At 66.4% G+C, this 57,671-nt stretch carries 46 protein-coding genes, 1 tRNA gene and 7 pseudogenes (1 of these 54 running past the window's edge); 14 read left to right on the top strand and 40 right to left on the bottom strand.

The features are described from left to right. The 6 genes and pseudogenes from ABB55_RS00230 to trbG all read right to left on the bottom strand — a co-directional run. On the bottom strand, window positions 1-808 hold the 5' end (the start) of the coding sequence (locus ABB55_RS00230; protein ID WP_054357012.1) for a hypothetical protein. It extends 1,433 nt beyond the left edge of the window; only the first 808 of its 2,241 coding nucleotides appear in the window; it begins with the start codon at window positions 806-808; its stop codon lies beyond the left edge, outside the window. Window positions 809-810: 2 nt separating this feature from the next. Then, window positions 811-5,028 (bottom strand): DEAD/DEAH box helicase family protein, encoded by a 4,218-nt coding sequence (locus ABB55_RS00225; RefSeq protein WP_054357011.1) that lies wholly within the window; start codon window positions 5,026-5,028, stop codon window positions 811-813. After that, window positions 5,021-7,393 (bottom strand): hypothetical protein, encoded by a 2,373-nt coding sequence (locus ABB55_RS00220; protein ID WP_244471931.1) that lies wholly within the window; start codon window positions 7,391-7,393, stop codon window positions 5,021-5,023. Before ABB55_RS00220 ends, ABB55_RS00225 begins: the two co-directional genes overlap by 8 nt. 615 nt (window positions 7,394-8,008) lie before the next feature. Further along, the gene (locus ABB55_RS00215; RefSeq protein ID WP_054361744.1) at window positions 8,009-8,245 is read right to left on the bottom strand and encodes a DUF2274 domain-containing protein; all 237 of its coding nucleotides are present in this window, start codon (window positions 8,243-8,245) and stop codon (window positions 8,009-8,011) included. 4 nt (window positions 8,246-8,249) lie between these two features. Next, a pseudogene (locus tag ABB55_RS28580) lies at window positions 8,250-9,470 on the bottom strand (TraB/TrbI/VirB10 family type IV secretion system protein); the annotation flags it as partial. Then, the gene (gene trbG, locus ABB55_RS00210; protein ID WP_420848243.1) at window positions 9,467-10,477 is read right to left on the bottom strand and encodes a P-type conjugative transfer protein TrbG; all 1,011 of its coding nucleotides are present in this window, start codon (window positions 10,475-10,477) and stop codon (window positions 9,467-9,469) included. The gene trbG and the pseudogene ABB55_RS28580, both read right to left, overlap by 4 nt. Between trbG and ABB55_RS31205 the strand changes: the two genes are divergently transcribed. Further along, the gene (locus ABB55_RS31205) at window positions 10,478-10,861 is read left to right on the top strand and encodes a cupin domain-containing protein (protein ID WP_338053639.1); all 384 of its coding nucleotides are present in this window, start codon (window positions 10,478-10,480) and stop codon (window positions 10,859-10,861) included. 26 nt (window positions 10,862-10,887) lie between these two features. Here ABB55_RS31205 and trbF read toward each other — a convergent pair. After that, a pseudogene (trbF, locus tag ABB55_RS00205) lies at window positions 10,888-11,433 on the bottom strand (conjugal transfer protein TrbF); the annotation flags it as partial. On the opposite strand from trbF, the pseudogene ABB55_RS28570 reads away from it, so the two are divergent. After that, a pseudogene (locus ABB55_RS28570) lies at window positions 11,433-12,021 on the top strand (aldo/keto reductase); the annotation flags it as partial. The pseudogenes trbF and ABB55_RS28570 overlap by 1 nt on opposite strands. A 104-nt stretch (window positions 12,022-12,125) precedes the next feature. On the opposite strand, the gene ABB55_RS00195 reads toward ABB55_RS28570, so the two are convergent. Continuing rightward, complete coding sequence (locus ABB55_RS00195; RefSeq protein WP_054357008.1) at window positions 12,126-12,440, bottom strand: DUF736 domain-containing protein; 315 nt, start codon at window positions 12,438-12,440, stop codon at window positions 12,126-12,128. A gap of 459 nt (window positions 12,441-12,899) precedes the next feature. Between ABB55_RS00195 and ABB55_RS31200 the strand changes: the two are divergent. The 3 genes and pseudogenes from ABB55_RS31200 to ABB55_RS30740 form a co-directional block, all read left to right on the top strand. After that, a pseudogene (locus ABB55_RS31200) lies at window positions 12,900-13,067 on the top strand (capsid cement protein); the annotation flags it as partial. A 137-nt stretch (window positions 13,068-13,204) separates the two neighbouring features. Further along, complete coding sequence (locus tag ABB55_RS31250; protein ID WP_420848242.1) at window positions 13,205-13,405, top strand: head-tail joining protein; 201 nt, start codon at window positions 13,205-13,207, stop codon at window positions 13,403-13,405. Continuing rightward, complete coding sequence (locus ABB55_RS30740) at window positions 13,339-13,497, top strand: head-tail joining protein (protein ID WP_244471930.1); 159 nt, start codon at window positions 13,339-13,341, stop codon at window positions 13,495-13,497. The genes ABB55_RS31250 and ABB55_RS30740 overlap by 67 nt, the downstream gene beginning before the upstream one ends. A 288-nt stretch (window positions 13,498-13,785) precedes the next feature. Here the strand turns inward: ABB55_RS30740 and ABB55_RS29425 are convergent, their stop codons facing one another. Then, window positions 13,786-14,157 (bottom strand): hypothetical protein, encoded by a 372-nt coding sequence (locus ABB55_RS29425; RefSeq protein WP_152981852.1) that lies wholly within the window; start codon window positions 14,155-14,157, stop codon window positions 13,786-13,788. Between the two features lie 132 nt (window positions 14,158-14,289). Between ABB55_RS29425 and ABB55_RS30735 the strand changes: the two are divergent. After that, window positions 14,290-14,481 (top strand): annotated as a pseudogene (locus ABB55_RS30735) (DUF6441 family protein); the annotation flags it as partial. Between the two features lie 186 nt (window positions 14,482-14,667). On the opposite strand, the gene ABB55_RS00185 reads toward ABB55_RS30735, so the two are convergent. After that, entirely contained in the window at window positions 14,668-16,680 is a 2,013-nt protein-coding gene (locus ABB55_RS00185) for a ParB/RepB/Spo0J family partition protein (protein WP_054357006.1), read from the bottom strand. 408 nt (window positions 16,681-17,088) lie between these two features. Further along, window positions 17,089-17,442 (bottom strand): DUF2958 domain-containing protein, encoded by a 354-nt coding sequence (locus ABB55_RS00180; protein ID WP_054357005.1) that lies wholly within the window; start codon window positions 17,440-17,442, stop codon window positions 17,089-17,091. 258 nt (window positions 17,443-17,700) lie between these two features. Here ABB55_RS00180 and ABB55_RS31365 point away from each other — a divergent pair, with 258 nt between their 5' ends. Both ABB55_RS31365 and ABB55_RS00175 read left to right on the top strand, forming a co-directional pair. Further along, window positions 17,701-18,186 carry a helix-turn-helix transcriptional regulator gene (locus tag ABB55_RS31365; RefSeq protein ID WP_476742255.1) on the top strand — a complete coding sequence of 162 codons (486 nt, stop codon included), beginning with the start codon at window positions 17,701-17,703 and terminating at the stop codon, window positions 18,184-18,186. A gap of 342 nt (window positions 18,187-18,528) precedes the next feature. Beyond that, window positions 18,529-19,938, top strand: coding sequence for a hypothetical protein (locus ABB55_RS00175; protein ID WP_054357004.1), 1,410 nt, complete (start codon window positions 18,529-18,531; stop codon window positions 19,936-19,938). A gap of 104 nt (window positions 19,939-20,042) precedes the next feature. Here ABB55_RS00175 and ABB55_RS00170 read toward each other — a convergent pair. The 5 genes and pseudogenes from ABB55_RS00170 to ABB55_RS00150 form a co-directional block, all read right to left on the bottom strand. Further along, a pseudogene (locus ABB55_RS00170) lies at window positions 20,043-21,290 on the bottom strand (tyrosine-type recombinase/integrase). Window positions 21,291-21,606: 316 nt separating this feature from the next. Continuing rightward, complete coding sequence (gene guaA / locus ABB55_RS00165) at window positions 21,607-23,157, bottom strand: glutamine-hydrolyzing GMP synthase (RefSeq protein ID WP_054357003.1); 1,551 nt, start codon at window positions 23,155-23,157, stop codon at window positions 21,607-21,609. A gap of 157 nt (window positions 23,158-23,314) precedes the next feature. Beyond that, window positions 23,315-23,593, bottom strand: coding sequence for a YiaA/YiaB family inner membrane protein (locus ABB55_RS00160; protein WP_054357002.1), 279 nt, complete (start codon window positions 23,591-23,593; stop codon window positions 23,315-23,317). Window positions 23,594-23,640: 47 nt separating this feature from the next. Next, window positions 23,641-24,348, bottom strand: a complete 708-nt coding sequence (locus tag ABB55_RS00155; RefSeq protein WP_054357001.1) for a PspA/IM30 family protein — start codon at window positions 24,346-24,348, stop codon at window positions 23,641-23,643. 323 nt (window positions 24,349-24,671) lie between these two features. Continuing rightward, a complete protein-coding gene (locus ABB55_RS00150) occupies window positions 24,672-25,286 on the bottom strand; it encodes a malonic semialdehyde reductase (protein ID WP_054357000.1) in 615 nt (204 codons plus the stop codon). A gap of 101 nt (window positions 25,287-25,387) precedes the next feature. Here ABB55_RS00150 and ABB55_RS00145 point away from each other — a divergent pair, with 101 nt between their 5' ends. Next, on the top strand, window positions 25,388-26,308 hold the full coding sequence (locus tag ABB55_RS00145) for a LysR family transcriptional regulator (RefSeq protein WP_054356999.1): 921 nt from the start codon (window positions 25,388-25,390) through the stop codon (window positions 26,306-26,308). A 133-nt stretch (window positions 26,309-26,441) separates the two neighbouring features. Here the strand turns inward: ABB55_RS00145 and ABB55_RS00140 are convergent, their stop codons facing one another. The 10 genes from ABB55_RS00140 to guaB form a co-directional block, all read right to left on the bottom strand. Next, a complete protein-coding gene (locus tag ABB55_RS00140) occupies window positions 26,442-28,496 on the bottom strand; it encodes a TRAP transporter permease (protein ID WP_420848241.1) in 2,055 nt (684 codons plus the stop codon). Between the two features lie 784 nt (window positions 28,497-29,280). Then, complete coding sequence (locus ABB55_RS00135) at window positions 29,281-30,297, bottom strand: TAXI family TRAP transporter solute-binding subunit (RefSeq protein ID WP_054356997.1); 1,017 nt, start codon at window positions 30,295-30,297, stop codon at window positions 29,281-29,283. A gap of 156 nt (window positions 30,298-30,453) precedes the next feature. After that, window positions 30,454-31,272, bottom strand: coding sequence for an ABC transporter ATP-binding protein (locus ABB55_RS00130; RefSeq protein ID WP_152981851.1), 819 nt, complete (start codon window positions 31,270-31,272; stop codon window positions 30,454-30,456). Next, the gene (locus tag ABB55_RS00125) at window positions 31,269-32,030 is read right to left on the bottom strand and encodes an ABC transporter permease (RefSeq protein ID WP_054356996.1); all 762 of its coding nucleotides are present in this window, start codon (window positions 32,028-32,030) and stop codon (window positions 31,269-31,271) included. Before ABB55_RS00125 ends, ABB55_RS00130 begins: the two co-directional genes overlap by 4 nt. Window positions 32,031-32,034: 4 nt before the next feature. After that, complete coding sequence (locus ABB55_RS00120) at window positions 32,035-33,036, bottom strand: ABC transporter substrate-binding protein (protein WP_054356995.1); 1,002 nt, start codon at window positions 33,034-33,036, stop codon at window positions 32,035-32,037. Between the two features lie 297 nt (window positions 33,037-33,333). Next, on the bottom strand, window positions 33,334-34,647 hold the full coding sequence (locus ABB55_RS00115; protein WP_054356994.1) for an RsmB/NOP family class I SAM-dependent RNA methyltransferase: 1,314 nt from the start codon (window positions 34,645-34,647) through the stop codon (window positions 33,334-33,336). A 29-nt stretch (window positions 34,648-34,676) separates the two neighbouring features. Beyond that, window positions 34,677-35,108 (bottom strand): MAPEG family protein, encoded by a 432-nt coding sequence (locus tag ABB55_RS00110; protein ID WP_054356993.1) that lies wholly within the window; start codon window positions 35,106-35,108, stop codon window positions 34,677-34,679. A gap of 121 nt (window positions 35,109-35,229) precedes the next feature. Further along, complete coding sequence (locus ABB55_RS30130) at window positions 35,230-36,084, bottom strand: hypothetical protein (RefSeq protein ID WP_054356992.1); 855 nt, start codon at window positions 36,082-36,084, stop codon at window positions 35,230-35,232. 70 nt (window positions 36,085-36,154) lie between these two features. Beyond that, entirely contained in the window at window positions 36,155-36,613 is a 459-nt protein-coding gene (locus ABB55_RS00100; RefSeq protein ID WP_054356991.1) for a type III secretion system chaperone, read from the bottom strand. Window positions 36,614-36,801: 188 nt separating this feature from the next. Next, window positions 36,802-38,304: an IMP dehydrogenase gene (guaB, locus tag ABB55_RS00095; protein ID WP_054356990.1), complete on the bottom strand. Its 1,503-nt coding sequence runs from the start codon at window positions 38,302-38,304 to the stop codon at window positions 36,802-36,804. A gap of 264 nt (window positions 38,305-38,568) precedes the next feature. Here guaB and ABB55_RS00090 point away from each other — a divergent pair, with 264 nt between their 5' ends. Further along, window positions 38,569-38,847, top strand: coding sequence for a hypothetical protein (locus ABB55_RS00090; RefSeq protein ID WP_054356989.1), 279 nt, complete (start codon window positions 38,569-38,571; stop codon window positions 38,845-38,847). Between the two features lie 199 nt (window positions 38,848-39,046). Here ABB55_RS00090 and ABB55_RS00085 read toward each other — a convergent pair whose 3' ends face one another. The 4 genes from ABB55_RS00085 to ABB55_RS00070 form a co-directional block, all read right to left on the bottom strand. After that, on the bottom strand, window positions 39,047-39,808 hold the full coding sequence (locus ABB55_RS00085) for a caspase family protein (protein ID WP_054356988.1): 762 nt from the start codon (window positions 39,806-39,808) through the stop codon (window positions 39,047-39,049). A gap of 275 nt (window positions 39,809-40,083) precedes the next feature. Beyond that, entirely contained in the window at window positions 40,084-40,776 is a 693-nt protein-coding gene (locus tag ABB55_RS00080) for an RlmE family RNA methyltransferase (protein ID WP_054356987.1), read from the bottom strand. Window positions 40,777-40,894: 118 nt separating this feature from the next. Then, a complete protein-coding gene (locus ABB55_RS00075; protein ID WP_083463214.1) occupies window positions 40,895-42,250 on the bottom strand; it encodes a Ppx/GppA phosphatase family protein in 1,356 nt (451 codons plus the stop codon). Between the two features lie 536 nt (window positions 42,251-42,786). Next, window positions 42,787-43,956, bottom strand: coding sequence for a PP2C family protein-serine/threonine phosphatase (locus ABB55_RS00070; RefSeq protein WP_054356986.1), 1,170 nt, complete (start codon window positions 43,954-43,956; stop codon window positions 42,787-42,789). Window positions 43,957-44,512: 556 nt separating this feature from the next. Between ABB55_RS00070 and ABB55_RS00065 the strand changes: the two genes are divergently transcribed. Next, a complete protein-coding gene (locus ABB55_RS00065) occupies window positions 44,513-48,334 on the top strand; it encodes a protein kinase domain-containing protein (RefSeq protein ID WP_054356985.1) in 3,822 nt (1,273 codons plus the stop codon). Between the two features lie 53 nt (window positions 48,335-48,387). On the opposite strand, the gene ABB55_RS00060 is transcribed toward ABB55_RS00065, so the two are convergent. Together ABB55_RS00060 and ABB55_RS00055 are read right to left on the bottom strand one after the other, a co-directional pair. Continuing rightward, complete coding sequence (locus ABB55_RS00060) at window positions 48,388-49,653, bottom strand: TadE/TadG family type IV pilus assembly protein (protein ID WP_083463212.1); 1,266 nt, start codon at window positions 49,651-49,653, stop codon at window positions 48,388-48,390. Window positions 49,654-49,959: 306 nt separating this feature from the next. Further along, window positions 49,960-50,036 (bottom strand) — tRNA-Pro (locus ABB55_RS00055). Between the two features lie 170 nt (window positions 50,037-50,206). Here ABB55_RS00055 and ABB55_RS00050 point away from each other — a divergent pair. The 3 genes from ABB55_RS00050 (at window position 50,207) to ABB55_RS00040 (ending at window position 51,622) form a co-directional block, all read left to right on the top strand. After that, window positions 50,207-50,596 (top strand): hypothetical protein, encoded by a 390-nt coding sequence (locus tag ABB55_RS00050; protein WP_054356983.1) that lies wholly within the window; start codon window positions 50,207-50,209, stop codon window positions 50,594-50,596. Between the two features lie 144 nt (window positions 50,597-50,740). Further along, a complete protein-coding gene (locus ABB55_RS00045; protein WP_054356982.1) occupies window positions 50,741-51,010 on the top strand; it encodes a hypothetical protein in 270 nt (89 codons plus the stop codon). Window positions 51,011-51,076: 66 nt separating this feature from the next. Continuing rightward, window positions 51,077-51,622, top strand: coding sequence for a helix-turn-helix domain-containing protein (locus ABB55_RS00040; protein WP_152981848.1), 546 nt, complete (start codon window positions 51,077-51,079; stop codon window positions 51,620-51,622). Between the two features lie 106 nt (window positions 51,623-51,728). On the opposite strand, the gene ABB55_RS00035 is transcribed toward ABB55_RS00040, so the two are convergent. The 8 genes and pseudogenes from ABB55_RS00035 to ABB55_RS30125 all read right to left on the bottom strand — a co-directional run. Beyond that, complete coding sequence (locus ABB55_RS00035; RefSeq protein ID WP_054356980.1) at window positions 51,729-52,067, bottom strand: hypothetical protein; 339 nt, start codon at window positions 52,065-52,067, stop codon at window positions 51,729-51,731. Continuing rightward, complete coding sequence (locus ABB55_RS00030; protein ID WP_054356979.1) at window positions 52,064-52,660, bottom strand: hypothetical protein; 597 nt, start codon at window positions 52,658-52,660, stop codon at window positions 52,064-52,066. Before ABB55_RS00030 ends, ABB55_RS00035 begins: the two co-directional genes overlap by 4 nt. Further along, a complete protein-coding gene (locus ABB55_RS00025; protein ID WP_054356978.1) occupies window positions 52,657-53,805 on the bottom strand; it encodes a peptidoglycan-binding protein in 1,149 nt (382 codons plus the stop codon). The genes ABB55_RS00030 and ABB55_RS00025 overlap by 4 nt, the downstream gene beginning before the upstream one ends. Window positions 53,806-53,820: 15 nt before the next feature. Then, the gene (locus ABB55_RS00020) at window positions 53,821-54,048 is read right to left on the bottom strand and encodes a hypothetical protein (protein WP_054356977.1); all 228 of its coding nucleotides are present in this window, start codon (window positions 54,046-54,048) and stop codon (window positions 53,821-53,823) included. A 28-nt stretch (window positions 54,049-54,076) separates the two neighbouring features. After that, a complete protein-coding gene (locus ABB55_RS00015; protein WP_054356976.1) occupies window positions 54,077-54,436 on the bottom strand; it encodes a septal ring lytic transglycosylase RlpA family protein in 360 nt (119 codons plus the stop codon). 705 nt (window positions 54,437-55,141) lie between these two features. Further along, window positions 55,142-56,299 (bottom strand): hypothetical protein, encoded by a 1,158-nt coding sequence (locus tag ABB55_RS29405; protein ID WP_152981847.1) that lies wholly within the window; start codon window positions 56,297-56,299, stop codon window positions 55,142-55,144. Window positions 56,300-56,309: 10 nt separating this feature from the next. After that, complete coding sequence (locus ABB55_RS00010) at window positions 56,310-56,864, bottom strand: hypothetical protein (protein ID WP_054356975.1); 555 nt, start codon at window positions 56,862-56,864, stop codon at window positions 56,310-56,312. A 21-nt stretch (window positions 56,865-56,885) separates the two neighbouring features. Beyond that, window positions 56,886-57,671: pseudogene (locus ABB55_RS30125) on the bottom strand (hypothetical protein); the annotation flags it as partial.

Raw genomic sequence — 57,671 nt, 5'->3', positions numbered from 1 at the left:
CATGCGGATAGTAGGCCGCCGACGCGCGATAGGAGACTGGCTCCATGTTGATTTCGGCGATCAGGGCCTGGTTCTGATCAAGGAGCGGACCGAGACCCTCTAACGTTCGCAGATCTCGCTGGAGGATCGGACGCACCGTGTGACAAGCGACGCACTCGAAATGCCATCCTGCGAGGGGGCCTGGAGGTCGTCGCAGATAGAACCGATCGGACTCGCACGAACCACATCGCGCGATGTCTCGCACCTCTCGGTTTACTGAGTCCCAATACCGATAGCTTGGGCTTATCGCCTCGATCTCGCCAGACCAGTGGGTGAGGACAACGTCGATCTGTTGCCAATCGTCGGCGCATCCTCCCGCACCAGTTGGACAGGCCTGACGGAACCGCGCGGCTTCCTCTGCAACCCGGTCCAGCCGACGGACCTCACGGTGCAGCCCGCAGCGCGTACAGGTAAACGCCAACGGGAACGGCACATACCCGACGAGATCTGGAATTTGAAAGACGAGATCGCCGAGCCGGACGCGCACCGCTTGATCGCTCAGGACGCGATTGTCTACCGCGAGCGAAGGCGGGACAGGATGGCGAAGATTTTGTCCGCGCATGGCACGGTCCGCCCAAGCCTCGAAATATTCTTGGATCTGTTCGCCGATCATGCGCTGTGTAATCGGTCGGAGTTCGGCAGTCCGATTGCCCGATGCAGACAGTGCCATGCAGGCGCCCGAGCCTCCTTCAAACGTAAAGAGGCTATGCGGGGCGTAGCTGGTGGCAAGCTGGCCACGCGAACGCTGCATCGTTGGAGGGTTGGTCATCGTCAGGCTTCTCCGTCCAATTCGCTCGACGCAGTTCGGCGACCGCGTGAGACACCGCGGTTGCGCACCATCGCCATGGCCTCGCCGACCTCCTCCCAAGAAAGCGGCTGGTTGCGTTGCGTCCGTTGCGACGCGCGGATGCGGCCTGCGGCGTCGACATCTCGTAGGCTCGTCATCGGTCGCTGCAGTCCGCTCAGCGGATTGCTCCAAAAATCGTTGAGCCGCCCTGTGAAGTCGCCGCTGGCAATGACCGCTTGAATCCGTGTCGCCGCAGCCCGCACAAGGTCGCTGTAATAGATCGGATTGGTCGGTGCTCCGGTGGTTGCGCCGATGCCTACCGCCTCAACGACAAATGCGACACAATCGTCGAAAGCCCTCGCGTCTCGGAGAAGTCGTTCGACCTGCTCGACGGTCGTTGGCAGAGTGACCTGCGCTTTGTGCTCCGGCCCCGCGGTAAGAAAACGTTCCTGATGCCGCACCCCCGCGAGCCACATCTGCACAAGCGATGGTATCGTTCGGTCGATGGCGCGATCCGCCCATCGCTCCACCGCTGGTGGCGCAATCATTCGCTCCAGCAGGCGATGAAATGACTCGTGGACTTCGACCACAAATCTATCCCTCCGCGTCTGCGGCGTCGGGATGAGCAATGAAAATCCCACGTGCGTACGCCCGACTCGCGAGGAGGCTTGGATATACTCGGCGATATCGGACGGCATTCCGGCAAACGCCATTGCATTGAAGGCCTCGACGTCCACACCGTGCGAGATCGCAGAGGTCGCGACGATGCCTCGCAAAGCGGTGCCGATGTCATCATGCATGGGATCGAAAGGCCGCTCTGCCGCACGGATTACCGACTGGATGCCGCCAATATCGACGCCACCCGAGATCAGCTCCATTGCGAACGAGGACAACGTATATTCCGGTCCCATGGCCGCATGCGCTTCGCGTACTTCCGTCTCCAACGCTGAGAGGATCTGGTCGCCACCCTTCTTGTTCGTCACATATGTGAGCTCAATCCGGTGTAGATCGACCAAGGCCGCCAGCCTGTCGAACCTTCCCTCCCTCGCTGCCGTCCGCACGGCGGCGCGGCGCGTATCAAACCATCTCGCATCCGACACGCATTCTTCGATTTCTGTAGCAGCCCGCGCCTGGCGCGCCGCGTCAGAAGACGCCAAGTCCCGTTCCCATCGCGTGATGGTAGCTGCGTGCGCAGCGAGCACCGACAATGTCGTAACCGTGTGTAGACGCCCGTTGGTCATCAAGCTCGCATACACTCGACCCCACGGAGCAGCCACCTCCCTGCCGCGAGGTGTGCCAAGCGCCGCTTGACGTTCTGTCGCCGCAGCGCCGCCCGGCTGGAAACTTGCCATTCGGGTGTAGAAGCCACCGTGAAGACTTGGTCCGGGATGCGGAAATTGTATGACCCGCCTTTGATAGAGCGCACGGGTATGTTTGGCGGCATCCGCCGCGGTCGCAGTCGCACCAATAACGTGCGGCAGCCGTGGGCGATCAGGAGCACCGGGAACCCGACACACCCGCTGGCCGAGTAGCTGCGACAATCGCGAAAGCCAGGCAAATAAGCCGGTTTCGAAAATACCGCCAAAGGTTCCCAGACTCTCTTCCAGGAGATGCATCTCGTCCTGGACAATTAAGCTCGGGAACGGGTCGAAGAAAACCTCTACTCCATCAGGATATGCTGGGGCCACACGCTGATGGCCGGGTGGTGGGGCAGCGCTGGTGGCCGTCCCGCTGGGCATATGCAGCAAGCCGCCGCCGGCGTTCTCGATCCACCGCGCAAGCCCAAACATTCCCGCGATCCGATCGACTGTCGTGGTGCTCTGGCCAAGAAGCGCCAGCTTGTCGATTGTGCCCAACAGCACAGCGGGCGCGCGCCGATAAATGTCGGTGTCGGCAATCAAGAACGGCAGAGGTTCGAAACCGCCGGTTCGATGACTCCGGTTCCAATCGCAAGAACCGTGCAGACAGACGATTCCGAGCTGGTGATGCCTTTCCGGAAAGAGGCGCAGGCCCGTTCCTCGGTCTGACCCGCAGAAGGGACAAACCGGGAGCTTGTTCCAAGCGGTCTTGGCCGCGACATACTCGCGGTCGATCCGCTCCTGGCTCGCCATCAACGCGTCTTCGTCTCTCGCGCGCGCGTCGGTCGACACAGGCACACAACGGAGCGCGTCGGCGATTTCGCCAGGACGCTTCTCCGTTGAGTTGGGCGTGTTGGTGCCTCCCACCCAAAAGCCGATCTCGAAAGCACTTCCGTCTATGTGCTCGGCTCGGCGCACCATCTCCGCCCGAGCCAGGAGACGTGCGAGCCTCTGCGCTTGTTGCACCGTCAGCAGCCGCAGCGGGTAGTGCATCATAGCTGTGACACCGCGGTGCTTCCCTCTCAGCCTGTCGAGAAACAACGCAAAGACCAGCGTGCCGAAGAACGCCTCAGTCTTGCCGCCGCCTGTCGCCATGTAGAGCAGGCTCGCCGCATCTTCGTCGAACACAGCATTGAAGTGGCCCACGTACTCGGGCAGTCGCGACGCGAAAGTTGGAACATGTGCCAAGACAAATGCGAGCTGAAAGAGTCTCCAGCCGGGTGGCGGCTCGCCCTCGCGCGGCGGCGATGCGGCTGCGAATGTCCTGTTAAGAAGCAACCAAGCGCGATAAGGAACACCCGCGGCGGCGTTTCGGTCATGGCGCCATGCTTCCTGAGCCTCCGCCAATAGAGCCACACCCGCGCTTATTCTGGCCGCTTCGTTTCGCCATGATTGCAGATCGTCCTGGAATCTCGTCTGCTGCGCCGCTTCGTCCTCGGCGCTACCCTCTTCGCCAGCAACGGAAAGCTGTGTCTCGCGTGCGACCAGGTCGATCCAATCTCGCAGCGCCTGCGGCAATGCTGCGAGATCGCTCAACTCAGTCGTCTCTAGCCCCAACTGTCCATAAGACGTGGGAACGGCCGCGACCTCGGTAGCCTGTGCGCGCGGCAGCACATAGCGCGGCATCCATGTCGTTCTCAGTGACCGGGCGCCCTCGTGCATTCCGAGATCAGATACACCGCCGTTCACGCCGATGGCTGGCATCGTCATGAAGCCGGCCAAATGATAGCTGCGCCTCACGCGCTCCAAGCGCATCGGGCCGAGCGCGTCATTCGGCAGCTCGACCGTCAGACTGGCATTGAAGAGGCCGCACTCCATCGCTGAGTCGCCCTCACGCAAATTCTCGAGCGCGATGCGAACCGAAAAACTCCCCTGTTCCAGTGGGTCGCGTAGCGGTTGAACAAGAATTTGGACATCAAAATTCGGGACTAGATCGGACGTACTCGGCGTCGCCGCACGAGCAGTTGCGAGAAATCGGTCCCAAGACTCAGGATCCCAGAATGCCTCCGAGGGAGGGTGAAGCTTTCGCCATGCTTCACTTTGGCCCACCGGAGAGGCGATCCAATCCAAATACGCCGCGCGGATCGAAGTCAGCAGCTGCGTCTTGTATCCAGCAGCCAGCCGCTGCCACTCATCAGGATCACATGGCAGCGGAAACGTGAGTGCCGGCGCGTCCACGCGCAGACGGATCCATTTCTGAGGAATGTCGTATCGCCGCGACAGCCGGTCGGGTATGCGAAGCCGCCCACCAAGCACCTGAGACGGCGGCATTCCCTCTTCGATCGCCGCATCATCGCGTTCGTCTCCGCCCGGGAGACGGGCGGCGGGCGGCACCCCGACGCCCATGGCGATGTATATCTCGCGCGAGATTGCGGCGCGGCGCACAGCGCGCTCTCCTGAGGGTGTCCCGCGGGGAATCTCTGCGGCCGCTCGCCGATTGATCTGATCCTTGGCATCCCGGCGTGCGGCATCGTTGAAATCCGCTCGCGGAATCAACCTCCCCTCGCGCGCGAACAGCTCCGCAGCAGTCGGAAGCGCTCGAACATACACGGCCAAATTTGGCAGAACGCGCAATACTCCACCGCAGGGCCGCACGCGCAAATCCATCCCGTGTGCCGGAATCTTGATGTCGCTTGACTCGTCATCTCCGTCTTCATTCAGCCGCGGAAGAATGAACCCGCTGGACAGAACACGAGACGGCTTTTCGCCAAGAATGGCGGCTCCATGTACGCCCTCGCCAGAAACAACACGCCTCGTTCGCTCCAGCACGGCATCGCAAACCGCTTCTTTCAATTGCTGGCGGTCATCCCATCGCATCCCGTCGAGCGCGCGCGGTTCAGCCATGGACGTTCTCCCCTCCGCCAGTAGTCACACTTATCTCCGCAACCTCATCCAGCGCATCGAGCACGAGCTGCCACAAGCCCGGCATCGCCTTCCACGCTGCAGCTCCCACGGAGGCCCCCTCGGGATCGAGAATGAATTGAACAACGCGCTGATTGAAGAGATACCCTTCGTGCACCCTATAAGATCGCGCCGGAACAATCGCCGCTCGCCAATACATATCGGCAGAATGGGTATCGACGCCGACAGCTTGCATGAACGTGCGAAAACGTGGCCAATCGCGCGCTGCGCGGGGCTGTCTGCTACCATCGGCTTCGCCCGAAGCCTTGTCGGCTGTCAGCCAGCGCACGACGTTCTGAAGCTCGTGAGACCCGATGGCCGGGTCAAAGGTGTTCATAGCAGCAAGCACGTGACGTGCTTTTTCTTGATCCGATGTACCGACTACAACCGCCCTAATGGCCGCGATCCTGCTGTGGTAAAGTCCGAGTTGCTTTAGGTTCTCCCTCGATCCTGCGATCGCGCGGCGAATAGGCTCGCGAACCGATGCGTCGAGCACAAGAATGCGGTCACCTTGTTTGATGTCCCGCGCATGCGTGCGTTCGAAAGGTCTTGTTTCACCCGGGGAATACTCAAGGACGTTGCTTGTTGGGCGATACGCAAGACGATGTCCGCGGGTCGTTGTGAAATGCAGTATCTCGCCTTTGTAGGCTTCGCCAGAGCGCGTGAAATCGATCTCGCCCTCAGGTATGGCGGCAGCAACGCGAAACTCGGCCTCGGCAAGATCCAACCTCTCATTCGCACCACCGTGCTGCAGCGCCGCCGACATCGCACAAGCGCGCTCGGCTATCGCTGCAAACCCCGGAATCCGACCGATCGGTGCGATCTCGGCCAAAAGCAACGCTATTCCAGCGGCATCGCCCAGGAGCAAAACCCGTTGCGGAGCGACTGGCGCGGGCAGCAAAGCACGAATGACATCGGGTGTCGTCCCGACGACAACGATGCGGGTGGGCAACGCGGATGTGAGCCGCTCCGTCAGACCACGCACATCCAAAATTTGACAGCGAACGCCCAACGCGCGATCTGAACTCAAGTAGATGTCCGCCGTACGGCGGTCAGGAATGATCAGTGTCGTCGTTATGCTATTCCAGGCATTATCCTTAAGAATGCTCGCGAGCTTCGCCGAAATCGGCGTTTCCTCATCCCACGCGGTCACGCGCGTCTTGATTTCGCGGATAAGTCGTCTGGCTTCATCACCGAACTCGGGCACTAAATCAGCAGCGGCGGCAAGCGGACCGAGCGCCATGTTTGGCCGAAACAAGGCCCGCACCGACAGGTCGACTTCATCGTCACCATCGTGAATAATATCGGCAATCTCGCGGGCTTCTCTGACGCCGACTGGCAAGGAGGCGGACCTCCGCACGAACGCAAGCGCCCGCGAAACCGCGTCTGCGGCGACTGCTTGGCCAGCATTACGAAAATTTCGACCGAGAGCCAGTAGGTCATTGCGTACGGTTGCCAAGGCGGCATCCTTGATATCCGCCTCAAATGCGATGGGAGCAACATCGACCGGGAAGACACTCGCGAGGCCGAAAAGGCCCGGCTCTTGCAAATAGGCTCCGACCTCGAGCGGTGCTCGACGCAAGGGTCGCAGCCCTGCATTGACTGTTCGAAGGGCACGAACTGCCTTGCGCAGCGCAAATGCGTCGTCCGATAGAACCACGACTGGAGGCCGCCGGCCAGGAACGTGTTCGAGGGCCTGCAGGACGGCTATGAATCTCCCCTCCCAGTCGTCCGGAAGCTCGGATCGGCCGGTCCGAGTCACGTCAACGATCAAGGCATCCAGTGATTTCGCGACGAAGCGAGAAAACTTGAGACAACGGAGGAGCGGCTCCAGCTTCGTCGCGGCTGGTAGGCCGAAGATGGCGAATGGTGTCTTGGTCGGATCGCCAACTGCAGCGATATGTCCTTCTAAGCCCGCATTCTTGTCGCCAATGTGTGTGTAATCGCGGACACGTCGGAGCACCTGCTCCCCGTCGGCGACATAGGCTGGACCGCGGAGTCCTCCGGCTGGCGCAAATACAGAAGTTGATTCCAGCAACGTCGGACTGCGCACAATAACGTTCGAGCGTGTCGCAACGGCTTGCCCGTTCAACGGTACACCCATTGTAGTCAGATCACGCAGCCGCATTTCCAGAAGGCACAGAGAATCGTGCGCAAGATCTGGTTGTGCCCATGCCGCACCTTTGCGCATTTCATCAGCAGCCCGCGCCGCAGCCTGCGCAACATCTCCTGGATGAACAAGGATCGAGCGGGCAGCCCAGGTCGCCCCGCTTCGCCACGGCCAAAAGGCAACGGTGGCGTACGCCAACCGACCACTTGTTCGTGCCTCTCTTAGGGCAACCGCAGCCGCAGAAAAGCCACCGCCAGGTCTCGCTGGCCAGGCCATGATTGCGCGGTCGGCCCCATCTTCAATCGAATCGAGTATCGCGTCGATAATTGGCCGCCCACGATCTGAAGGCACCCAATCGGCTGGGGCACTCGTCAATGCAAAGCGGACCGTGGTCGCGCTCGAAATTCCTCGCCTTGAGAGCCGAGCAGATGCCTGAGCAGACTGACGCGTTGCCAGAAGAGCTTGGACCCTTTCAGCTTGGCGGCGTCGGCTTTCGCTAATGCGTTCTATTTGGTCAGTCTGATCCCAGTTCCGACCGCGCCCCCACTTCTTCGACACTGGCTTGGTTCACCCCTCGGCCCTCTCGTTTATGTCCTCTACTGCTAAGTCGTACACGTCCTTGTTGCTTGGGATCACACAGTCTTCCGGCAACCGGACCGCTTTGGCACCACCACAACCTACGATACTTTTCCTCGGATGAAAGCTCAAGAGCTCCAAGGAACTGTATCGGGAAAGCCCCGCCCCCAACGGGAACAGCTCGCTGCATTCTTGCACGCACGCGGCATGCCCGCCCATCGCGATACCTTGATCGCATCACGTCATCGGAGTGCCCCGTGCCCCCCTCCGCGCCCTCGCAAATCCCCGGTCCGTCGCGATGAACCGCTCCAGCATGGGCACGATCAGACGAATGGGATCGGTGGCGGCTTGACCTGCGTCGCGGGCGAGGATTTCCGCATAGGCGGTCAGGTCGCGATGCAGGCTGGCGGGTAGTTCCAGCGTGATCTTCACCGGCTTGTCGTCGGCGATCGGGCCGAGTTTCAGCTTTGGCATGACAGCCTCCATAGGGCTCAAGCACGAGATCGCGGGTGACGATCACGCGAACGGGGAAGCCTAGCCGGATGGTCAGCGTCGGGGCGATGTTGAGCTGGCGCTGCACGATCTGCTGGCCGGTCTGGTTGATGCTGTCGGATGCACCGTTGCGCAACGCGCGGATGATGTCGCTCTCCTGACCGGATGATCCCGCCTCGGCGCCGACGCTGAGCAGTGTCGACAGTGCCGCGGCCTTGAACAACTCGCCCCAATGGTAGTCGACGCCATCTTCGAGCCCGGCATAGCCCTCGGCGTCTGCATCTGGCTGGCGCTCCAACACGATTGAGCGGCCATTGGGGAAGATCAGCCGGTTCCAGACCAGCAGCACGCGGCGCTGACCGAAGCCGACGCCGTTGTCGTACTGGCCGATGATCCGCGTGCCCTGCGGCACAAGCAGAATGCGCCCGGTCGGGCTGTCATAGACGTTCTCCGTCACCTGCGCGGTGATCTGACCGGGTAGATCGGAGCGGATGCCGGTGATGAGTGCCGCCGCGATCACCGCCCCGGCCTGAAGCACATTGGCCGACGCGGGAGCGGCGATACGATCTGGCGAGACCGTGCGTTTGTCGGGCGCTTGGTTCAGAAATGCGAGCTGACGGTCCTGCGCGGAAGGCGTCGCTGGCTGGGGTGCCAGCCCGAGGCTGGCAAGGTCCGTCTGCGGCGAGACCGTCGCTTGCGGCTGCGGGACAGCGGTGTTGGCCGGTCGTGTCTCGGTCGAAGCAAAGAGACGTGCCGTCCGTGCAGCCTCCAGCTCTTGGATGCGGCGCTGCTCTTCCTGGCTGATCCCTGGATTGGGCGTCGCGATTCCCGGTGTCGGCACCGGTTGGCCGGCATTTTGGGCGCTGAGGATGGGGCGGCCGAGGTCGCCTGGCAGCGGCGGACCGAGCTTCGGGATGCCGGTATAGTCCTTCGGCAAGGCGGCAAGGCCGTCGGGCGTCGTCCGGTTGTCGGTCGAATACAGCTCCTCGTTCGTCTTGCCGCCGCGCTGGGTTTGAAGCGCGTAGATCAACGTGCCGCCGATACCGGTGCCGGCAAGCAAGCCGAGGGCGATCAGCACCTTTCGCGACAGGCGCGTCACGCGCGGCGGTTCGGGCCGCAGCCGCATCGGCGCGACCGGCTCTCCGGTCAGCGGCCGGGCCTCGTCGTCCGCGTCCGGCTTCTGACGATCGGGGTCGATCTCGCTCACGATGCCGGCCTCCCGTCGGTGCGAGAGATGCGGACGCGCTTCTGGTTCTTGTCGGCGCCGAAGCGCAATTCGGCGGCGGCGAACAACCGGTCGACGATCATGTAGTTGTCGCGGACGCGATAATTCACCAGTTCCGAGGTATCGCCCTCCGGGCCGACGACAAAGAGCGGTGGCATCTCGCCCTGACCGATACCGCGCGGGAACTCGATGAACACCTGCTTGCCGTCGTCGAAGGCGCGGAGCGGCCGCCACGGCGCGCGATCGCCGGTCACCTCGTAGCGAAAGTTGACGCGAGAGAGATCGATGCCGGTCGCCACCGGCTGGACGGCCTGCGCCTCGGCGTTCTGGCGGCGCAGCGCGATGAGCTGGTCCTGTGGATACTGCCAGGACACCGAGGCCATGTAGGTCTTCTCGGTCGAGCGCAGTTCCATATGGTAGGTGCGCGCATTGGTGTTGATGACGAGGTTGGTCATCAGCTCGGGCCGCGTCGGCTTTACGAGGATATGAACCTGCTTCGTTGCGCCCGCGCCGCTTTCGGTGTCGCCGATGATCCAGCGCACCGTGTCGCCGGCGGCAACGGGACCCGAGCCGACCAGCGTTTCGCCGAACTGCAAGGCGATATCGGTGATCTGCCCGGGCGCGGTGTAGACTTGATAGAGCGCGCCATCGACGAAAGGATAGACCTGGATGGCGTTGATGAAGCCGTTCCGGACCGGTTGCATCCGCGCGGCGGCACTGGCCTCGTTCACCCGCGCGGCCGGGTCCGGCAGTTCGGGCGTCGGCTTGCTGTCCTTGCCAACGGGTTTCAACTGACCGGGCAGCGGAAGCGGCTTCGGCAATTCCACCACCCGAACCGGCGCCGGCGGATCCGCGGTCTGAACCGCAGGCATCGCATCGTCATAGGAGATTTCGGGCGGCTTCTGCGCTGTGGCGCAGCCGGCCAAGGCAAGAACAGCGAGTATCGCACTAACGCGAGATGCTATAGCTGTCCGCAGATCACGCCACAAATGCGAAGGAGCCGAAATATGTTTCAGCAAGGAGAGTTCGGTGCGAAATTTGCTGCTTTTTCCGAACATTGGCGACCGAAAGTCATCTCGACCCTGAACGGCCAGGAGGTCAAGGTCGTGAAAGTTCAGGGGGTATTCCCTTGGCATCTTCACGAGAACTGTGAGGAGATGTTCATCGTGTGGAAGGGCCGATTTCGAGTCGAGTTTCGGGATCGGATCGTTGATATGGGACCGGGGGAATACGTCGTTGTTCCGCGTGGTGTGGAGCATCGAACAGCGGCCGATGAGGAAGCAGAGGTTATTCTCTTCGAACCTGCCGAAACCCGGAACACGGGCAACGTTGTAGACGAGACCTTCACCGCTCCACAGGGTGTAACGATTTGATGTTGATGCGTGGCCGGTGATGGTCATCATCCAAGCTCCTTCGACCAGTTGATGGCGGTGACATAGATTCCGAGCGGGTTGGCCCGGAGCTTTTCGGCGTCGCGCGGCACCTGCACGACGACGGTCAGGATGGCGGTCCAGCGCTCGGTGGAGGCGAGCGAGCCGTCCTGATAGGTCCGCTGAACCCAGGCGACGCGGAAACTGTCGGGCGACGCGCGGATGACGCTCGAGACATCGACGGCGATCTGCGTCTTGCCGACCTTGGTGAAGGGGTCGTTGGCGCGGGCGTAGTCGTTGAGCGCCAATGCGCCGGCCTGCGTGGTGAAGTCGTAGGCCCGGAGCCAGTGCTGGCGGACGATGATGGCGTCGGCCGGGATCGAGCGGACCTCTTCGATGAAGCGCGCGAGATGGAAGGCGATCTGCGGATCGGTCGGACGATAGTCGGCGGTTGCCGGAGCGATGGCCTGCGCTGCCCCGAGCTTGTCGACCTGCACCACCCACGGCACGACCGAGCCGCTCAGCGATTGCCAGACCAGCGCCACGGAGAGGCCCGCCGACAAGGCCAGTGATCCGGGTCCGCTATATCGGCGTCTCGAATTTCGCCGGCTGGCAGATCATGAAGTCGCTCGCAGCTGCCGATGCGCAGGGCTGGCCGCGCTATGTCGCCCATCAGGTCTATTATTCGCTCATCGGCCGCGACTACGAATGGGATCTGATGCCGCTCGGCGCCGACCAGGGCGTCGGCGCGCTCGTCTGGAGCCCGCTCGGCTGGGGACGCCTGACCGGCAAGATTCGGCGCGGCGTGGCCCTGCCGGAAGGAAGCCGGCCGCACGAGACGGCCCAGTTCGGCCCCCCCGGTCGACGAGGAACGGCTCTACCGCGTCATCGACGTGCTCGACGCACTCGCCGAGGAGACTGGCAAGGTCGTGCCGCAGATCGCGCTCAACTGGTTGATCCAGCGTCCGACAGTCTCCTCCGTCATCATCGGCGCGCGCAATGAAGCCCAGCTGCGCCAGAACCTCGGCGCCGTCGGCTGGACGCTGACGCCGGACTAGATCGCCCGGCTCGACGCGGCGAGCACAGTGATGCCGCCTTACCCGCATTTTCCGTATCGGATTCAGGAGGGCTTCGCTCGACGCAATCCGCCGATCATCGCCTGATGTGGGCGAGAACCTTCACCTCGATGCAACAATCCCAACGCGTTTCAAGCAAACGCAGTGGACCGAAGCCCCGAGAGAGAGCGGGGCTTCGGAGGTGTTCGGCCTCAGTCGCCGTTGCGGCGGGACCAGATGAGGTTATGGGCTTCGCCACCCTCGTCCTCGACCAAGCTGGCGTAGATCGGAGCCGGGAAGCTCGGATCGACCAGCTTGACCGAGAGATAGTCGCGACCGGTCTCGCGGGCGGTCTTCTTCCAGGCCGCGCCGAACTCGGTGGTGCCGGCGAAGATCCGATAGTCCGGGCCGCGCTCGCTGTCGCCCTCGGTGGGGACGAACTTGGCCTTGACGTTGAGGGTCAGGGTCTTGACCGTGCCGGTGATGTCGCCGTTCGCGGTCTTGGTGAAGGTGCCGATGGTCGCCATTGTCGTGTCTCCGTTCTTCGGGCCGCGCCTATCGCGACCTCGATGGTGGTCGTGCGACCGGGGACGATCGGCCCCGCACCCGGAGGGCTGAAACGCAGTGGAAGGCGGCTGGCGACGGCTTTTTTGCCTCGCGATGCAAAGCCGAAGGCGGCGGAAAAAAGCTGGCGACGGACGTTGCGGGAAGACGATCGAAGCACAGCCGGTCTTCGGTCAGACCCAATCCATTCGAGGACGCCGTGGGCTCGGCTCGGCAGAAAAATCCTGAGAACACGACACTGGTGGCGGTCGACCTCCGCAACAGACATGAAACGCTGGCGAACCCCCGGTCGCGTCAACCTTACCCCTGATCCTCAATGGCAAGGCTCGGCCATCGTCCACGGGGGACACGGGTGCTTCCGGATCTAGTCTCCTTCGCAGCGCCGACATTGGCAGGCCGGAGACGATTGTCCGCCGAGCAACGTGACTTCTCTCACCAACTGCCGACATGCCCTCACTTCCGGCCCGGGCGAGAAAGTCGGCCAGCTCTTCGGCGTCGCCACGGGCGTGTTCGAACTCACCAAGATCAGCTCGCAGGCCTGGACGGTCGGCGCGCTCGTCTACTGGGACGATACCAACAAGCGCTGCACGACGGTTACGACCGCCAACCTTCTGATCGGCGTCGCGGCTGCGGCGGTCGCAGGCGGCGCGGGCAATCCACCGGCCGCGCTCGGCTCAATGCCTCGTTCCGGGCGAATGATCCGTGATGGACGCTCTTTGCTTCGGCCATCGATGCGCTCTTCGCCGATCCCAATATCGGCGAGGACGCGCTGTGGAAGGCGGGCGGCGTTGGCGCTGGCGTCGCCGTCCGTATCATCGGCAAGTCGCCCGACCGAATGTCGGAATTCGGTGAAAGCCGCACGTGTTGCCGGCCGTCGGTATCGATATCCGGCGCTCGCAGGCGGCAACGATCACCGAGGGCGATCTGATCCTGATCGGCGCCGAGACGTTCAAGATCATCGGCGAACCGATGGGCGATGCGCTCGAGCTCGTGTCGGCCTGCGAGGCCGTAAAGGTTTAGGGCTGAGCGACAAGCTGAAATCTGCCGGGGCGATTTCCACGATTGCTGCACACGAAAACTCTTCCTGTGCTGCAACTCGCGACGACGACTGACCCACGCCTTGGCTGAAGCGAAGATCGAACGGCGGCCTTAAAATCTGACCAGGCGAGATCACTTGGTCGTTCGATCAGAATCGTTGTCAGATGAGGTAGACGCGTAACACTCAGGCCTCGTTGCGTGAGATTTCCTGCGCAGGCTGCGATACTGTCTCCTCGCGGACGATTGAACTCGGCCACATACTTCTTGGCTCTATGCATCGTCGTCGTCCTCCTCTATTTCCTCATCGCTCGTATCGGCCTCATCTTCGGTAGCCTTCACATATTGATCGCAAAGACGCGTGAACAGATCGGCAGGGGGACGCCTGTATCCACGAACGACATTAGTCTCGACACATGCAAAAAGGTCGTCGAGATCAATGATCACTAGTCCTTTGCGCAGCGCTCGGTCTTGCAGCGCTCGAACTGTCGATGTGTGGAGCCGCTCCACTTTCAGAGCAACTCGCAATTGCTCGCGCGTGATTGCAAACCGCCCACGGGATTTGCCCCGAAACGACGCCTCATAGACGCCCTCCCAAAGGAGTTGCACAACTTCCTTCAGACGATCCGTTGATACTGCGGCCATTCGCACCTCCGATCCGCAGAGCAAAAATCTGCTCCAGGGATCGGATATGACATTCGTGCACATTGCTGTCAAGTTCCCAAGATCGCTTTTAGGTATTCTTAGATCAGGAATGATAGTTCTGAGATCGAACCTATGCGCTTCACCATCCAGCGTCCCGATCTCGGCAAGGCCCTTGCTGAAACCGAGAAGGATATCGAGCGCGCCATCACGTCGGGGATGCGCGACGCCGCCGACGGCCTGAAGCAGGATCTCCGCGAGGATATCGTTGCGGCTGGGCTTGGTGAACGGCTGTCTCGGACATGGCGGGGAAAGACCTTTCCCGAGGTTGACGAAAGCACCGAGGCCTCCGCCTATGTCTGGTCGCGCGCACCGAAGATCTCCATAACCGTAATGACGGTTGCCGTCAGCGGACAGTCGAGGTCAACCGGTCGCGCGGAGAACGCCGCGCGACCGGAATTTCGTGTTGGACGGGGAGGTGGCCGGGACCGTTCGCATGGTCCCGGCTCGTCCTCACTCAGCGGCTTGGACAAACGTTTCCGGCTCCGCGTCCAGCGACGCGGGCCTTGCAGTGCGCAGTACGGGCGGCAACCAGCCGGTTCCAGCCAGAAGCTGTTCGGCAGCCTGCGCCATCTCTGCCTTCTTCAAACCCGCGATCCGCTCGGCGGCTTCATCACCGACACCTTCCTGCACGACGGCGAGGATATGCGCCTTGGTCACGCGACCGAGATAGCTCTGAACGGTCGGGGTCCAGTGCGCCGTCATGTCCAGCGTCACCACGCTTGCCAGCTTTTCCGCTGTCGCGCGGGCGTCCGGCCTCTGCTCCCATGGCACGCGAACGGCATTGACGGTCGGCGCGGCGCAATGGGCAAGCAAGGCCATCAGGCTTGCATGGTCCAGACCGGTGACGAAATCCCAAAGGTCCGCCACATCGCGCAGCATATCCGACGCCCATCCGGTATGACGATCCGCCAGCGCCTTTGCGACAGGCGTATCCTCGATCCCGTCGGCGTGGGAGGCGAGATAGGCGCTGGTCAACCGGATTTCGAGGCACGACGCTTCCCCGCCGCGATAGAAGGTCTGCGCCGCCAGTGCATGGACCACGGCGACGAGCGCCATGTCCGGCTGCTCGCCGAGGGCGAGACGTAGACCCAGGGTGCGATGGGCGGTCAGGTCGCGGATGAGAAGGTCCGACAGCGGCTTACCCGCATCCCCGGCGTCCTCATCGTCCGGCTGTGGTTGGGCATCCTCACAGCTTCCCTCATCCCCGACGATTTCGCCATCTTCCGCGATGGCCGCCCCCTCCACGTCCGACGATTTCGGGGCCTCGTCTTCGGCCCAGATGAAGCCGCGTTCGATACGGGCCGTGCCGTCGTGGTTCAGGATGACGAACACGCCACCGCGCGCGATCTCGTCGGTGTCATAGGCGTGGCGCTTGGCGTCGATCCGTTCGATCTCCGCTTCAAGCTCACCGAACCGCCGATCCACCTCGTCGGGCAGTTCCTCGTAACCTTCGTACTCCGACGACAGGCGGTCGTACTCCTCCTGCGCCGCGCCATAGGCCGCAGCGTCTTCCTCCGACAGGTCGACCGGATGCGGATAGGTCCGTCGCATCCCGTGCGCGTGGGGGAAGTCGATATGAACGGAAGCCCACTTCCATCCTTCGGCTGCCTGTACTCGCGCCGCGATGCCTTCCAGCTTGTCGATGACCAGCCTGTCCAGCAGCGTGGCGTCTTCGAAATAGCCGCCCCGATCCTCGGTGAAGAGGTCGCGGATGATGGTGCCGCCCGCTTCGGCATAAGCGTCCGAGCCGACGAAGATCGCGCGTCGGTCGGTCGCCGCGACATTCATCCTGGTCAGGTCGCGCCGGATGATCGAAGGCTCGCGGTTCCAAGACAGGCTCTCGTAGACCTGCTCCTGCCGGTCATGGTCTTCGGTAATGGCGAAGGCCATCAACTGATCCAGCGACAAGCCGCCCTCCTGATAAACCTGCATCAGCTTGGGACTGACCGCACCGAGGCGAAGCCGCTGTCTGACGACATGGGCGGTCACGCCGAACCGGGCGGCGATTTCCTCCGCGCCCCATCCGCGATCTTCAGCCAGCTCGCGGAAGCGCTCGAACTGGTCGGCGGGGTGCATCGCCTCGCGGGTGACGTTCTCGTCGAGGCTGATTTCCGTCGCGTCGTTCTCGGTATCCAGAACGCAGCGAATTGGCTCGGACTTCTTGATCTGCTTGCGCTTTACGCGCAGCAACTGCGCCAGCCTGCGGCCTTCGCCGATGGTGACGAAATAGAAGCCGGTCGGTTCGCCCTCCGCGTTCGTTTCCGGCTCCACCACCAGATTTTGCAGCATTCCCTTGGCGGCGATGCTGGCCGCCAGCGCCTCGATATGGGCTTCGCTGTGCGGGGTCTTGCGGGCGTTGCGGGGCGACTTCTTCAGCTTGTTCAACGGCACGAACAGCACCGCGCCGTTCTCGACGGCGGAGGCTTCGGAAATCGTGGCACTCGTTTCGATGGTGTCGGTCATGGTCTTGATCCTTTGGCTTGGGTTGGAGCGCAGCGCTGCGGCTCACAACCCTGGCCGTCGCCGAGACCGGGGGGTGCAAGGTGCAAGGGCGGCCGGAACGGAGGGGGATCACCCGGCCTGCACAAGCGGATCGAAACCATTGGTGTGAGTGTGGAACACGCATCCGCGCGGAAGGTCGGGGAGACCGTCCCGGCCGAGCGTCAGCGATCCCTTGCGCCGCGCCAGGGGGCAGCGCCCCCAAGCAACCGGCCCGGCGTGAGCGAAAGCGGGTGCCAGGCATGATGACCGGATCAGGATGTGCAAAACCGCCAAGCCTGAAAGCCGTCTATCCTGATCTCCGCATTTCTGGACGACAGGTGCATGGGACGCCGAAGCGCCCCGCCCGAAGGCGGGGCGCAATTGCGATCGTCAGTCGGTGACTATCCTGCCGGATTGGCGGGCGCGCCGGGCGTACCAGCTCAACGGATGCTCGGCCTTGAAGTGGAGGTCACGCTCGACCGAAAGTCGAAGCCGTCCGCGCACCGATCGGATTTCGGCGAGGCTGACGTAACCGAGCTCGGGTTCGCCAACGCCGAGATCGCAGAGGCCGAACAGACGGTCAGGGTCTTCGGGATCGGCTTCGGTGAGAAGCCAGGTGGCGCCGGCGTCGGGTGTGAAAAGTTTGACGACGGGGCGCGGATCGATGTCCTCGCCGGCGGCGCTGCGAGCGCCATTGGCGAGAAGCCGGGCATAGAGTTCGTCGGTGACGAGCGCTGCGGCCATGTCGGCCTCCCTTCGATGTCACCCTCCGATCGAGGGCGAGGAGGCGTTCGGCCGGCGCAATCGAGCGGCGCGGTCAGGCCCTACACGGTCCGGTGCGGGCCGGGCTTGACCGCGCCGCGGCGGCGGCCAGCGTTACCGGAACTCGTCGAGAGGGAAATATCGAAGGCCACAGGCACAGTGCACTCAGGAAAGGACGCAACGGGCTTTGGGGAGCAAGGGGCGTAGCGTCGGTCGCGATTGCCTTCCGATTCCCGCGCGATGGCCGCCGTTTCCCGCACGTCGACGCCTGATGTCTTCAACGCACGGGCAACATGCATCACCTTGGTCGCAGTCATTCCACTGCGATCGAAGGCGATCGACATGAAACGCGAACAGACGATTTCTCGAGAAGATCGGACCTTGGCCTCAGACACTGCGCAGCCATCCACCAGCGATCCCGCCGAGAGCAGCTCCAAGCGGTTTCAGCCGCCCGCTGCCCTGTCCAAGCGCGTGATCCGTCGCCCGGAGCTTCGCAAGATCGTGCCGCTCGCGGACACGACGATCTACGAGATGGAACAGCGCGGCGAGTTTCCCAAGCGCTTCTTCCTGACGCCGCGCTGCGTTGTGTGGGATCTGGCCGAGGTCGGAGCATGGCTCGACGGACGACGCCACGCATCGGAGACAGACGCCTTGCGCAAAGCACCGGCGCCGGATGTTCGTCAACGCCGCACCCGACCGGTCAAGCCCCCAAATCAGCTTGGATGAACGGAACTACATTTTCCTGCCGGTGGTTCGAAAGGAGTGGCCAGCCAGATCGACGTTCAGCTGGCGCCAGAGTGGGCCTTGGTCGGCGCTTTGATAGTGGGCGTTCGGCTTTGCAACTCAATCCCTGTCGTTCACTTTGACCGTCGATACTAAAAGCGGTCGTGAGTCCAGGTCATCGGCTTGGATGTCGCCAACCCGCGCCCCCGTAGCGTCATTGTGCTCAGTCCACCAGCCGGTGCGGACGGCCAGGAGAGGTAGTCCGATGAGTTTCCCGAAGACCGTCGGCAGTCTGTTCGTAAGAGTGCTTGGCCACTGCGCAGCGACCGACTACAGATTATTACCATGACGCCGTCCGAAATCGCTTTTCTCCGCAAGGCCCACCTGGAGTTCAAGAACCTGAAGCTGCCATCTAAGCGGCCGATGGACGATCGTGACCTGCACGACTTCCTCCACGGAGAGGGATTGGTCGAGACGTCGATCAATCTCCGCCTGGAAGCCGCATCCGGATTCACGCGGGCCGGAATGCTTGCACTCTCGCAGCTCGCCGGTGACCTGCGGCCTCGAAGCGAATACGGAGCCCGGTCTGTCAGCCGACAGTCGCTAGCGAAGGCGCTCGCCCAACTCGCCATCGCCATATGGGCGGAACGACCCGCTGGCCCACTCACCGACCGCGAGATCGCCGAGTTCGATGAAAAGATCAGTGCGTGGTTCGCCTCGCAGGATCTCGTTCGGACTCACTACATTCCATGCACCGTGAACGCGTGGCCGACCGAGGCATTCTCAATCGGACCCGTGCGCTTCTATCCCTTCAACGAGATCCCCGTCGAAGACTTGGGCCTCAAGAGAGAGGACGTCTGGCCGGTCGGCGAGGGTGCGATGTCCAGCCTTGCGGAAATCCACATCGGCGACCTCCTCAGGATCGCGGGGATGCGGAACGCGGGGACCATCGCTGAGGTCTCCATCCCTGGGCGGGAGAAAACCCAGTCCAACCTGACCGCGGACATCGCCGTCGACGTGGCGCTCGCGATCGTCCAACTCCTCACTCCGCCGGGGATGTTCAAGCGCGCATCGCGCGCCACGTCGCGGGCGGCGCCAGTCTGGTGGGCACGGCTCTCAACCACCGACGGCACCGTGTCGCCGGATACTCAGAATGACGAGCCCGGTCGCGCATTCGGTCCAGGTGCGCTGGAGATAGCACTGAGGCAGTGTGCTCCCGCAGTGGAATCGATGGGCAGCCGCCTGCAAAGCTACGTCGACGGAAGTGGCGTCCGACCCGCACTCGACGAGACGTGGTGCAATGCCGCCTACTGGTATCATGAGGCGGTAGCGGAGCCGCTAGACACCGTAGCCATCGCCAAGTTCGAGACGACCATCGAGGTGCTCTTCCGCTCCGAGAACTCGAGCGGCAGCAAGAAGCGGTTGCTTCAGGGCCTGGAGGCGTTCTTCGGAAAGAAGAGGGACGACGACATCGGTGGCATCACAGCGGACCAGTTGGCGGCATCAATCGTCACGTCGCGCAGCCGCGTGCTGCACGGCACTTGGCCGACGCTACATACTGAACTTCCAGACGGTAAGGGTAGTGTCGAGGTCAACATCGCGACTGCGGAACAGCTAGCACGGTTCCTTCTCATAGCCTTCTCGGAAGCGGTCGACGTCTATGGGGCTGCTGGCGCAGGGGATGATACCGTGGAAGCTCTGCTCGCTTGGAGGCTTCAGCAGTCGGCGCCGCCGGTCGTCCCACGGTCACCTTAGCAATCCATCCGAAAGTTGCCAGTCCGCCACCGGTCCCATCCCGGACGTAACAGTCTAGCTGAGGAAATGCCAAAAAGTCCGGCGCTTCGAGTTTTGCCCGATTCTCAATCGCCGCCCATAAACACCATCGATGCCGGCAACAGCGTCGGCACGCGCTTCACTCCGTTCACCCACGCATCATTCATGTCGGCCCATTCCTGGAGCATGTGGCGGCGCTGCGGTTCGTATTCCGCCTTGTTGTAGACGCCGCGCGACGAGCGCCCGTCCTCGTGGGCGAGGCACTTCTCGATCCAGTCGCTGTTGAAGCCCATCTCGTTCAGGAGCGTCGAGCCGGTCCGGCGCAGGTCGTGGACCGTGAAGGGCTCCAACGGCAGCCCCTCCTTCTTTGCCCGCGCCACGACAGCCGTGCTGACGCGATTGAAGGTTGCGCGCGACATGGGGGCGTCGGCGTCGTAGCGGGACGGCAGCAGGTAGCGCGAGTTGCCGGCGCAGGTCTTGAGCGCGATCAGGATGTCGAGCGACTGTTGCGACAGGTAGACGTTGTGCGCTTTCGATCGCTTCATGCGCTCCTTCGGGATGGTCCAGACGGCGTTCTCGAAATCCACCTCGTCCCAGACGGCGTCCTGCAGCTCGCTCTTGCGGACCATGGTGAGCAGGATCAGACGCAGGCCGAGACGTATGGTCGGCAGCGTCCGCACGTGCTCGATCTCAAGCAGCATGATCTTGATCTCAGCCGGCGACAGCGCTCGGTCCTTCGGCTGGAAGGTCGCGATCGAGGCAGGCCCCACTTCGTCGGCCGGGTTCGGCACCTTCTCGCCGTGCAGGATGGCGAAGGCGAAGATCTGTTAGACGATGTCGCGGGCGTGGACGGCGGTCGCCGGGGCGCCGCGCTCTTTCACCTTGGCACAGAGCTGTCGGAGATCGTCCGGCGTCACCTCGGTCAAAAGGCGGTTCTACCAGGCGGGGAGAATGTCGCGATCGAGGATCGCCTTGCGCATCGAGCGGGTGCTTTCCGCCATGCGCGCTTCCTTGATCCATATGCCGCTCACCGCGCCGAAGCTGCGCTCCATGGCCTTGCGCCGCTTGTCACGTTGCTTCTCTTGGACCGGGGAAAGCCCCTCCGCCAATTGCGTGCGGGCGGCGATGCAGCGCTTGCGAGCCTCGGCGAGCGTGAGGCCATCGGCGCCATAGCGGCCGATCGTCAGCGTCTCCCGGCGACCGTTCAGACGGTCGTCGTATCGGAAAGTGATTTAGCTTGTCGTGGCGACGGAAACCTACTTACCGTCACGGTCGGCCACATTGTACAATTTTTCCTTTGGTTTCAGCCTCTTGATGGCCATGTCGGTGAGCATGGGGACGGCCTCGTTGACGATCGAAAACGCCTTTTTCGAGGTCAATTCTACCGTCAAATCCGATACCGTCAATCGACGCGAATAATCGTTATATAACAGCATTCTAGAATGAATTATCGTGGGGCGCTTCCGTTTTTGGCCTGACGGTAGGGCTAAAATCCGGCTGACGGCGAAAAGCGCATACCGTCGCGCGCACCGTCAGAGCCCGTCGCTTAAGGGCGATAGGCTCCGATAGTGAATGCTTGACTTTTTGTTTGATTTCAGCTAGTTATGGGGATGTGATGATAGTTCGCGAAACGCTGCGAACCACGTCATTTCACTCCCACTCGATCGTGCCCGGCGGCTTCGACGTCACGTCGTAGACGACGCGGTTGACGCCTTTGACCTCGTTGATGATGCGGGTGGCGGCGCGGGCCAGGAAGGTCATGTCGAAATGGTAGAAGTCGGCGGTCATGCCGTCGACGGAGGTGACGGCGCGCAGCGCCAGGACGTGCTCGTAGGTGCGGCCGTCGCCCATGACGCCGACGGTCTGGACCGGCAGCAGCACCGCGAAGGCCTGCCAGATGGCGTCGTAGAGGCCGGCCTTGCGGATCTCGTCGAGATAGATCGCATCGGCCTTGCGCAGCGTGTCGAGCTTGTCCTTGGAGATGCCGCCGGGGCAGCGGATGGCCAGGCCCGGGCCCGGGAAGGGATGGCGGCCGACGAAGGCCTCCGGCAGGCCGAGCTCGCGGCCGAGTGCGCGGACCTCGTCCTTGAACAGTTCGCGCAGCGGCTCGACCAGCTTCATCTTCATGCGCTCGGGCAGGCCGCCGACATTGTGGTGCGACTTGATCGTCACCGACGGGCCGCCGACGGCCGAGACGCTCTCGATCACGTCCGGATAGAGCGTGCCTTGCGCGAGGAAATCGGCGCCGCCGATCTTGGCGGCCTCGGCGTCGAAGGTCTCGATGAACAGGCGGCCGATGATCTTGCGCTTCTGCTCGGGATCGGAGACGCCGGCGAGCGCGCCGAGGAAGGTCTCGCTGGCGTCGACATGGACGAGCGGGATGTTGTAGTGGCCGCGGAACAGGCGGACCACCTCCTCGGCCTCGTTCAGGCGCATCAGGCCGTGGTCGACGAAGATGCAGGTCAGCTGGTCGCCGATCGCCTCGTGGATCAGCACCGCGGCGACCGCGGAATCGACCCCGCCGGACAGGCCGCAGATGACCTTGGACGTGCCGACCTGGGCGCGGATGCGCGCGATCATGTCCTGCCGGAAGGCCGCCATGGTCCAGTCGCCGGCAAGACCGGCGACGCGGTGGACGAAATTGGCCAAGAGCTTCGCGCCGTCGGGCGTGTGCACCACCTCCGGGTGGAACATGAAGCCGTAGAACTTGCGCGCCTCGTTCTGGATGATCGCGAAGGGCGCGTTCTCCGAGGTGCCGGCGACCTCGAAGCCCGGCGGCAGGGCGACGATGCGGTCGCCATGGCTCATCCAGACGGTGTGCCGTTCGTCGGCGTCCCAGATGCCTTCGAGCAGGGCCGAGGGCTTCCTCACGTCGACCAGCGCGCGCCCGAACTCCCGGTGATGGCCGCTCTCGACCCGGCCGCCGAGCTGCTCGGCCATGCACATCTGCCCGTAGCAGATGCCGAGCACCGGCACGCCGGCCTCAAACACCGCCTGCGGCGCGCGCGGGCTGTCCTCCTCGGTCGTCGAGGCCGGACCGCCGGACAGGATGATCGCCTTCGGGCGCATGGCTGCGAGCGCAGCCTCGGCCTTCTGGTAGGGGACGATCTCGGAATAGACCCCGGCCTCGCGGACGCGACGGGCGATCAGTTGCGTCAGCTGCGAGCCGAAATCGACGATGAGGACAGCGTTCGTGTGCATGGACGGGGTTTAAGGCCTTCGCCCGGTTCGCGCAAGATTTCCGCGGCCTTCGACCTGCCATGCGGCGCCGGGCGGGGTCGGGCCGGTGTGCCCGCCCCTACCCGACCGTCCCGACCCGCCCGTCCCTACCCGACCGGCCTTGCCGACCGGGCGGCGATCACATGTCGGTTCCCTTGACGCGCATCAGGATCTGTTCGGTGCGGGCATCCTCGATGCGGCTCGCCAGGCGGCCGGCCTCGTGATTGTCGCGCAACGTCTTGGTCAGCGTCACGATCGACTGCACCAGCGTGACGATGCCCATGCCGAGATAGCCCTTGCTCCACCAGTCGACGGGGAGGAACAGGACGCCGGCGGCGACCAGGCCGGCGGCGGCGAAGGTCGACGCATAGGTGAAGCTGACCCAGGCGGAGGTATGCGGCGTGGCGGCGGTGGTCATGGCGGTCTCTCCTTCGATCAAAATCTTGGTGCGGGGTCGGGAGGGCTTCAGAGGCCGGCCGGCGGGTCGCCGGCCATGCGCCGCCTGAGGCGGGCGATCACATCGTTCGCCGTGGCCGACGGGCGGGATCCGTGGCCCGCAGCGGCCATGCGGGCGGCGACCGCGTCGGGACCGGTCTCCCGCTCCAGCCCGTCGAGTGCGGCTTCCGCGTCGGCGACATGCCTCTGCCGGCTGCGCAGGCGCTCGAGCGTGGTCTCGGCCTCGCGCAGGGTCGCCCGATGCAGCGACGGGGCTTCGATGCGGCCGCGGCGCAGGGTACGGACCGCTTCCGCGGCGCGGGCGGTGCGGCGCCCGCGGTCGAGCCGGGCGAGGCGGGCCTCGGCATCGGCGACATGGGCCTTGAGCCGGCCGATTTCGGCGGCGAACAGGCGGCGGGAGTCGGCGGCCGCGCTGCGGTCGGCCTCCAGCCCGGCGATCGCCGCGGCGCCCTCCTCGGCGAGCCCGTCGTCGCCGACTTCGAGTGCGGCCATGACGCGGGCCTCCAGGTCGCGGATGCGCGCCTCGGCCGCCGCGATGACGCCCTCCTCCGCGCGGTCGCCGGCGATGGCCACGGCCAGCGCCTTGCGGGCCTCGGCCAGGGCGGCGGCGCCGTCGCGGATCTGCTGGTCGAGCAGCGCGAGGGCATGGCGGTCCGCAAAGGCCTCCTCGGCCGCCGCCGCCTCGCCGCGCATCAGGGTGATGATGGTCTTGAGCATCGGCTCGCTCCCGTAATGAACATTGTTCATATGCAGACGATACCGCAAAATGAACGTTGTTCAATACAGAACGCGAAGATCCCCGCGCCCTTCACGACACCGTGATGGCGCACGGCGGGTGCGGTCCGGCAGCCGGTCGGGCTGACCCCAGCGCCCACGCGAAAACACCGGCAGGGTGCGGGCCCTGCCGGTGCTAACGCGACGGGATCGGGAAGGCCGCCGGGAATAGAATCCGGCGGTTCCGGTCAGGGTGGGACCACCCTCAGGGATGGGCTGCCGTCGAAGACCGGTCGCCTTCCGGCGCGGTCCGTGACTGGCGGCCTTCAGGCGAAGCGGGCGATCTCGCTGGCGTCCAGACGCGGCAGGCGGCCGAAAAGCGTCGCGCGGTCGCCATAGCCGATATTGATCAGCATGGTCGCATGCAAAGGCTCGTCGGCGAAGAAGGCGGCGTCGACCTTGGCGGCGTCGAAGCCGGTCATCGGGCCGGTATCGAGGCCGAGCGCGCGCAGCGCCAGGATCAGATAGGCGGCCTGCAGGGTGCTGCTCTGGTTGGCCGACGCTTCGGCGAAGGCGGCGTTGCCGGCGAACCAGGAGCGCGCGTCGGCATGCGGGAACAGCCGCGGCAGCTTCTCGAAGAACTCGCGGTCATAGGCGACGATCGCGGTCACCGGGGCCGCCATGGTCTTGTCGAGGTTGCCCGGCGACAGGGAAGGCTTCAGCTTTTCCTTGGCTTCGGCGCTCTTCACGAAGACGACGCGCATCGGCAACGTGTTGGCGGCGGTCGGCCCCATCTTGGCCAGCTCGATGGCCTCGGTCAGCAGCGCGTCCGAAACGGGGCGGTCCTGGAAGGCGTTGAAGGTGCGCGCCTCGCGGAACAGGAGGTCCAGATCGGCCTCGGCGAGGCGGGTGTCGGCGGCGATGCGGGCGGGAGCATTCATGGGAGCCATCCTCGTAGGTCTTGTGTGCCCCCGAGATAGGCCGCAATGTGCATCGCAGCAATCGGCATTAAACCGGCATGTTCTATCGGTACAGATGATGGATGATCGAAAACCTCACGCTCGACCAGTTGCGCGTCCTAATCGCCGTCGCCGAAACCGGCAGTTTCTCGGGCGCGGCCCGGCGGCTCGGCCGGGTGCAGTCGGCGGTCAGCCAGGCGGTGCAGACCCTCGAGGCGACGCTCGGCCTGCCGGTTTTCGACCGCTCGGGGCGGACGCCGGTGCTCAACGAGGCCGGCAGCGCCATTCTGGGCGATGCGCGCCGGCTGGTCGACGGCGCCCGCGCCTTGCGGGCGCGGGTCGCCGACATGGCGGCCGGCCTCGAACCGGACCTGCCGGTCGCGGTCGATTCGATCTTTCCGGTCACGGTGCTGGCCGACACCCTGCGGGCGGTCGCCGCCCGCTACGAAAGCCTCGCCGTGACGGTCTTCACCGAGGGGCTCGGCGGGCCGGAAAGCCGCCTGCGCGAGGGCGTCGTGCGCCTGGCCATCGGCGTGCATCGGGAGGGCCCGGACACCGCCGATCTCGATACCGAGTTCCTGACCCGCGTGCAGCTGGTGCCGGTCGTGGCGGCTTGCCATCCGCTCGCGGCGCGGCCGGGACCGCTGGCGCCGGCCGATCTGCAAGACGAGGTGCAACTGGTGCTGACCGACCGCACCCCGCTGACCCGCCACCGATTCGGCGGCATCCTGAGCCGGCGCATCTGGCGCTTTGCCGACATGAGCACGCGGCTCGAATTCCTGCTCGGCGGCTTCGGCTGGTGCAACATGCCGCGCCATATGGTCGAGGGCCATATCGCGGCCGGGCGGCTGGTGCCGCTTGCCATCACCGGCGCGCCGCCGGCCTCCCTGCCCTTGCACATCCTGAAGCCGCGCGACCGGCCGCTCGGCCAAGCGAGCCGATGGTTCGTCGCCGACCTGCGCCGGCGGCTCGACCAGTGCCCGGGGCATTTCGGCGCCCTGTAGCGGCCGCCCGCGCCGGCCTTTCGGGACAGGTCTGTCGGGACGGGTCCGTCGCGAACCGCCGGCCCGGTCTGCGCCCGTGCCGCCCCTCCCCCGTCGGCCGCTCTCCCGTCCGCTGCTCTCCTGTCCGGCGGTCTCAGGCCGCCATGCTGGCCGCCCGCCGGCGCGCCAATTGCGCCAGGATGACCGGTGCCGCGAGCACCAGACCGGCGATCGACGACCAGATCTCGGGCGCGATCAGCAGGATCGACGCCACGGCGAGCACCAGGCGCTCCCAGAGCCGCGCCGGCACCAGCAGATAGGCCGAGAAGGCCGCGGACAGGAAGGTGATGCCGATCACGCAGCCGGCGAAGGCGGTCGCGAAGTCCGGCCAGTTGAAGCCCTTGGCGACCAGCAGGATCGAGGGCGAGAAGACGAACACGAACGGCACCAGGGCCTTGCCGAGCGCGAGCCGGAAGGCGGTGTTGCCGGTCTTGAACGGGTCCGCGCCGGCCATGCCGGCGGCCGCATAGGCGGCGATGGCGACCGGCGGCGTGATGTCGGCCAGCACCCCGTAATAGAACACGAAGAAATGCGCCACGATCGGCTCGACGCCGAGGAGCCCGAGCGCCGGGGCGGCGACGGTCACCATGATGATGTAGGTCGCCGTGGTCGGGATGCCGCAGCCCATCAGCACGCAGACGATGGCGGTCAGGATCAGCGTGAACAGCAGCGTCAGCGTCTGCAGGCCCATCACCCAGGCCGGCAGCACGGCGGCGCTGGCCTGCGCCATGTCGGCCGCGAAGGACGTGACGATGAAGGAGATCTTGAAGCCGACCCCGGTCAGCGTGACCACGCCGACGACGATGCCGACGCAGGCCGAGGCGACGCCGACCGCGAGCGCATATTTGGCGCCGTCGCGCAGGCCTTCGACGATCTCGATCGGCCGCATCCGCCGCATCGGGTTGAAGAGGCCGACCAGCACCGCCAGCGTGATGCCGGTGAAGGCGGCGAGATAGGGCGTGTAGCCCGCAAACAGCATGTAGATCAGGCCGATCAGCGGGATCACGGTCGGCCAGTCGCGCTTGAAGGCTGCCTTCAGGTCCGGCATCTCGTCGGGCCGGAGGCCGCGCAAGCCGTCGCGCTTGGCCTCGAAATGGACCTGCATGAAGACGCCGAAGAAATGCATGAAGGCCGGGATGATCGAGGCCAGGATGATGGTCGTGTAGGGCAGGTTCAGGAATTCGATCATCAGGAAGGCGGCCGCGCCGAGGATCGGCGGGGTGATCTGGCCGCCGGTCGAGGCGGTCGATTCCACGGCGGCGGCGAAATGCTTCTTGTAGCCGAGGCGGACCATCATCGGGATGGTCAGCGAGCCGACCGTGACCGTGTTGGCGACCGAGGAGCCCGAGATCATGCCGAACAGGGCCGAGCCGAAGATCGACACCTTGGCCGGGCCGCCGGCATAGCGACCGGCCACCCAGGCGGCGCAGTCCAGAAAAAGCTGGCCGAGGCCGATCCGGGTCGCGAACACGCCGAACAGCACGAAATGGAACACGTAGGTGGCGACGACGCCGAGCGCGACGCCATAGATGCCCTGGCTGGTCAGATAGAGGTGGTTGACGAGTTGCGACACCGTCGCGCCCGGATGGACGAAGATGCCCGGCATCTGCGGACCGAACAGCGCATAGGCCATGAACGAGATCGCGATCAGCGGCAGCGGCCAGCCGATGGTGCGCCGGTTGGCCTCGATCAGCAGCACGATCAGGATCGCGCCGAGCGCCACGTCGGTGCTGGTCGGATTGCCGACCCGGAAGGCGAGATCGTCGAGCGGGATCAGCGGCACATGCAGCACCGCGGCAAGGGCCGCGGCGAACAGGACCCAGTCGAGCAGCGGAATTCCGAGCGGCGTCATGAACCGGCTGGCCGGTGGCGCTTCGTAGCCGCGCGGCGTCGCGGGGAAGACCAGGAAGACCAGCCCGAGCACGAAGGCCAGATGGATGCCGCGATGCAGCATCTCGGACAGGAGCCCGAAGCCGGCGGTGTAGTAGTGGAACAGCGACAGAGCGACCAGCGCGCCGCCGACGATCCGTCCGGCCAGCGAGCCCAGCGGCCGGAAGCGCATTTCGGGATCGAACTTCTCTTCCAGTTCGCGCGCCTTGGCTTCGTCGAGTTCAAGCTGGGTCATCGAAAGATCCGGTGGACGAGAGATCTGGGGGGAGACAGTCCGCGGGTCCCGACGGCGATCGGCCGCCGGCGCCTGCAAAGGGTCGCGGATTGGCGGGAGACCGGTGCCCGAAGGGCGGATGAGGGGGCGCGATGCCGCGGCCCCGTCCGAACTTCCGGTTCGGCTCGGACCGGACGCGGACCGCAGATCCGGCGGAAATCCAACCGATCCACCCCCTCATCCGGCCTTCGGTCCCCTTCTCCCCCCCCTCAGGGGGCGAAGGGGAAGGAGCCGAGGGTTCGGACGTGAGGACACCCGCCCCAAGCTCCCATCTCCCGGTTTCCTCCCCTTCTCCCCTTGCGGTAGAAGGTGCCCGAAGGGCGGATGAGGGGGGGCGATGCCGCGGTCCCGTCCGAACTTCCGGTTCGGCTCGGACCGGGCGTGGACCGCAGATCCGGCGGAAAACCGCCCGATCCACCCCCTCATCCGGCCTTCGGCCACCTTCTCCCCCCTCAGGGGGCGAAGGGGAAGGAGCCGAGGGTTCGGACGTGAGGATACCCGCCCCAAGCTCCCATCTCCCGGTTTCCTCCCCTTCTCCCCTTGCGGGAGAAGGTGCCCGAAGGGCGGATGAGGGGGCGCAATGCCGCGGCCCCGTCCGCGCTTCCGGTTCGGCTCGGACCGGGCGCGGACCGCAGATCCGTCGGATTTCCGCCCGATCCACCCCCTCATCCGGCCTTCGGCCACCTTCTCCCCCCTCAGGGGCAGAAGGGGAAAAACGCGGGATCGGATCATGCCCGGGGTCCGGCGGACCGGCTCCGATCTCAACCCCTCACTTCAGGAGGCCGACTTCCTTGTAGAACTTCTCGGCGCCGGGATGCAGCGGCACGCCGAGGCCGTCGAGGGCGGTTTCCTTGCGGATGGCCTTGCCCTTGGCGTGGCCGGCATCCATCAGCTTGCGCGAATTGTCGTTCCAGAGCGCCTTGGTGACGCCGTAGACGAGGTCGTCGGCGATCTTGGTCGAGGTCACCCACTGGGCGTTGACCGAAATGGTCTCGATCGTCCCGACATCCTTGTAGGTCCCGGCCGGGACGGTGTCCTTGGCGAAGAATTTGTAGTCGGCGAGGATCTTGGTCGATTCCGGCCCGGCGATCGGCACCAGTTCGACGCCGGCCGAGGTTGCGAGCTCGGAAATCGCGCCGGCCGGATAGCCGCCGACGAAGAAGAAGGCGTCGAGCGCGCCGTCGCGCAGCCGGTCGCCGGCCGCGTTCGGCTTCAGATATTCCGGCTTGATGTCCTTCTCGGAGATGCCGTAGGCGCCGAGCACGATGCGGGCATCGATCAGCGTGCCCGAACCCGGCTCGTCGAGCGAGACGCGCTTGCCCTTCAGATCCGCCGGCGACTTGATGCCGGCGCCCTTGCGGGCGACCAGATGGATCGTCTCCGGATAGAGATTGGCGATCGAACGCAGGCCCTCGACCTTGTCCTTGCCCTCGTAGACGCCGGTGCCGGTATAGGCCCAATAGGCCACGTCCGACTGGGTGAAGCCGGACTCCATGCCGCCCGACGCGATCGCGTTGATGTTGGCGACCGAGCCGTTCGAGGCGACCGCCGTGGCGATCAGGCCCGGCACGCCACAGGAACCGCCCTGGTCGCAGGGCCGGCTGCCGGGCGGGTTCGAAATCGCATTGGCGAGCAGGCCGCCGATCGGGAAATAGGTGCCGGCGGTGCCGCCGGTGCCGATGCGGAAGAATGCCATCTGCTGGGCGGCGGCCACGCCGGCCCCCGCCACCACGGCAACCGCCAGACCGGCCGCCACGATCCGCTTCAACGTCTTCGTCACATTCATGGTTTCGCTCCCCGGCAAGCCCCTCGCCCGCCGCCGCTCGTGATGATGACGGCAGGCTATCAGGTCGATACCGAGGGGCAACCGGGAAATGCGCGGGCGCGCAGGCGGTTCCGCCCTTGCGCCGCCGGTGGGCGAGCCACGTCCACCCCGTGGGATCTACCCCTTCACCTCGCGCCGGAACACGTCGAGCGCATGCGCCTTGGCGGCGACGAAGCGCGGATCGGACATCGAATCCGGCGTACGCGGACGCGGCATGTCGAAGGTCATGTATTCGGCGATGCGCGTCGGCCGCCGGGTCAGGAGCAGCACCTTGTCGGCGAGATAGACCGCATCCTCCAGGTCGTGCGAGACGATCACCATGGTGACGCCGGACTTCAGGTAGATCTCCTGCAGCTTCTCGCGGATGAACAGCGTCATCTCGTAATCGAGCGCCGAGAAGGGTTCGTCCAGGAACAGGACTTCCGGGCGCGGCGCCAGGGCGCGCATGATGCAGACGGTCTGCTGCTGGCCGCCGGACAGTTCGTAGGGGTAGCGGTTCAGGTCGAACTGGATCTCGAAGGAGGCGATCAGCTCCTCGACCCGGGCCTTGACGGCGGGTTCCGGCATGCCGGCCCGGCGCAGCGGATAGGCGATGTTGTCGATCGACTTCAGCCAGGGAAACAGCGCCTCCCGGTACTGTTGGAAGACGTAGCCGATCACGGTCTGCTTCAGGCTCTTGCCGTCGAACAGGATCGAGCCGGAATCGACCGGGATCAGCCCGGCGATCATGTTCATCAGCGTGGACTTGCCGCAGCCGTTCGGCCCGAAGATCGAGACGATCCGGCCTTCCGGCAGGTCGAGGTCGAAATCGCGGTAGAGCGGCTGGCCCTTGAAGGCCTTGTTGAGGCCGCGCACCGTGATGTGCGTGCGCTCGCGGCGCAGCGCCATCGGCAGGTCCGCCGCGGCGGCGGCGAGGTCCCGTCCGGCCATGTTCATTTGCCGCTCCAGTGGATGAAGCGCTTCTCAAGGAGGAGGAACGCCAGGTTGAGGAGATAGCCGAGCGCCCCGGTGATCAGGATCGAGGCATACATGTCCTTGACGTTCAACACCTGCTGGGCGTCGATGATGCGGTGGCCGAGCCCGGTTTCCGAGCCGATGAACATCTCCGCCACGATGACGATGACGAGCGCGATCGAAACCCCGGTGCGCAGGCCGACGAAGGTCTGCGACAGGCTTTCCCAGATCAGCACGTCCTTGAAGATCTGCCAGGAATTCGAGCCCATCACGCGCGCCGCCAGGATGCGGGTCTTGCGTGCGTTCATCACCCCGTAGGCGCTGTTGAACAGGATCACCAGGAAGGCCGCGAAGGAGGCGATGGCGATCTTGTTCGCGTCGGTGATGCCGAAGATCAGCAGGAACAGCGGGATCAGCGCGCTCGACGGGGTCGAGCGGAAGAAGTCGATCAGGAACTCCACGCTTCGATAGGCGGATTCCGACGCCCCCAGCGCGACGCCGATCGGCACCCCGATCGCCGCCGCGATGACGAAGGCCGTGCCGGTGCGCAGGAAGGTCGAGGCGACGTCGACCTGCATGCCGCCCTTGCCGAAGGATGTGAACAGATGGGCGACCGTCTCGAAGGGCGACGGGAACAGCACCTTGTTGACGAGCCCGTAGGCGACGGCCAGGTACCAGACCGCGAAGAACAGGATCGGCCCGATGATGGGCAGGAGACGGCGGGCGTCGAAGGTCTCCATGGCGTCAGGCCTTGTACAGCATGGCGCCGACATCGAGCTTCTTCGTGAAGATGCCGCGGTCGGTGAACACGTCGAAGAATTTCTGGAAGAAGGCCACGTCGGACGGCGTGAACTCGTGCGCCAGCGTGAAGCCCGGCAGCGGCACCTCGGCGGCGAGATCCTCCTCGATGCCGGTATAGCCCTTCAGATACTTGCGCACCTCGTCGGGACGCTTGCGCACCATCTCGACCGCCTCGCCATAGGCGGCGATGTAGCGCTTGGCGAGATCCGGCTGGGCGGCCAGGAAGGTGGTCGCCACCGATGCCGAGCCGCCGAACCAGGGCGCTTTCTCGTCGTCGAGCACATAGGTCGAGATGACGCCGGTCTCCAGGACGCGCGCGGCCTTCTTCAGCCGGCCGACGGTGCCGGTCGGCTCCAGCGTGTAGACCGCGTCGACCTGCCCGGCGGCGAGTGCCGGCACATGCTGGCCGATCGGCAGCTCGACCGGCTTCGGATCCTTGATGCCGTTCTTCTCCAGGATGACCTTGGCGAGCGTGACATTCTGGATGCCCGGGCCGCAGGCGACCTTCTTGCCGGCGAGTTCGGCGATCGACTTGATCGGGCTGTCGAAGCCGACCAGCATCTCGTCGAGGACATATTGCTTGTTGCTCGGATTGGAGCAGATGATCCGGACGAGGTTCGGCGAGGTGATCTCGCCGAGGCCGATCGCCGCCGAGGCGGTGCCGTTGGCCGAGCCTTCCAGCCGGCCGGCGATCAGTGCCTCGACGACCTGCGCGGCGCTGGCGAACTTGACCGCCTCCACGTCCAGACCCGCCTTCTTGAAGATGCCCGCCTCGACGCCGGCATAGAGCGGCAAGCCGCCGGCGATCGGCCAGAAGCCGATCCGGATCTTCGACGACTGGGCACGGACGATGGCGGGCGCGCCGATCGTCGCGGCGGCGGCGAGACCGGCACCGAGACCCAGAACGTGACGGCGGGAGGGAGCGGGGATCAGGTCGGTCGGCATGGATAGGGTCTCCGGTCGCGGCAGGTCCGCCGCCTCGCAGACCTGTTTTGCAACCGTCGTGCCAGCCCTACACCATCACCATCCTGTTCATGTGATCTATGAACGATGGACGGCATCAGATTGTATGCACTGATCTATCGAAACGCCGGCATGAGTGGTGTCTCCGGACCCTCTCCGAAGCGCCGAAATGTCGTGCATACAATTATCGGGCAATCGCCCAATATCGCGCCGTCAAAGCGCCCCTGCCCCCCGGACGGCTCAGGGCCGCCCGGAAGCCGGAACGCTTGGACGCCCGGCTCAGGCGGCCGCTTCCAGAACCGCGACGAAGAAGCCGTCGGTGCCGGCCGTGGCCGGGCTCAGGCGCAGCACCGGGGCGACGCGCTCGTTGCGGCGCACGAAGCGGGCGAGCGCGGCCGCGGTCGCCGGGTCGGTCTTGGCGAGGCCGGAGAGCGGCTCGATCAGGGTGAAGTCCGGATGACGGATCAGGAAATCGGCGATCCGATCCTCGTTTTCATCCGCCAGCACCGAGCAGGTGACATAGACCAGCCGGCCGCCGGGCCTGACGAAGCGCACCGCCTCGTCGAGCACCGCGTCCTGCTCGGCCATGCGCGCCTCGAGCGCCGCCTCGGTCAGCCGCCACTTGGCATCCGGGCGGCGGCGCCAGGTGCCGGTGCCGGTGCACGGGCTGTCGACCAGGACGAGGTCCATCCGGCCGGCCAGATCGGCGAGCACATCCGTCTTGCCCGGCGTGCGCACCTGCACGTCATGCACGCCGGAGCGCTTCAGGCGGTCGAAGATGTCCTTCATCCGCCGCTTGTCGTCGTCATAGGCGTAGATCTGGCCCTTGTTGTCGAAGGCTGCGGCCAGCGCCAGCGTCTTGCCGCCGCCGCCCGCGCACAGGTCGAGAATCTGCGACCCCCCGAAGGCCGCCGCGACCAGGGCGGCGATCTGCGAGCCCTCGTCCTGGATCTCGACATGACCCTTCAGATAGGCCGGCTCGCTCTCGATATGCGGCGCGCGGCCGGGGCCGCCCGGGACCGGCACCCGGATCGCGACCGGCGACAGGCGACCCGCCACGGCGCCGGTCTCCTCCAGGGCCTTCAGGGCCTTGTCGCGCGTCGACTTGAGCGCGTTGGCGCGCAGATCGACCGGGGCCCGTGTCGCCAAGGCGGCGCCTTCGGCCGCGGCATCGTCGCCGAAGACGCGCAGGAACGCCGTTTCCAGCCAGGCCGGATAGTCGCCGCGCACCGGGTCGGGCGCATCCGCGAGGCCGTCATCGGTGCCGAGCCGGGTCCGCTCGTCGTCCGACAGCGGCGCGGGGGCATGCGGCTCGGCGAGCGCCGCGTCCAGGCCGGCAAGGCCCTGTCCCCAGGTCCAGACATAGGTGCCGAGCACGAGGGCGCGTGGGCTCTCCGCGCCCATCCGCCAACCGATCGAGGAGCGCTTGCGCAAGGAATCGTAGACCAGATTGCCGATCGCCGCCCTGTCGCCGGAGCCGGCGAAACGATGCTTCGTGCCCCAGTCCTTCAGGGCCTCGGAGACCGGCCGATGATTGGTTTCGATGTCGGTGAGAATTTCGATCGCGGCATCGAGCCGCCCGCCGGTCTTCATGGTCGTTCCGTTCGTGAAGGCCGGCCCGGTCAGACCGGCCGCCCGACCAGGATCGGAACGGCCAGCATCGCGGTCATGATCATCAATGCGACCACGCCCACCAGGAAGATGGGCCCTCGGCGCCGCAAGGCATTGGAACCGGCGTGGACCACCGTATGCCCGATGCGCGCGGCAACGTAAACCCAGGCGAACACGGCGAACGGCAGCGAAACCAGCTTCAGGACGAGCGCCAGCAGCCCGAGCGCATAGAAGAGCGTCGGCGTTTCGAACTGATTGTTCATGTTGTTGGCGATCTGCTGCGTCTTGTCCGGCCAGCCATAGGGCTCCAGCATCGCCCGCTTCGGCGCCTTGCCGGCCCGCACGGAGTGGAACCGCGCCCGGCCGGCGGCGAGCATGACCAGGAAGGTCCAGACGATCTGGGCCAGCAGCGCAAGGACGAGCAGGCGTTCGGCAAGGGTCAAGGGATCGGTCTCCGGGTTTGCCTTGGGATACGGCGGCGGGACAGGTCCGGACCATAGCAGGCCGGCAGGGAATGTCGGGTGCGAGGCCCGGCCGGCGGAGCGCTCCCTCCGGCCGGCCGGATCAGCGCAGGTCCGAGCGGACCTGCAGGTCGCCGATCCTGGGCTCGTAGATGCCAGACTGATTGCGCACCAGGCGGATCTGCAGGTCCGCTTCGACGCGCGAGTCGCCGCCGACCTGGATGCGGTTCTGGTCGTCGATCGACGGCAAGCCGCTCTCCGGGTCGAAGGTGGAGACGAACGGAATCTCGGTCAGCGCGACGTGGAAGGAGAGCACGACCGTGCCGTCTTCCTCGCCGTCGATGTCGATCGAATAGCTTCGCCGCGCCGCCGGAATGCCGACCTCGGTGCCGTTCTCCAGCCGCACGGGGGTGCCGGGCGAGCCCAGCACGCTATCGATGCAGCCGAACGTGCCCTGGTTGACGAGACCGGACAGGAGCGGGATGCAGTCGGTGCCGAGCCGGTCCTCCAGGCTGGCGACGAGCTTCGCGAAGTCGCTCTCCGACTGCTCGGTCATGGCCGTGCCGATCCCCGTCGGCAGCCGCTCGCCGTCCAGCCGGAAGGTTGCGCTGCCGCCGCAGTCGCGCCGGAAGATCCACGACGTGTCGATATCCTCTCGGCCCTGGATCGGGTGGCGCCGCTGGCAATCCACCGACAGCAGCGTGTCGATGTCGCGCTCCAGCCGGGCCTGCGGCGACACGCCTTCCCGGGGCAACGGACGATCCGTCTGCCGCGTCGGGAGCGAGAACAGCGATACGAAGGAGCGCTTGACCGAGCCGGCCCATTCCCGGATCCGCTCGCCGATCTGGCTGAAGAACCGATCCGCCCGGACGAGGAAATCCTTGAACTTGCCGAGGACGCTGCCGGCGCCCTGAGGCCCCTGCCCGCGCGGGCCGCTGACGCCGCTCACATCCGTCATGGTCGTCCTCCATCGGCTTCGCGCCGGACTTGCAGGGATGGTACCGCCCGGCCCGCACGGCCGGACGGGGTCAGACGCGGATCGCGGACGCTTCGAAGGCCGCCGGGTCGGCGCCGGCCGCGTTGGCGGTGGTGCCGTCGCCGGCGGCGAACCGCTCGCGCCAGGTCCGTGCCGCGTCGATCAGGTCCTCGATGGCGCGCTGGAAGGTTGCGAAGTCGAGCCTGTCGGCGGGCAGGATGCGCTGCACGACGACGGCGTTGCGGACCGGATCGAGGGCCAGGGCCGCGCCGGCCGTGCCGCGGCCGTAGAGATTGGCGCTCAGCATTTCGCGCAGCAGGGCCGCGCCCGTCCCGGCCGGAACCGGGCCGATCGGTGCGGTCAGGTAGACGCGGTCCTCCCGGTCCTCGGCGGTCTCGATATCGACCGTCCAGCGCTCGTCGAAGACGAGACGGCAGCCGCGCTGGCGGTCGAGTGCCAGCGGCAGGTTCATCTGCCGCCCCAGTTCCTTCACGAGGTCTTCGATCGCCATCTGCGCCTCCGGGATATGGACGACACCCACAATAGGCGCGCCCGATCCCCGGCCGTGTGTCGTCGGGCACAGGTTACGGCGGAAACCGCGGCCCCGACGGAAGACGGCACCCCTGTGCGAGACGACAAGGCCCGCCGCTCCGGTCGGGAACGGCGGGCCTCGATTGGTGGCCGGTCTGGCGGTCGCCGTCAGATGTTCGACGGGTAGTTCGGGCTCTCGCGCGTGATGGTCACGTCGTGGACATGGCTTTCGCGCAGGCCCGCGCCGGAGATGCGCACGAAGCGGGCGCGGCGGGTGAATTCGGGGATGGTCGGCGCCCCGACATAGCCCATGGCGGCGCGCAGACCGCCGGCGAGCTGGTGCAGAACGGCGCCGAGCGGACCCTTGTAGGGCACCTGGCCCTCGATGCCTTCGGGCACCAGCTTCAGGGTGTCGCGCACCTCGGCCTGGAAGTAGCGGTCGGCCGAACCGCGCGCCATGGCGCCGATCGAGCCCATGCCGCGATAGGCCTTGAAGCTGCGGCCCTGGTGCAGATAGACCTCGCCCGGGCTCTCCTCGGTGCCGGCCAGCAGCGAGCCGACCATCGCGACCGCGGCGCCGGCGGCAAGCGCCTTGGCCAGATCGCCCGAATATTTGATGCCGCCGTCGGCGACGATCGGAACGCCCTGGTCGGCGGCGGCCGAGACCGCGTCCATGATGGCGGTCAGCTGCGGCACGCCGACGCCGGCGACGACGCGGGTGGTGCAGATCGAGCCCGGCCCGATGCCGACCTTGATCGCATCGGCACCGGCATCGATCAGGGCTTTGGCGCCGTCGGCGGTGGCCACGTTGCCGGCCGCGACCTGGACCAGGTTGGAGAGCTTCTTGACGCGGCTGACCATGTCCAGCACGCGCTGGGAATGGCCGTGGGCGGTATCGACGACCAGCATGTCGACGCCGGCATCGATCAGGGCCTCGGCCCGCTCGAAGCCCTGGTCGCCGACCGTGGTCGCGGCGGCGACGCGCAGGCGGCCCTGGGCATCCTTGGCGGCGTTGGGATGCAGCTGCGCCTTCTCGATGTCCTTGACGGTGATCAGGCCGATGCAGCGATAGTCGCCGTCGACCACCAGCAGCTTCTCGATCCGGTGCTTGTGCAGGATGCGCTTGGCCTCCTCCTGCAGCACGCCTTCGGGCACCGTGACCAGGTTCTCGCGCGTCATCAGCTCGTAGACGCGCTGGTTCGGATTGGAGGCGAAGCGGACGTCGCGGTTGGTCAGGATGCCGACCAGCCGGCCGAGCCGCGAGCCGCCGGCGCCGCCATTCTCGACCACCGGAATGCCGGAGATGCGGTAGGACTTCATCAGCGCGAGCGCATCGGCAAGCGTCGCGTCCGGGCCGATCACGATCGGATTGACGACCATGCCGCTCTCGAACTTCTTGACCCGGCGGACCTCCTCGGCCTGCTCCTCGATCGTGAAGTTGCGGTGCAGGACGCCCATGCCGCCGGCCTGCGCCATGGCGATGGCCAGGCGCGAATCGGTCACCGTGTCCATGGCGGCCGACAGGATCGGGATGTTGAGCTCGATTTCGCGGGTCACCCGGGTGCGGATGTCGACCTCGCCGGGCATGACCTCGGAGTGGCCGGGCAGCAGCAGCACGTCGTCGAAGGTAAGCGCTTCGCGCCCCTGTGCGGGTTCGTAGAAGACCGCCATGGCCAACTGTCCTTTCGAATGGATGAACGACCGACGCGCGGCAGGGGGGAATCCCGTCGCCGATCGCCTCTGTCGTCTCAAGGTGAAGTTGGCGCGGGTGAGTAACATGGTTTCGACGGTGGGGGAAGCGCACAACGCCCCGATCGGCATGCCGCAGGGGCGACGCCGGGTCCGCCGTTTGACATGGCTGTCGCCGATCCCAAATAGATGTCGGCGTCCCTTGCGGGCGAAAATCGACATCACTTGCGATACGGGAGAATCGGCATGGACGAGGCGACCTTCAAGGCCACGGTCAAAACTCTGAAATTCCATAAGGATGTGAAGAAGCTCGAGCTTGCAGGCGACAAGCTGACGGCGCATTGGACCAACGACAAGGGCGATGCCGACAAGGACTTCTCGGTCACCCTGACGGCGGCCACCAAGGCCCTCGACGCATCAGGCTCCGCCTTCGCCGAAGCGGCCGCGAAAGAATTCGTCGCCGCCTGGGACGCGATGAAGGCCGAGCGCAAGAAGGACAAGAAAGACAAGAAGGACAAGGACTGATCAGGTCCTGAGCCGCGATCCGGCACCGCGCGCAGCCCGGCCGAATCTCTTCGGCCGGCGCCTTTCTCACCCGCGGTGCGCAGCGGCCCGCCGTGGCGACGGGGCGGACGCCCCGGACTGGGTGCCGGGACGCGATCCGGCCAGACCGCGCGCCGGGATGGCCTCGGACGCCCCCCCGACCGTCACGCAGCCGTCGGCCTCACCGCGCGCCTTCGTAGGTCGCCGGGAAATGGCTGTCGATCAGCACGATCTGGCTCGGACCGGGCACGCTGCCGACGCGGTTGATCAGCTCGTCGGCGTCGATCGACCCGTCCGCGAAGGTCTTCGGCGTGCCGACATTGACGTCGATCGCCGGCAGGTAGCGGCGGCCCTTCACGGTCGCTCCATGCCCCGAATAGTAGACGAACAGGCAGGCATTCTCCGGCGCGCCGTCGAGGAAGGCGGAGATCCCCGCCTTGAGCGTTTTCAGGTCGGCGTCGATCAGGCTGGTCGTCTCGATGCCGAGGTCCTGGAACCGCGCGGCGACGCGTTCGGCGTCGAGCTTCGGCGCCTCCAGGCGCAGGCCGGCCGGATAGGCGGTGTTGCCGATGACCAGACCGATCGGCTTGCAGTCTGCCGGCACCGTGGCCCGATCGACCGGGCCATGGGCGATCAGGCGGGCATGCTGGCGGCCGCCCGAACGGCCGGCGACCTCGGCCGAGATGCGGTCGAACCACCGCGCGACCGTCTGCTCCCGCTCCAGGGCGCTCGCCACCACCGGCGACATGGCGCTGCCGGTGCAGGGATTGTCGACGCAGTCGAGCGCCATCTCGCCCGGCAAGGTCGCCTCGATCACGACCAGGCCGGCGGAATCGGTCGGCACCCGCGCCAGACGGGCGTCGGCCAGACCGCTCGTGGCGACAAAGGCCGCAAGGGCGGCGAAACCGGCGATGCGGATGCTGCGAGGGGTCGAGCCGATCATGTCCGGGTCTCCTGGGTCCCGGCGGACAGGCGCGGCCGGGCGTCGATCAATCGCCCGGAACGCTATACGAGGTGGCGGCCGGTTGTCCCAATCGCGCCGCCGGTCCGGTCCCCAATCGGATTGGCGCCCCGGCGGGCACCCGGTTCGCCAGCGTCCCGGTGGTCAGAAACGGGCATGCGCGTCCTGCCAGGGACAGATTGGATCAGCCACGCCATCAAGGGGTTGGCGGTTCGGATCGACGAGACGGACGGGGACCATCCGTGCCGTCCGAACCACTACCCCTCCCCGCCGCGGAAGCCGCGTGCGACCACATACATCTCGACGCTCTCCTGTCGGCTCGCCGGTGGCTTGACATGCGCCACCGAGGCGTAATCGCGCTTCAGGCCGGCCAGGAGTTCGGTCTCGGTGCCGCCGCGGAACACCTTGGCGACGAAGGCGCCGCCGGGCTTCAGCACCTGGCGGGCGAAATCGGCCGCCACCTCGCAGAGATGGGTGGTGCGCAGATGGTCGGTCTTGTGATGGCCGGTGGTCGGCGCGGCCATGTCGGACAGCACCACATCGGCCTTCTCGCCGCCGAGCGCGGCGAAGAGGGTGTCGGGCGCATCCTCGTCGAGGAAATCCTTCTTCAGGACGATCACGCCCGGGATCGGATCCATGTCGAGATAGTCGATGCCGACCATGCGCGGCGAAGTATCGGCGGAGCCGATGCGCTGGGCGGCGACCTGGCACCAGCCGCCGGGCGCGCAGCCGAGATCGACGACGCGCTGGCCGGGCTTCAGGAGCTTGTACTTGTCGTCCATCTCGATCAGCTTGAAGGCGGCACGGCTGCGCCACCCATCCCGCTTGGCCTTGGCCACATAGGGATCGTTCAGCTGCCGCGCGAGCCAGCGGTTCGAGGACGGCGTGCGCTTCTTCGCCGTCTTGACGCGCACCTTGAGAAGGCGCGGCGCGCCGGAGTCTTCGGTCATCGGATACCGCTCGAGGTTAGAGCAAGGTCCGATCAGAGCAACCCGCTCTGATCGGAAAAAGCTTGCGCAAACAAAAATATGCAGAGCATCAACCGATCCCTTCAGATCGGATGATGCTCTAGCGCCGCCACATGCCGTCGGCGGCCATGAGTTCCGTCAGTATGCCTTCGCGCAGGCCGCGATCGGCGACGCGCAGCCGCCGGCACGGCCAGCGTCGGCGGATCGCCTCCAGGATCGCGCAGCCCGCCAGCACCAGATCGGCACGATCCGACCCGATGCAAGGGTTGGCCACCCGCTCGTCGAAACTGAGCCCGACGAGATGGTCGATCATCCGCGAGACGTCGTCGTCGTCGAGCCAGGTGCCGTCGACGCGGCGCCGGTCGTAGCGCTTCAGGCCGAGATGCACGCCGGCGAGCGTGGTCACCGTGCCCGATGTGCCGAGCATGTGGAAGCGCCCCTCGCCGAGCGCCCGCTCGAGTTCGCCGTTTTGGTCGAAGGTTTCGAGCAGATCGTCGACATGGTCGACCATGGCCTCGAACACCGTCTCGTCGACGAACACGCCGCCATGGCGCTCGGACAGCGTCACGACGCCGACCGGCAGCGAGGTCCAGGCGCGGATATGGCGGGTCAGATCGCCGGTCCGCTCGCCGCGGGCCAGATCGAGCCAGACCAGTTCCGACGAACCGCCGCCGATGTCGAACAGGATCACCCCGTCCGACTGCCAGTCGACCAGGCTCGCGCAGCCGGCGACGGCAAGGCGGGCCTCGGTTTCGCGCGAGACGATCTCCAATTCGAGGCCGGTCTCCTCGTAGACGCGCTCGAGGAAATGCGAGCCGTTGTCGGCGATCCGGCAGGCCTCGGTGGCGACCAGGCGGGCCCGTTCGACGCCGCGCAGGTCGAGCTTGGCGCGGCAGATGCGCAAGGCCTCCAACGCCCGGTCCTGCGCCGCCTCGGACAGGCGGCCGGAATGCGAGATCCCCTCGCCGAGACGGACGATGCGCGAGAAGGCGTCGACCACCCGGAAACCGTGCCGTTGCGGCTCGGCGACCAGGAGCCGGCAATTGTTGGTGCCGAGATCGAGCGCCGCATAGAGCGGCAGATAGCGATGCATCCGCCGGGGCACCGGCGCCCGCTCGTGCGGATGGTGATGGCCGGGCTCGACATGGCGTTCGACCGGATGATGATGCGGCGGTGCCGTCGGGATCGGCGGCAGCAAGCCGGCCTCGTCATCCGCCGGCCGGTCGAGCAGTCCGAGACCGAGATTCGCGGGCTCGTCCGGATACCGGACCGTGGCCGAATCCCTGGCCGATTCCCGGACCGGATCCCTGGCCGGCAGATCGCCACCGGGCGGAGCGGCTGCCCGCATGCCGCCGGTCGGCCGCGAGGCCTCCGCATCGAGGGCCTCCGCCCGCGCGCCGCTCCTGCCCGGCAGGCCAACGGAGCCCGAATCGCCGGCGACCGGATCACCGGCCATCGGATCCCTGGCGACCGCGTCACCGGCCGAAACCCTGCTGGAGACCGAAAGATCCGCACCACGCCCCGCAGGCCCGCCGTGCGAGGCCACACAGTCGCCGGATTTGGACCCTTCGTAGCGGGGGCTCCCGGCCGCGGCCGGCCCCGCTGCCGAAACCGCAGCGGTGGACGAGGCGCTGCCGGCCGGCGGCGTATGCGGGGAGGAATCGGATTTGGCCTTGCCGCCGGCAGGCGTCCCCGGACCGGCGCGCAGATCCCCGGCCCGCGCGGCCGCATAGGGCCACCGGGAGCGCTTTCCCCGACGTCTGCGCCGCCGGCGTTTGCCGGGCGCATCGGTCACGACGTCGGGGGATGGACGACCCGCGACCGGCGGGTCGTCGCCGTCAGGCCCCACTTTGGTTCTCCGCTGCCGAAACCGCGCCCCTCTCGGGTCGCGTGGCGCAACTGGTGTTTCACGTTGGCCCCAAGTGTACCAGTCGGCCGATCCGTTGCAAGGGCGCAACATTCACCAACGAAGATGGGGTGTCGGTGTCGCCGTCAGAAGGGCCAGGGCGGCAGGCGCCCACGATACAACCATAAAGCGATGCCAAGCCCGATCGCAAGCCCGAGAAGCGCCGCCACGATGCCGCCGCCGGCCCGGCCTGCAGCCGTTCCGCTGCCCGTCTCCGTCACCGCTTCGGGCCCGGTTTCCGCCGCCGGACCGGCCGCGGCGGCCGCCATGACGGGTGCCGGCGCCGCGCGGCCGGCGGCCGGCGGGGCGGTCTCGCGGGTCGCGGCGGAGCGGTGCCCGGTCGGATCGACCATGGACGAGGCCCCTTCCGCCTCGCCCGGATGGAGGGGATCGAGCACGTCGGCCGCGATCATGTTGAGCGGGACCGTGGTGGAGGATTCGGTCGCCGGGGTCCGGCCGGGCGCCACGCCGTCCCGCACCTTGACCAGAATCACCGAGGTGTTGTCCTGCCGTTCGCGGTTCTCGGCATCGACCGCTTCGAGCAGGCGAACGACCAGTTGCTCGGCCGATTCGTCTTCGTGTTCGGCGATCAGGCGGCCGACCGTCTCGTCGCTCAGCGTCTTCAGCCCGTCGGAGGCGAGCAGCACGGCGTCGCCCGGCCGCAGGTCGCGAAACCCGGCGAAGCGCTCGTAGTGGTCGATCGGATCGCCGAGCAGGGCGTGGAAGAGCTGGTTGCGCCGGCGGTCCATGGCGGCATGTTCGGGCGCCAGCAGGCCCTGGCGGACCTGTTCGTCCAGATAGGCGCCGAAGGAATGGTCCTCGTTGAGGCGGACCAGCGCATGGTCGCGGAACAGATAGAGGCCGGAATCGCCGATCGAGACCCAGCCGATGCCGTGCTGGTTGACCACCGCGCCGACCAGCGTCGAGCCCATGCCGTCCAGTTCGGGGCGCTTTTCCGTGGCGGTGCGGAGGATGTCGTTGGCCTGGATCAGGGCCTGATCGAGCCGCTCGCCCCAGCTTCCGGGCGTCTTGTTGACCGCGTCCAGGAAGTATTTCGAGGACAGGTTGGAGGCGATTCGCCCACCGACATGGCCGCCCATGCCGTCTGCGACCACCACCACGACGGCGGCCGCCGCGCCGGCGCGGCACAATTCGCCAGGCTTCTCGTGGGAGTCGGACGGGAGCAGGACATCGACCGTGTCCTCCTGAGCCGCCCGCTTCCCCTGGATCTGGCCGGATGCGAATTCGAACTGCAATGCAGGACCCCTCGAATGGCCGTTCGGGTCGCGCCGGGGCCCGGCGAGGCCGTGCGCGGTGCCGGCCCGGCCAGCGGCAACGCCGTTTCGCGAGCCTGAAGCGGGCGGCGCCCCCTTCGGGTTTCGCCGTGCTCCCGCCTGCCGAACGTCCGCCTCCCCCCGAATCTTCCGCAGAACGGACATGCCGTGTCCACTCGGCGCAAGTTTCGGCGAAGTCTGCTATCAAATGACGGGGGCTTCGGCCATCCGCCTTGCAGCCGCCATGGTTTCAGCTATTCGTGACGGCTTCACTATCTCCCTTGGTCAACCATCGCATGCCATCCGGCGCGGTCAAGGGGGAGCCGGAAGGTCGGCCCGGACCGCTCGGGACGCCGGTGGTTCGATCGAGACGGATGGTCCCCATCCGGCTCGTGAATCCGAACCACTAACTTTTTGATTGCGCGGTCAATTCAAACTGACATTTGCGGGACGCAAATGTCGGTTTTTGACCACTGAGGAGAGTTGTGATCGGGCTCGCGTCGGGTCAAGATCGCGGGACCGGACGCCAAGGACGTTCATGAAAGACCGGGCCTATCCTTTTGCACTGCCGCTCGGCACGGAGATCAGCGGCTATGTCGTCGATCGCGTGATCGGCGCCGGAGGGTTCGGCATCACCTACCAGGCCACCAACCCGGTGACTGGCGTGACGGTCGCGATCAAGGAGTTCTTCCCGCAGGGTCTCGCCAGCCGCGACGGCTGCACCGTGATCCTGCATTCGGACGTGTCGTCCGGCTCCTACGAGATGGCGCTCAAGAAGTTCGAGCAGGAAGCCGCCAAGCTGACGGGACGCTATCGGCATCCGAACATCGTCAGCGGCGTCAACTTCCTCCGGCTCAACAACACCGCCTATTTCGTGATGGAGTATATCGAGGGCATCAGCCTCGATCACTGGCTGCTGGAACGGGTCTCGCCGCCGTCCGAGCTCGAATTGCGGGCGCTGTTCGAGCGCGTCTTCGATGCCGTGGACTACATCCACAGCATGAACGGCATGCATCGCGACCTGACGCCGCGCAATGTCATGATTCGCAGCGACGGCGAGCCGATCCTGGTCGACTTCGGCGCCAGCGGCGAAGGCCTCGATACCGAGCGCCACGACAGCCAGGCTTTCGCCCAGCCGAACTACGCCCCGCCCGAGCAGCTGACCGCGGAAGACGCGCGCATGCAGGGCCGGCACACCGACATCTTCTCGCTCGGCGGCATGCTGTACCGGGCGCTGGCCGGCCGGCCGCCGATCAAGCCGCTGACCCGCTCGCATGCCGTCGCGCTGAACGGCCGCCCGGCCGACCCCTATGTCCCCGCCGCCGACGCCGCCCGGGAGCCCCTGCTCTACTCGACGCAGTTCCTGGCGGGCGTCGACATGGCCCTGCGGCTCGATCCGCGCGACCGTCCGGCGACGATCGAAGACCTGAGGATGGCGCTCGGCTGGCTCGACGACGAAAGCCGCGCGGTCCATGACGACTACCCCGCCGGCGACCCGAGCGACGAGGCGACCCGCATCTACGCGCCCCGGGCGGCCGATCACTGGACCGGCGACCGGACCTGGGAACCGGAAACCGGCCTTCCGCAGGATGCCGGCTACGAACACGATCTGACGGCGGCCCCGCGCCCGCTCGGGCGACGCGGCGAGAGCTTCGAGGAGGGCGAGACCCGGATCGCGCCGCCGGGTCTCGGCGACCGCATGGATCTGGCGCCGGAGCCGGCGCGGCGCTGGAACTGGCTGTTCGTCTTCGGTGCCGTGGCCTCGGTGCTGCTGCTCGTCGGCCTGCTGTTCGTCGGCCCCGAAATCCTGTCCCGGATGCCGAAGACCACGGTCGATCCGGGGCCCCCCGCGAGCGGCCAGTCGGGCGGCGCGGGCGGACCGCCGCGACCGGGCGATCAGGCCGCAGCCGGAACCGACCGGCCCGGCACCGGATCCCCCTATGCGCCGGGTCCGACCATCACGGCCGTGCCGCAGCCCAAGCCGCGGGTGCCGGAGGAGCCGGCGATCGCCTGGTCCGACTTCGCGGGCTTCGCGCTGACCGGCCGCGAGGCGCCCGCGCGCAGCGTGACCGGCGATGGCGGCGAGGCCTGCCGCACGCTGTGCCGCGACGATCGCACCTGCCAGGGCTACAGCCTGACCGGCGGCAACAGCTGCCGTCTGTTCTCCGAGGCCTCGGGCTTGGCCCCGGATACCAATTCCCGCTCGGCGGTGCGCCCGGCCGGCGCGGCGGGCCTGCGCGCCATCCTGGAGGTGGAGAGCCGGCGCCGCACCGCCTTCCGCACGCTCGACGGAGTCTCGCTGCTCAGCGGCGGCACGCCGCGGACTGTGGCGAACCAGGGCCAATGCGCCTTCTCCTGCCAGGCCGACCAGAGCTGCCGGGCCTGGACCTACACGCCGCTCGCCAATGCCTGCCGGCATTTCACCGACATCGACCCCGCCAATGCCGGCCCGGCGGTCAGCTTCGTGACCGGCATCGAGGACCAGGACGGCCAGACCTCCGAGGCCGTGCGCCGCTCGGTGACGGCGAAGTCCCGCACCGCGCAGGCCTTCGTCGGCGCCGAGCTGGCCGGCCGCATCGTCGGCCGCGAGCGTTCCGCCGACGGCAATGCCTGCCGCGCGCAGTGCCTCGCCAACCAGGCCTGCGTCGCCGCCGTGCAGGCGGAGGGCGAATGCACCCAGTATGGCCAGGTCGACGACATCCGCCGCCGCGCCGATGCCGAGGTGCTGGTCGACGTGCGCCAGACGGCGCTGGTCTCGCGCATCGACGCCCTGGTGCGCGAGAAGCCGCCGGCGCCGGATGTCAATCGCGGCCAGACCGACTACTATGCCGGCTTCGACGTGGTCGGCACCACGCTCTCCAACGACCGCACCCGTGGCGCGGGCAGCCCTGAAGAGTGCCTGGCCGCCTGTTCCGAGACCGGCACCTGCGTCGGCTACAGCTTCGCGGCCGCCGACCGGCGCTGCACCCTGCTGTCGCAGGTGATCGACGTGGTTCCGGACAGCGGGCGCGTATCGGGCATCTATCGCGGCGCCGCGCCGAATGTGGTGGAACTGGCCCGCAAGCGGCTGGTGCAGTCCGAACAGGCGCGCGCCAACTATCGCGACCTGCCGCCGAACTGCGCCCCCGACGGCCTGTCCGCCCCGGTCGGGCTCGGCCGGGAGCCGACGGCAGAGCAGTGTTCGTTCCTGTGCCGCTCCGGCGTCTCCTGTCAGGGCTGGCTCTATTCGCGCACCGAGCGCACCTGCCAGCTGTTCGGGTCCGTGGCCGGGGCCGGCCCGGGCCAGAATGTCGTGGCCGGCGTGCTCGATCCGAACGGCCGGCGCGCCATCGATCTGGCGCGGAGCTGCCTCGGCGGCCCGGTTCCGCCCGGTTCGATCGGCGGCGGCGTGCAGCCGATTTCGGCGCCGCCGGGCGCGCCTCCGAACCCTCTGCCGCCCGCCAATGTCGCGTCGCCCGGCCAGGCGACCGAGTGCGATCGTGCGGCCGGCTATCTCTACGACACCGATCTGCCGCGCGGCGTGCAGCCCCGCCAGTTCGAGTATATCGAGCCCGCCAAGGCGATCCCGGCCTGCCTCGCCGTGCTCAGCACCGCCCCGCAGACCGCGCGCTGGCGCCTTGCCCTCGGCCGTGCCCTGGAGCGCGACGGCCGCGAGGTGGAGGCCCGCGCGGCCTATCGGGAGGCGGCCGAAAGCGGCAGCGGCGCTGCCGCCTTCCTCTATGCGATCATGCTCGACAAGGGTCAGGGCGGCCCGGAGGACGACCTCGAGGCCGAACGCTACTACCGGCTGGCCCGCTCGCGCGGCATCACGCCGGCCTCGACCTCGCTGGCGCAGCTCTACACCTATTCCGACCGGGCCAGCCCGACGAGCGACCAGGACGTGGTCGGCCTGCTGCTCGAAGCGGCCAATCGCGGCCATGCCCCGTCGATGTACAGGCTCGGCGAGCTCTACGACCGCGGCCGGCTCAACCGGCGCCCGATGCCGCAGGACCCGGGACAGGCCTATGCCTGGTTCTCCAAGGCCTTCAGCATCTTCTCGCGCGATGCCGACCAGCGCGATCCGACGGCGCTGCGCTTCCTCAGCCTGCACCACGACGGCGGCCGCGGCGTGCCGCGCAACCCGGAACTCGCCCTCAAATACCTGATCCAGTACCTGCAGGCCGCCTATGGTCCCGACAATCTGGTCGCGCGCCGGCGCGGCACGATCGGCGATCTCGGCCTGGAGGAATGGTCCGTCGAGACGCGAAAGGGCCTGCAGCAGTTCCTGATCGGCGCGGGCGGCTTCGCCGACACCGTCGACGGCGTGATCGGCGGGCGCACGCGCGAGGCGATCGAGCGCTGGCTGCAGATCCACGGCTGACCGGCAAGGGCGGCGGCGGGACCCCGACCCGCCGCGCGGTCAGGGGCGTCGGCTCATTTCGACAGACGCAGCTGGGACAGCGAGGTGCCGATGGTGCCGAAGGTCGAGATGATCTGCGTCGCCGAGGTCAGATAGAAGAATTTCGACGTATCGGTCGCGCAGCCTTCCAGCAGGGTCGACTTCGGATCGTTGCCGGTATTGACCTGCACCGTATAGACCATGATGCCGGCCGCTTTGATGTTGTCGCAGGTCTTCTTCTGACGGGCATCGATCGAGCTGGTCGACGAGGTCCAGCGGTTCTCGGTGTTGAGGCCGTCGGACAGCAGGATGACGACGGTCTGATACTTGTATTTCGCATCGATCGCCGGGACCGCCAGCGGCCCGGTCGTCAGCGAGGACCAGCCCCATTGCAGGCCGATCGCCTGGTTGGTGTTGCCGGCCGCCGCCATGGCGTCGATCTTGGCGTTGAGGGCGGTCCAATCGTTCGACAGCGCCATCACCGGCACCGGGCAGCTCGAATATTGCTGTGCCGGGTAGAGGGTCGCCGAACTGGCCGTGGTCGGTGCCGTGTTCTTGGTGTCGTAGTCCTGGTCGCGGTCCATGACGCAACCGTTCCAGGTGCTGTGGCTCGCCGGGATCCAGGTCCCCCGCCAGTTGTAGGAGCCGTTGGCGGCGTCCCACTCGGTCCAGCGGATCCAGGAGGCGCTGACATTGCCGGTCCCGACATTCACGTTCCGGCTGAACGGAATGATCGAGACATAGACGTCCTCCGCCGACTTGGAGGCCGTCTGCAACTGGGTCAGCAGGTTCTTGCCGGCCGTCTTCAGGGCCGCCAGCTTGCCAGAACTGGACATCGAGCCGGTATTGTCGAGCACCAGGGCGACGCGCAGCCGGGTCGATCCCCAGGCGGCGACGGCGGTCGCACCGACATCGATGGTCGGGATGCCGGCAAGGCTGAGGAAGGTCGTCTGGACGGTGCCGGCGCCGGTCACCGTCACGGTGCTGCCGCCGGCGTCGTCGCTCTGCATGGTGGCGGTGACGGTGGTGTTCTTCACGTCGGCATTCGTGAACAGGGCACGGAAATGCGTGTCCGCGGCCGACTGGATCTGCGCCGAGGTCTTGCCGTAGCCCTCCTTCGCCACCGCCAGGGCGGTGGCATCGAGCGCCTGCTGCATGTCGAGCTTGGCCGACTGCGCGACGCCCACGTCAAGGATGCCGCCGGTCAGAACGGTGATGCCGAGGAAGGACAGCGAGAAGGTCGAAAGCAGGGATCCTTTTCGATCCTGGAGCAAACGGCGAAGCGATGCGGGGAGTCTCATCTTGCGAGCCCAGGTGTTCGAACCTGAAATTTCGGACAGAATACATCGCCGGCGTGGCGCCTGCCGGCCAAACTCGCCGCAGCCTTAAGCCATCCTGGTCAGAGCCGTGAAACATTGAAGGAAATGCGCCGGAGGCCGGTCCGGTCACGTTCGGTCCCGTCCGGAGGCGCGCCCCTGCCTTGCCGTGACCGCGATTCCGGCGACCGCCGGGCGCACCGGAGCTCTGTCGCCGCCCCGCACCGGTCCAGGCCTCAAAGGGCCCCGGACGAGAGAGACCCGGACGTGGGGGGCGGCCAAAGGGGACGATGGTCGGGGCAGCAGGATTCGAACCTGCGACCTGGAGTACCCAAAACTCCCGCGCTACCAGACTGCGCTATGCCCCGATGGGATTTTTCTTATGATCCATAATGAGATATGTCCGCCTGGACAAGACCTCAGAAGCACGCGATCGGCACGAAATGGCATTGTGGTGCATAGTGCGGCGCGCAAAGTCCCACCAGAATCCCACCGGTGTTCCGTTGATGTTCGCCGACCTCAGGTTCGCAGGCTATCCATGACTGAGCGCATCCGCATCCTTCTCTCCCCCTCGATCGCCGCGACGGCGGTCGAGGCGAACGCCCTTGGGGTCGCTCCCGGCCACCTCATAGAGGCCGACCTCACGCGCCTGCGCCATCTCGCCGAGGCGGCGGCCGCTGACCTGGCGCTGTCGCCGGTCGAGGCTTCGGCCGTCGGCTGGGTGCTGCAGGGCCTGGAGCAGTCGCGCCTGGTCACGCTCGACGACAGCCTGCCGTCCGGCAGCACGCTGGCCGCCAGCCTGATCGAGATCGCCGACGACCGGACGGACGCGGAAATCCTGATCCTCGATCGCCTGGCCAGGCGCGCCGCCACCTGGCCGCCGCTGGCCATCCTTGGCTTGATGATCCGAGCGCGGCAAGCCGAGTAAGCCGGCGCGACACTCGGATCACGAGAAAAAAGCGCACTAACTGCACATATCCCATTGACAGCATAGTTTTGTGCGGCTATACCCAATCCATCGACCACGGGCTGCGGCCCACAGACAGGCCCGCTGAGGCCGATGGAGATGAAAATGACCAAGTCGATCACCGCTCAGGCCGAAGCTGCCCTCAACGCCGACCGCTCGTATGGCCACACCTTCGGCGTCGTCTACGCCGGCCCGAATGTCGGCTGGGTCGCCATGAACGGCGCGCAGGCCGCCTCGCCGATCCTGGTGGCCTACACGGCCGAGGACGCCGCAGCCGGCGAGTTCGAACACACCCCCTACCAGACCGCCGATGCGCGCCACCGCTACGGCGAGGCCAAGGCTCTGATCCGCCGCTACGTCGCCAGCCAAGGCTGATCGCTCGGGCCGCCGCCTCCAAAGGGGGCGGCGGGACCGGTGACGAAAGAACCGCAGGAGCCGACCATGAGCACCAATGACGCCACATCGCCGGACGCGCCGGCATGGCAAGGCCTAAAGCTTCCCATTCGCCGTCGATTTGCCGGGGCGGTAGCGCATTTCCATGCCACCGGCCGGCTGAATCGATCGGACATCATGCGCCTGGGCGATGTCTCGATCGCCCAGGCGAGCATCGACCTGAAAGAGATCTCGGCGCGCCTGCCCGGCCTCATGGTGCTCGACCCGCGCGCCAAGGGCTACGTCCGCCCCGACGCCGTGCTGCCACCGCGAGAGCCACCCACCAAGGCAGAACCGGCCGAGCTCCCGCCGATGCCGCCGCAGGAACACGCCGTCGTAGCGTTCCGCCGGGCGCGGATTTCCCTCGGCCTGACACAGGCCCAGTGGGGTGACTGGCTCGGCCTCGGCCGCCGCCAGGTGATCGCCTACGAGCTCGGCGACGCGCCGATCCCCCTCGGCACCGCCCGCCTGGCGGAAGCCTACGCCTCCGGCTGGCGCCCCGCCGCCTGGGGCTCGCCCGCCGACGCGGATGCCAAGACCGACCGCGATTCCTGATCCTCGGCCGCCATCGCCAGCACGACTTCCGTCGTCGTGCCTTCCGCCTGCGCAAGGCGACGGGCGGCGGCGAGGATCTCCCAGGTGCGGGCTGTCGGCTGCCTCATCAGCGGAATTCCAGCGGCGGCGCCATCGGGCCGATCTCGGTCCGGCGATTGGGTGTGTTCGCCGAGAGCGAATCCACCCGGGCCTCGATCCGCCGGACCGCCTCCAGGGTGGCGCGGCCCTGTTCCTCGAGGCGGATCAGCCGCTCGCCGGTGACCGCCCTGCCCTCGTCATAGCGATCGAGGCGCGCCTGCAGGGAGGTGATCGCGCGGCCATGCTCGGTCAGCGCCGAGTCGGCCTTGCTTGCCTGCCAGATCAGGCCGCAGATGCTCGTGGCCACGGCCAAGACGGCGCCGACCTGGATCTTGCGGTCGAGGGTCCATTCGGACGGATCGGTCACTTCGGCGTCTCCGAATAGCTGCGCTGCAGGTCGATCCAGGCCTTGCGGCCCGCGATCAGGCGTTCGTTCGCGAGGCGCGCCGCAGCGGTCACCCGGGCGGCGTAGCGGCGGCAGTCGGAGATGCCGGCAGTGGCAGGGGCACCGGGGCCAGGACGGCCGGCGGGTCGGGGATCCGTCGGTGCAGGACCGAAGCCGGTGGCGGGTCCGTCGCCGCGGAGGTGCAGGAGGTCTGCCACATCGCCAGAATCGAAGCGGCAAGCAGGTCGCGCCAGCGCGGCGAGGCGGGTCTCATAGGCGTCTATCCTCTGTTGGAGATCGGCGGCGGTCGCGCGATCGGCCGCGACCAGATCGTCGGACAGGCGGCGCGATCGCCGCGTCGCCTCGAGGTCGGCCTCGGTGACCGCATGGGCGATGCGCTCCGCGCCGAGCGCGCGCCGCACCGCCGCCAACGCCTCGGCATCACGCGCCGAAAGCCAGGCCGTCGCGTAGCCGGCGGCATAGACGGCCAGTGCCACGAGCGCATGGCCGGCCAGCCGCAGCAGGCCGGCGCGCCACTCCGCCGGCAGGAAGCCGAACAGGGCGGCGAGGTTCACAACGGCGTCCCCGCGCGGGGCCGCAGCTTGATCCAGGCGCCATAGGCCATCAGGCCGACGCCGGCGACGGTCAGCAGCACCAGGACGATCTTGACCCAGGGAACGACGGCCGCGATCGGCTCGATCGCCGGGCCGAGCTGGTCCTTCTGATCGAGAATGATCTGGCCGATGCGGTCGACCCCCTCGATCGCCGCCCCGCCGCCGACCGCGACGCCGGTCCCGGTCGCCCCGGGATTGGCGATCGGCGGCTGATCCGCGCTCGGCGGGGTCGGCGCCTTGATGACGGGATCGTCCAGCTCATCGATCGCGGCATGCAGCGCCGCGCGGGTCTGCGCGCCGGCAACGCCATCAACCGCCAGCTTGTTGCGGCGTTGGAAGTCCTGCAGCGCCGCCACGGTCTTCGGCCCCTTGCGGCCGTCGACCACGACGGCATAGCCAAGCCGGACCAGCAGCCGCTGCAGGTCGGCGATATCCGGATCCGGCTCCGCCGCCCGCCAGGACGGTTCGGCCGGCGCGGTGCCGCCGGCCTGCATCAGCGCCCAGATCTTGTCGAACCACGCGACGCGGTCCTTGTGGCCGATCGGCGCCTTCTGGGCATTCGGATTGCCGCGGTTGATGGCGTTGCCGATCTGCTTGATCGCATTGCGATCGGCAAGTTCGTTGCAGCGCATCTCGGTCCATTCAAGGATGGCCGGCAGCAGCGCATAGCGCGGGTCCGTTACGAGGTCCGGGTCGGCTTCGAAGTCGACCCCGGCCTTGCGGCCATACTCGCGATGGGCACCGCGCGCGGTCGTCTGCATCAGTCCGTTGCCGACGTAGCGTGCGCCGTCACCGCTCTCCGGCGGGCCATTGCCCATCCGCCCGCCATAGACGCAGTTGGCCAGCCCGTCCGGGTCTCCGGCGAAGCGGACCGCCTCGGGCCGCGACGGCCAGGTCTCACGGATGCCGGCCGCCGTGAAGCGCATGTTTTCGCGCCGGATGGTCAATCCGCCGCACTCGTGGAAGATCTGCGCCAGAAAGTGCGCCAGCCGCAGCGGCGTGTTGATGCCGGCCTCATCGAGCAGGGCATCGCCTTGATCGAAGGCCTCCAGATATTCCGGCCGCGCGCGCCGGCAGAGGCGGCGGGCGATGTCGACGGCGCGCATGGCGGTAGTCTCCGATCAGACCGGAATGCGGGCGAGCCCGTTCAGGATTTCGACGCCGACCGCGTCCTCGGCGGCGCGGCGGGTGGCGATCGCGTCGCGCTCGTTCGCGTGCGTCTCGTTCAGCGCGTCGCGCTCGGCCTGATGGCGCGCAGCCATTTCGGCATCCTCTCCCGGCCGAAGCGCCGAAAGCTCTTCCAGGATCGGCACGACGGCCGCACGCAAACGATCGACGAAGGCACTCATGGCAATCTCCCAATGTGAGGGCGATAGGTCAGGGCAGCCGCTCGACGCGGACGCGGGCAAGGCCGCGGGCGACGAAGCCAAGCTGGCCGGCGGCGCCGCGGCTGACATCGATGATCCGGCCGCGGACGAACGGCCCGCGATCGTTGATGCGCAGCATCACGGTCCTGCCATTGGCGATGTTGGTGACCTTGACCCGCGATCCGAGCGGCAAGGTGCGATGCGCGGCCGTCATGGCGTTCTGATCGAAGGGCTTACCGCTCGCCGTTGGCCGGCCGTGGTGCCGGCCGCCATACCAGGAGGCGATGCCCTCTTCGGCGCTCGCGGCCGCGGCGAGGCCGAGCGCCAGCGCCCCGGCAAGAGCCAGGCGGACAATAGTGCCGACGATCATGACGACGTCCTGGTGGCGCGGCCTGCGCAGCGCGCGGCGGCAATGTGACGGGGCGAATGCGGGATTGTGGGGGTGGTCGGCACCCCCACAGACGTGATCAGGGTGTGGCGTCAGGCCAACAGGCTCGGATTGGCATCGGTCGCTGCCTTCACGAGGCCGGCTCGGATACCAGCAGCAGTTGCGCCCTCGTGTAGCTTTGCCGCTGGCGCATCCGTCAGAAGGGACGAAGGCACGCATCCCGCTGCCACATCAGCCAGGTCCGTACCAGACCCATTATTTGCCGCCTGGAGCGCAGCAAGGCACTCCACATAGTTCCCGTTCGGAACCACGGTGCGTGCAGATGCCAGCCATGACACCCAATCCATATAGTTTGTCTGGCCGGAATATGAGTTTAGCGAGTCTCCGTTTGCTTTATTTCCTGGCGATGGCTGAACATATAGCCACCGCCCAGAAGTCGTCATGGAGGCTAATCTACTCATGACCGCCGATACACTTTCGTAGCGGGGTGGCCCAGAAATTCCACCATCCATAAATACGATTGTGCGGTCCCATAGCGCAGGCGTGCGCGCAAGCCTCTTTTCGAGCGACGGCACAGGCGGCGCTCCCTGTGTATCGTATTCAGACAGCGCCGATCCGCCCACGCCGTCATACGACACTTTGCGGCCTGGATAGGCCGCGACCAATGCCGGGATCCAATAGGACGTATTACAAAACGAGTCCCCGATCGTGTGGATAGCATCGGGGTGTCCGATCGTACCAGTCCGCACGCACAGATATATCCGGCACACGGCGCGGGAAGTACGTCCAGCGGCGCAGGGTCCCCTGTACCTGACCTGTCCCAATTCCATTGTGTCCTATATGTACTCTATCCAGGTATGATGGTATATCCCCGCTTGCACTTACGGAGGAACCTTCGTTGTATTGTCCGTTCACGGACATTTGGCTATCGGCGTTGGCCCACGCGATCGCGACTGTCGTATTCGAGCCTGGGAAAACGGTATTCCCGGTGCACGACAGCCCGGAAACATTAAGATGCCGCACAGACGACGCCATCTGGCCCACTGTTGTGGATTGCGTCAGTTCGATCTTCTCGTTCGTAATAGTCGCCCCACCTCCATACCGATCAGTAATATACATATAGTTTTCCGCCGCCGACAATGTCGATGCAGAAAGAAATTTAATAACTATCGTTCCACCAATATTACTCCACCCTGCGAATAGTGAAGACTCTTTCACGCTACAAAAAGAAAATGTTCTCGTGCCGCCGTTTGTCGACGTACCCCGAAACGTAACATATACAGACGTAGTCGCCGCGAAGAACGACCACGACCCACCTGCTCCAGTCGGTGGGTTTTGCCCAAACGATCCGTTAATGAGTACGTCATTACCATCCGGGGTCGTGCCGACCCGGATATCCCCAAGCGTGCCGATGCCTCCGGCCCGAAGCACATACGATTTTCCGATCGTCAGCCCCGTGATGAGTTGATAGCCATACGCCGTCGTTCCTTCGGCTCCGGTGGTCACTCGCATCCCGCCGCCGGCGTAGGAGAGCGTCGTGTTCGGACCCGCCGTCCACGCCGATATACTTTCCGAGCCGTCGAATACGCTGCCGGACACCAGTTCCGCGCCGGACGGGTTGGGGCCTATGGTGATTTTCCGTCCGGACACGACCGTCACGACCCCGAGCGCGGCGTAGAGCTCAGCCGCCGTCGCATACGACCGCCCGGCGTACCAGTACCGATCGCCCTCCCAATCGATATCCAGCAGTGCGGGGCGGGCAGCGGCATCGCGCAGCACCCATGCAGGGGCCCGCACGCCCGTACCCAGGGCGAGGGGGCGGCGGCTTGGCAAATAGAGGCTCATCGGCGCGCCCTCAGTCGACCGCGATATTGGCGTTGACGGCGGCGATGTCGGCCGCGCTGCCAAGCGTCGGCGCCGAGCGCCAGACCAGCACCATCCAGATGTCCTGGCCGCTCGCGAGCTTGATCGAGCGGGCAAGCTGGTTCGCCTCATAGAGCGTGCCGCCGCCGAGGCTGGTGATCTTGGTCATGTTCACGACCCCGATCACCTTGTCGAGGTCAGCGGCGACGACGTTCAGGGCGGCATTGTCTGTGAAGGTCGAGCCGGACGGGTCGGCCCGGAACAGCACCGCGTCGAGCGCGCCCGTCAGCCCGTTGGTCTTCAGTGCGACGGTCAGATCCTGCAGAAAGCCGGAGCCGGCAGCGACCCGGAGCGCGCCGGTCAATTGCATCTTGGCGCCCAGCACGTCGCCCGAGGCATAGGCCGAGGTCGAGGTCGCGGGCAGGCTGGCCGGTGCGGCGCGGATGATGCGCCCGCCAGCTTCGACCCGTTCGGCATAGGATCCGTCGCCCTGATCGGCAAAGCGCTTCGGCACGGCGTGGATGCCGCCGGCAATCTGATCAGCCATGGTGCACCTTGGGGCTGGAGGTCAGAGGAGTTCCTGGGCGATGGCGAGGCCGTCGCCGGCCGAGACGCCCTCGAGCAGCAGCGCCTGGCCGGTGGTCAGGCCGGAGGCGACCGTTCCGGTCAGCCGGACGGCATTGTCGCTATGGCCGGCAGGGCTGAGCGCGCTCAACGCGGTGCCGGAGACGCGCAGCGTCGAGACCGCATTGATCGGCGCGACCGTCGGCGTGGCGCCGCGCATCGGCGCGATCAGAGGGACGACGAGGTCGGCCGCGGTCGTGCCCGTCGCCCGGCCGGTGCCGAAGGCCCCGAGCGCTGAGGTCGCGGTCAGCGCCTGGTAGTAGCGCCGGCAGGCGGCGAGTTCCTCGGCCGGTGTCGGCCAGTCGACCGCCGCCGCCAGGGCCCCGGGGATCAGGGCCAGTTCCGCGATGTCGAGCGTGTAGGTCTGCGTGAGCGGCAGGCCGAGCGACAGGATCAGGGCCGAATCGCCATTGGTGCCGAGCGTCTTGCCGCTGAGCGAGGGCACCTGGATGACGCTGGCATAGTAGGTCCAGGTGTTGGTCGGCACGGTCACCCAGTCGGCGCCGGCGGTATCGACCGTCGCCGACGGCGATCCGCCCGTCCCGAAATACTGCGACAGCCGCGGCGTCACCGTGCGCGTGTTCGGGCACTTCAGACGCCCGACCACCGTCACGGTCTCGCCGGCGAAGCGGCGCACATTCTCGATCGGCTGCTGCAGGCGGCGCGCAGTCGCTCCGGATGCGGCCACGCTCTGCGCCCAGCGGAGCCACCAGGTCGGCTCGCCCGGCAC

The sequence above is a fragment of the Prosthecodimorpha hirschii genome, from assembly GCF_001305515.1.
Taxonomy (GTDB): Bacteria; Pseudomonadota; Alphaproteobacteria; order Rhizobiales; family Ancalomicrobiaceae; genus Prosthecodimorpha; species Prosthecodimorpha hirschii.
The sequence above is the reverse complement of the archived record's forward strand: the minus strand, read 5'-3'. Positions and strand labels throughout refer to the sequence as shown.

Coding starts and splice junctions, on each gene's coding strand:
- ABB55_RS00050 (WP_054356983.1), top strand. CDS start 50,207: ATGACTGAGCGCATCCGCATCCTTCTCTCCCCCTCGATCGCCGCGACG.
- ABB55_RS31205 (WP_338053639.1), top strand. CDS start 10,478: ATGCGAAGGAGCCGAAATATGTTTCAGCAAGGAGAGTTCGGTGCGAAA.
- ABB55_RS29425 (WP_152981852.1), bottom strand. CDS start 14,157: ATGGCCGCAGTATCAACGGATCGTCTGAAGGAAGTTGTGCAACTCCTT.
- ABB55_RS30130 (WP_054356992.1), bottom strand. CDS start 36,084: ATGACGGATGTGAGCGGCGTCAGCGGCCCGCGCGGGCAGGGGCCTCAG.
- ABB55_RS00075 (WP_083463214.1), bottom strand. CDS start 42,250: ATGGCCGGTGATCCGGTCGCCGGCGATTCGGGCTCCGTTGGCCTGCCG.
- ABB55_RS00040 (WP_152981848.1), top strand. CDS start 51,077: ATGAGCACCAATGACGCCACATCGCCGGACGCGCCGGCATGGCAAGGC.
- ABB55_RS00185 (WP_054357006.1), bottom strand. CDS start 16,680: ATGACCGACACCATCGAAACGAGTGCCACGATTTCCGAAGCCTCCGCC.
- ABB55_RS00045 (WP_054356982.1), top strand. CDS start 50,741: ATGACCAAGTCGATCACCGCTCAGGCCGAAGCTGCCCTCAACGCCGAC.
- ABB55_RS00120 (WP_054356995.1), bottom strand. CDS start 33,036: ATGCCGACCGACCTGATCCCCGCTCCCTCCCGCCGTCACGTTCTGGGT.
- ABB55_RS00135 (WP_054356997.1), bottom strand. CDS start 30,297: ATGAATGTGACGAAGACGTTGAAGCGGATCGTGGCGGCCGGTCTGGCG.
- ABB55_RS00215 (WP_054361744.1), bottom strand. CDS start 8,245: ATGCCAAAGCTGAAACTCGGCCCGATCGCCGACGACAAGCCGGTGAAG.
- ABB55_RS00150 (WP_054357000.1), bottom strand. CDS start 25,286: ATGAATGCTCCCGCCCGCATCGCCGCCGACACCCGCCTCGCCGAGGCC.
- ABB55_RS00020 (WP_054356977.1), bottom strand. CDS start 54,048: ATGAGTGCCTTCGTCGATCGTTTGCGTGCGGCCGTCGTGCCGATCCTG.
- ABB55_RS00195 (WP_054357008.1), bottom strand. CDS start 12,440: ATGGCGACCATCGGCACCTTCACCAAGACCGCGAACGGCGACATCACC.
- ABB55_RS31365 (WP_476742255.1), top strand. CDS start 17,701: ATGGCCGCCGTTTCCCGCACGTCGACGCCTGATGTCTTCAACGCACGG.
- ABB55_RS00125 (WP_054356996.1), bottom strand. CDS start 32,030: ATGGAGACCTTCGACGCCCGCCGTCTCCTGCCCATCATCGGGCCGATC.
- guaB (WP_054356990.1), bottom strand. CDS start 38,304: ATGGCGGTCTTCTACGAACCCGCACAGGGGCGCGAAGCGCTTACCTTC.
- ABB55_RS00085 (WP_054356988.1), bottom strand. CDS start 39,808: ATGATCGGCTCGACCCCTCGCAGCATCCGCATCGCCGGTTTCGCCGCC.
- ABB55_RS00065 (WP_054356985.1), top strand. CDS start 44,513: ATGAAAGACCGGGCCTATCCTTTTGCACTGCCGCTCGGCACGGAGATC.
- ABB55_RS00180 (WP_054357005.1), bottom strand. CDS start 17,442: ATGGCCGCAGCGCTCGTCACCGACGAACTCTATGCCCGGCTTCTCGCC.
- ABB55_RS00015 (WP_054356976.1), bottom strand. CDS start 54,436: ATGATCGTCGGCACTATTGTCCGCCTGGCTCTTGCCGGGGCGCTGGCG.
- ABB55_RS00160 (WP_054357002.1), bottom strand. CDS start 23,593: ATGACCACCGCCGCCACGCCGCATACCTCCGCCTGGGTCAGCTTCACC.
- ABB55_RS00155 (WP_054357001.1), bottom strand. CDS start 24,348: ATGCTCAAGACCATCATCACCCTGATGCGCGGCGAGGCGGCGGCGGCC.
- ABB55_RS00100 (WP_054356991.1), bottom strand. CDS start 36,613: ATGGCGATCGAAGACCTCGTGAAGGAACTGGGGCGGCAGATGAACCTG.
- ABB55_RS00080 (WP_054356987.1), bottom strand. CDS start 40,776: ATGACCGAAGACTCCGGCGCGCCGCGCCTTCTCAAGGTGCGCGTCAAG.
- ABB55_RS00175 (WP_054357004.1), top strand. CDS start 18,529: ATGACGCCGTCCGAAATCGCTTTTCTCCGCAAGGCCCACCTGGAGTTC.
- ABB55_RS29405 (WP_152981847.1), bottom strand. CDS start 56,299: ATGAGCCTCTATTTGCCAAGCCGCCGCCCCCTCGCCCTGGGTACGGGC.
- ABB55_RS00025 (WP_054356978.1), bottom strand. CDS start 53,805: ATGCGCGCCGTCGACATCGCCCGCCGCCTCTGCCGGCGCGCGCGGCCG.
- ABB55_RS00145 (WP_054356999.1), top strand. CDS start 25,388: ATGATCGAAAACCTCACGCTCGACCAGTTGCGCGTCCTAATCGCCGTC.
- ABB55_RS00090 (WP_054356989.1), top strand. CDS start 38,569: ATGGACGAGGCGACCTTCAAGGCCACGGTCAAAACTCTGAAATTCCAT.
- ABB55_RS00115 (WP_054356994.1), bottom strand. CDS start 34,647: ATGAAGACCGGCGGGCGGCTCGATGCCGCGATCGAAATTCTCACCGAC.
- ABB55_RS00225 (WP_054357011.1), bottom strand. CDS start 5,028: ATGGCTGAACCGCGCGCGCTCGACGGGATGCGATGGGATGACCGCCAG.
- guaA (WP_054357003.1), bottom strand. CDS start 23,157: ATGCACACGAACGCTGTCCTCATCGTCGATTTCGGCTCGCAGCTGACG.
- ABB55_RS00010 (WP_054356975.1), bottom strand. CDS start 56,864: ATGGCTGATCAGATTGCCGGCGGCATCCACGCCGTGCCGAAGCGCTTT.
- ABB55_RS00130 (WP_152981851.1), bottom strand. CDS start 31,272: ATGAACATGGCCGGACGGGACCTCGCCGCCGCCGCGGCGGACCTGCCG.
- ABB55_RS00060 (WP_083463212.1), bottom strand. CDS start 49,653: ATGAGACTCCCCGCATCGCTTCGCCGTTTGCTCCAGGATCGAAAAGGA.